At 72.3% G+C, this 42,487-nt stretch carries 44 protein-coding genes and 2 pseudogenes; 15 read left to right on the plus strand and 31 right to left on the minus strand.

Annotated elements, in window-relative coordinates; genetic code table 11:
* From BUB75_RS43210 to BUB75_RS43215, 3 genes and pseudogenes are all read left to right on the plus strand, one after another.
* A pseudogene (locus tag BUB75_RS43210) lies at positions 1–311 on the plus strand (DUF222 domain-containing protein); the annotation flags it as partial.
* A gap of 21 nt (positions 312–332) precedes the next feature.
* Positions 333–464 carry a hypothetical protein gene (locus tag BUB75_RS48365; protein WP_281248464.1) on the plus strand — a complete coding sequence of 44 codons (132 nt, stop codon included), beginning with the start codon at positions 333–335 and terminating at the stop codon, positions 462–464.
* 248 nt (positions 465–712) lie between these two features.
* A complete protein-coding gene (locus BUB75_RS43215) occupies positions 713–994 on the plus strand; it encodes a hypothetical protein (protein WP_073266587.1) in 282 nt (93 codons plus the stop codon).
* 445 nt (positions 995–1,439) lie between these two features.
* Here BUB75_RS43215 and BUB75_RS43220 read toward each other — a convergent pair whose 3' ends face one another.
* From BUB75_RS43220 to BUB75_RS43275, 11 genes are all read right to left on the minus strand, one after another.
* Positions 1,440–2,084, minus strand: coding sequence for a response regulator (locus BUB75_RS43220; protein WP_073266589.1), 645 nt, complete (start codon positions 2,082–2,084; stop codon positions 1,440–1,442).
* Positions 2,075–3,211, minus strand: a complete 1,137-nt coding sequence (locus tag BUB75_RS43225) for a sensor histidine kinase (RefSeq protein WP_073266591.1) — start codon at positions 3,209–3,211, stop codon at positions 2,075–2,077. The genes BUB75_RS43220 and BUB75_RS43225 overlap by 10 nt, the downstream gene beginning before the upstream one ends.
* Complete coding sequence (locus BUB75_RS43230) at positions 3,208–3,834, minus strand: DedA family protein (protein ID WP_073266593.1); 627 nt, start codon at positions 3,832–3,834, stop codon at positions 3,208–3,210. Before BUB75_RS43230 ends, BUB75_RS43225 begins: the two co-directional genes overlap by 4 nt.
* Before the next feature lie 71 nt (positions 3,835–3,905).
* Positions 3,906–5,096 (minus strand): DUF2889 domain-containing protein, encoded by a 1,191-nt coding sequence (locus tag BUB75_RS43235; RefSeq protein WP_073266595.1) that lies wholly within the window; start codon positions 5,094–5,096, stop codon positions 3,906–3,908.
* A gap of 245 nt (positions 5,097–5,341) precedes the next feature.
* Entirely contained in the window at positions 5,342–5,995 is a 654-nt protein-coding gene (ribA, locus tag BUB75_RS43240) for a GTP cyclohydrolase II (RefSeq protein ID WP_073266597.1), read from the minus strand.
* A gap of 259 nt (positions 5,996–6,254) precedes the next feature.
* Entirely contained in the window at positions 6,255–7,160 is a 906-nt protein-coding gene (locus tag BUB75_RS43245) for a TIGR03619 family F420-dependent LLM class oxidoreductase (protein WP_073266599.1), read from the minus strand.
* Between the two features lie 47 nt (positions 7,161–7,207).
* Complete coding sequence (locus BUB75_RS43250) at positions 7,208–7,678, minus strand: nucleoside deaminase (RefSeq protein WP_084742536.1); 471 nt, start codon at positions 7,676–7,678, stop codon at positions 7,208–7,210.
* A gap of 10 nt (positions 7,679–7,688) precedes the next feature.
* Positions 7,689–8,660 (minus strand): hypothetical protein, encoded by a 972-nt coding sequence (locus BUB75_RS43255; protein WP_178380135.1) that lies wholly within the window; start codon positions 8,658–8,660, stop codon positions 7,689–7,691.
* Between the two features lie 47 nt (positions 8,661–8,707).
* Entirely contained in the window at positions 8,708–9,052 is a 345-nt protein-coding gene (locus BUB75_RS43265) for an MmcQ/YjbR family DNA-binding protein (protein ID WP_073266607.1), read from the minus strand.
* Positions 9,053–9,055: 3 nt separating this feature from the next.
* On the minus strand, positions 9,056–9,760 hold the full coding sequence (locus BUB75_RS43270; RefSeq protein ID WP_073266609.1) for an anti-sigma factor family protein: 705 nt from the start codon (positions 9,758–9,760) through the stop codon (positions 9,056–9,058).
* Entirely contained in the window at positions 9,757–10,308 is a 552-nt protein-coding gene (locus BUB75_RS43275) for a sigma-70 family RNA polymerase sigma factor (RefSeq protein ID WP_073266611.1), read from the minus strand. Before BUB75_RS43275 ends, BUB75_RS43270 begins: the two co-directional genes overlap by 4 nt.
* Positions 10,309–10,612: 304 nt before the next feature.
* Here BUB75_RS43275 and BUB75_RS43280 point away from each other — a divergent pair, with 304 nt between their 5' ends.
* From BUB75_RS43280 to BUB75_RS43310, 7 genes are all read left to right on the plus strand, one after another.
* The gene (locus tag BUB75_RS43280; protein WP_073266663.1) at positions 10,613–11,080 is read left to right on the plus strand and encodes a GNAT family N-acetyltransferase; all 468 of its coding nucleotides are present in this window, start codon (positions 10,613–10,615) and stop codon (positions 11,078–11,080) included.
* A 92-nt stretch (positions 11,081–11,172) separates the two neighbouring features.
* Positions 11,173–11,802 carry a LysE family translocator gene (locus BUB75_RS43285; RefSeq protein WP_073266613.1) on the plus strand — a complete coding sequence of 210 codons (630 nt, stop codon included), beginning with the start codon at positions 11,173–11,175 and terminating at the stop codon, positions 11,800–11,802.
* Positions 11,803–11,985: 183 nt separating this feature from the next.
* Complete coding sequence (locus BUB75_RS43290) at positions 11,986–14,739, plus strand: ABC transporter substrate-binding protein (RefSeq protein ID WP_073266615.1); 2,754 nt, start codon at positions 11,986–11,988, stop codon at positions 14,737–14,739.
* 138 nt (positions 14,740–14,877) lie between these two features.
* Positions 14,878–15,993, plus strand: a complete 1,116-nt coding sequence (locus tag BUB75_RS43295; protein WP_073266617.1) for a hypothetical protein — start codon at positions 14,878–14,880, stop codon at positions 15,991–15,993.
* 11 nt (positions 15,994–16,004) lie between these two features.
* Entirely contained in the window at positions 16,005–17,174 is a 1,170-nt protein-coding gene (locus BUB75_RS43300; protein ID WP_218618128.1) for a toxic anion resistance protein, read from the plus strand.
* Between the two features lie 2 nt (positions 17,175–17,176).
* Complete coding sequence (locus tag BUB75_RS43305; RefSeq protein ID WP_073266619.1) at positions 17,177–18,796, plus strand: VWA domain-containing protein; 1,620 nt, start codon at positions 17,177–17,179, stop codon at positions 18,794–18,796.
* Positions 18,783–19,391 carry a hypothetical protein gene (locus BUB75_RS43310; protein ID WP_143175805.1) on the plus strand — a complete coding sequence of 203 codons (609 nt, stop codon included), beginning with the start codon at positions 18,783–18,785 and terminating at the stop codon, positions 19,389–19,391. Before BUB75_RS43305 ends, BUB75_RS43310 begins: the two co-directional genes overlap by 14 nt.
* On the opposite strand, the gene BUB75_RS43315 is transcribed toward BUB75_RS43310, so the two are convergent.
* Together BUB75_RS43315 and BUB75_RS43320 are read right to left on the minus strand one after the other, a co-directional pair.
* Positions 19,388–19,993, minus strand: a complete 606-nt coding sequence (locus BUB75_RS43315) for a TetR family transcriptional regulator C-terminal domain-containing protein (RefSeq protein WP_073266623.1) — start codon at positions 19,991–19,993, stop codon at positions 19,388–19,390. The two genes, BUB75_RS43310 and BUB75_RS43315, sit on opposite strands and share 4 nt — an antisense overlap.
* 181 nt (positions 19,994–20,174) lie before the next feature.
* Positions 20,175–20,681 carry an Hsp20/alpha crystallin family protein gene (locus BUB75_RS43320; RefSeq protein WP_073266625.1) on the minus strand — a complete coding sequence of 169 codons (507 nt, stop codon included), beginning with the start codon at positions 20,679–20,681 and terminating at the stop codon, positions 20,175–20,177.
* Positions 20,682–20,851: 170 nt separating this feature from the next.
* Between BUB75_RS43320 and BUB75_RS43325 the strand changes: the two genes are divergently transcribed.
* Genes BUB75_RS43325 through BUB75_RS43335 form a run of 3 tightly spaced genes read left to right on the plus strand, consistent with a single transcriptional unit; the run spans position 20,852 to position 25,364 of the window.
* Positions 20,852–21,571 (plus strand): TetR/AcrR family transcriptional regulator, encoded by a 720-nt coding sequence (locus tag BUB75_RS43325; RefSeq protein WP_218618129.1) that lies wholly within the window; start codon positions 20,852–20,854, stop codon positions 21,569–21,571.
* Positions 21,565–23,304, plus strand: a complete 1,740-nt coding sequence (locus BUB75_RS43330; RefSeq protein ID WP_073266627.1) for an ABC transporter ATP-binding protein — start codon at positions 21,565–21,567, stop codon at positions 23,302–23,304. Before BUB75_RS43325 ends, BUB75_RS43330 begins: the two co-directional genes overlap by 7 nt.
* On the plus strand, positions 23,301–25,364 hold the full coding sequence (locus BUB75_RS43335; RefSeq protein ID WP_281248465.1) for an ABC transporter ATP-binding protein: 2,064 nt from the start codon (positions 23,301–23,303) through the stop codon (positions 25,362–25,364). The genes BUB75_RS43330 and BUB75_RS43335 overlap by 4 nt, the downstream gene beginning before the upstream one ends.
* A 6-nt stretch (positions 25,365–25,370) precedes the next feature.
* On the opposite strand, the gene BUB75_RS43340 is transcribed toward BUB75_RS43335, so the two are convergent.
* The 15 genes from BUB75_RS43340 to mftA all read right to left on the minus strand — a co-directional run bounded on the left by BUB75_RS43340 (position 25,371) and on the right by mftA (position 38,053).
* Entirely contained in the window at positions 25,371–26,018 is a 648-nt protein-coding gene (locus tag BUB75_RS43340; RefSeq protein ID WP_073266629.1) for a hypothetical protein, read from the minus strand.
* Entirely contained in the window at positions 25,993–26,142 is a 150-nt protein-coding gene (locus BUB75_RS46885) for a hypothetical protein (RefSeq protein ID WP_178380136.1), read from the minus strand. The genes BUB75_RS43340 and BUB75_RS46885 overlap by 26 nt, the downstream gene beginning before the upstream one ends.
* A gap of 163 nt (positions 26,143–26,305) precedes the next feature.
* On the minus strand, positions 26,306–27,205 hold the full coding sequence (locus tag BUB75_RS43345; RefSeq protein WP_073266631.1) for a LolA-like protein: 900 nt from the start codon (positions 27,203–27,205) through the stop codon (positions 26,306–26,308).
* Positions 27,202–27,726: a SigE family RNA polymerase sigma factor gene (locus BUB75_RS43350; protein ID WP_218618130.1), complete on the minus strand. Its 525-nt coding sequence runs from the start codon at positions 27,724–27,726 to the stop codon at positions 27,202–27,204. Before BUB75_RS43350 ends, BUB75_RS43345 begins: the two co-directional genes overlap by 4 nt.
* Before the next feature lie 70 nt (positions 27,727–27,796).
* Entirely contained in the window at positions 27,797–28,249 is a 453-nt protein-coding gene (locus BUB75_RS43355) for a nitroreductase family deazaflavin-dependent oxidoreductase (RefSeq protein WP_073266633.1), read from the minus strand.
* Positions 28,250–28,305: 56 nt separating this feature from the next.
* Positions 28,306–28,971: a hypothetical protein gene (locus tag BUB75_RS43360; RefSeq protein ID WP_073266635.1), complete on the minus strand. Its 666-nt coding sequence runs from the start codon at positions 28,969–28,971 to the stop codon at positions 28,306–28,308.
* 158 nt (positions 28,972–29,129) lie between these two features.
* Complete coding sequence (mftE, locus tag BUB75_RS43365) at positions 29,130–29,807, minus strand: mycofactocin biosynthesis peptidyl-dipeptidase MftE (protein WP_073266637.1); 678 nt, start codon at positions 29,805–29,807, stop codon at positions 29,130–29,132.
* Entirely contained in the window at positions 29,804–30,400 is a 597-nt protein-coding gene (locus tag BUB75_RS43370; protein ID WP_073266639.1) for an FAD-binding protein, read from the minus strand. Before BUB75_RS43370 ends, mftE begins: the two co-directional genes overlap by 4 nt.
* Positions 30,397–32,307 (minus strand): mycofactocin system FadH/OYE family oxidoreductase 2, encoded by a 1,911-nt coding sequence (locus BUB75_RS43375; protein ID WP_073266641.1) that lies wholly within the window; start codon positions 32,305–32,307, stop codon positions 30,397–30,399. Before BUB75_RS43375 ends, BUB75_RS43370 begins: the two co-directional genes overlap by 4 nt.
* Positions 32,304–33,230 carry a vWA domain-containing protein gene (locus BUB75_RS43380; protein ID WP_073266643.1) on the minus strand — a complete coding sequence of 309 codons (927 nt, stop codon included), beginning with the start codon at positions 33,228–33,230 and terminating at the stop codon, positions 32,304–32,306. Before BUB75_RS43380 ends, BUB75_RS43375 begins: the two co-directional genes overlap by 4 nt.
* 84 nt (positions 33,231–33,314) lie before the next feature.
* Positions 33,315–34,262 (minus strand): AAA family ATPase, encoded by a 948-nt coding sequence (locus BUB75_RS43385; protein WP_073266645.1) that lies wholly within the window; start codon positions 34,260–34,262, stop codon positions 33,315–33,317.
* Entirely contained in the window at positions 34,259–36,340 is a 2,082-nt protein-coding gene (locus tag BUB75_RS43390) for a mycofactocin system FadH/OYE family oxidoreductase 1 (protein ID WP_084742538.1), read from the minus strand. Before BUB75_RS43390 ends, BUB75_RS43385 begins: the two co-directional genes overlap by 4 nt.
* An 8-nt stretch (positions 36,341–36,348) precedes the next feature.
* Positions 36,349–37,605: a mycofactocin radical SAM maturase gene (gene mftC, locus BUB75_RS43395; protein ID WP_073266649.1), complete on the minus strand. Its 1,257-nt coding sequence runs from the start codon at positions 37,603–37,605 to the stop codon at positions 36,349–36,351.
* Complete coding sequence (gene mftB / locus BUB75_RS43400) at positions 37,602–37,925, minus strand: mycofactocin biosynthesis chaperone MftB (protein ID WP_143175806.1); 324 nt, start codon at positions 37,923–37,925, stop codon at positions 37,602–37,604. Before mftB ends, mftC begins: the two co-directional genes overlap by 4 nt.
* Positions 37,926–37,936: 11 nt before the next feature.
* Positions 37,937–38,053: a mycofactocin precursor MftA gene (gene mftA, locus BUB75_RS43405; protein ID WP_143175807.1), complete on the minus strand. Its 117-nt coding sequence runs from the start codon at positions 38,051–38,053 to the stop codon at positions 37,937–37,939.
* Positions 38,054–38,157: 104 nt separating this feature from the next.
* On the opposite strand from mftA, the gene mftR reads away from it, so the two are divergent.
* Together mftR and mftF are read left to right on the plus strand one after the other, a co-directional pair.
* Entirely contained in the window at positions 38,158–39,009 is an 852-nt protein-coding gene (gene mftR, locus BUB75_RS43410; protein WP_073266655.1) for a mycofactocin system transcriptional regulator, read from the plus strand.
* On the plus strand, positions 39,006–40,442 hold the full coding sequence (gene mftF / locus BUB75_RS43415) for a mycofactocin biosynthesis glycosyltransferase MftF (RefSeq protein WP_073266657.1): 1,437 nt from the start codon (positions 39,006–39,008) through the stop codon (positions 40,440–40,442). The genes mftR and mftF overlap by 4 nt, the downstream gene beginning before the upstream one ends.
* 65 nt (positions 40,443–40,507) lie before the next feature.
* Here the strand turns inward: mftF and BUB75_RS43420 are convergent, their stop codons facing one another.
* The 3 genes and pseudogenes from BUB75_RS43420 to BUB75_RS43430 all read right to left on the minus strand — a co-directional run.
* Positions 40,508–41,626 (minus strand): 5-methyltetrahydropteroyltriglutamate--homocysteine S-methyltransferase, encoded by a 1,119-nt coding sequence (locus BUB75_RS43420; RefSeq protein WP_073266659.1) that lies wholly within the window; start codon positions 41,624–41,626, stop codon positions 40,508–40,510.
* Between the two features lie 87 nt (positions 41,627–41,713).
* A complete protein-coding gene (locus tag BUB75_RS43425) occupies positions 41,714–42,124 on the minus strand; it encodes a VOC family protein (RefSeq protein ID WP_073266661.1) in 411 nt (136 codons plus the stop codon).
* 103 nt (positions 42,125–42,227) lie between these two features.
* Positions 42,228–42,487, minus strand: a pseudogene (locus BUB75_RS43430) (methyl-accepting chemotaxis protein); the annotation flags it as partial.

The following is a 42,487-nucleotide window of genomic DNA, read 5'->3' on the forward strand; positions in this document are numbered from 1 at the left end:
CCGGCAGCGGCTCCGGCCGTGGTCCCCGGGTCTGGGTTCCCGGTAGCCGCTGGGTCCCCGGACCCGGCGACGGCGGACGCACCGACCTCGGCGACCCTCTCCCCCTCGAAGCCATCGACCGGATCGCCTGCGACGCCGCGATCAACCGCATCGTCCTCGGACCCGACGACGTCCCCATCGCGGTCGGACGCCGCAGCCGCCTGGTGCCGCCCACGATGCGCCGCGGCCTGGTCGTGCGGGACCAGGGCTGCCGGTTCCACTACTGCACCCGGCCACCCCACTGGACCCAAGCCCACCACATCATCCCCTAGTCCCACGGCGGACCAACCGACATGAACAACCTCATCCTCCTGTGCGGTTTCCATCACCACCGCGTCCACGACGAAGGCTGGACCCTCCAACTCGACGGACAAGAACTCACCATCCGCCGACCCGACGGCACCATCCTCGACCCACCCGACTAGCAACCCCAACAGCCAAAACAGCCGGGCGGCACCCCACCGCCCGGCACTCAGGCATGCCCACCGATCGGTTCGTGTCCTCCGGCTCACCAAGGAGACACCCACACCGCGGTCCTCATCGACGACCTCGACCGGCTGATCGCCACCCGCACGACTGGCGCCACCCGCGCCGATCCGCTCGCGCTGCTGCGCTGGGCCGCCAACACAGCGCCGTCCAGGGACGGCGATGGGCGGTCGAGGATTGCCGGAACATGATCCGCCGCCTGGACCAAGACCTGCTCTCCGCGGCCGAAGCCGTCCCCGGGTGGCGGCCGACGAAACTCTTGGCCAAAGCGCGGGACTCCACCCGGATCCACGGCAAGTCCGACCCGATCGACGCCCTCGCCGTCGCCCGCGCGGTTCTACGCGAGCCCGACCTGCCCGTCCCGGTACTCGACGGCCCTCAACGCGAGGTCCGGCTCCTGGTCAACCACCGCGAACACCTCCTGGACGACCGCAACTTACGACTGCGTGCAGACCTGACGGGTCGATGACAAGGCAACAGAATGACGTTCGCGCCGACCGGCCCCTCGGATGACCTGCGGAGTGCTGTCATCAGGCCAGCCGACGTCAACGGGACCGCGCGGTCGACCGCTTCCTTCGCAGGTCTCGTCGTCACGTGGCTGCCACCTCTCGATGCCAGTGTCTGGCGCCACGGACGCGTGCCCGCCCCGATTGGCGCGCGTCCGTCGCGGCCACCCGCGCTCAGGGCCACGACGTGACCTCCACCCGGTCTGGCGATGCGCCGGATCGCTGATCTGCACCCGGCCGGGCCCAGACGGACGCACGTCATCGCCAGCTCGTCGGCATCGCTCCGGTCGCCCGACGACCCGGCTCCAGCATCCGCGGCGACCACCCGCCCGAGGGCGGCAACACGAACCTCTAGCCCTCATGGTCCGACCGGACGCCGCGTTGCCTACCGGAACGCCCGGCCACCGATCACGCACCCAGGTAACGCAGCACGGCGAGCACCCGGCGGCTGTAACCGCCCTCCGCCGACAGTCCGAGCTTGTCGAAGATCGCATTCACATGCTTCTCGACCGCGCTCTGCGAGATCGACAGCTCGCTTCCGATCCGCCCGTTGGTCTGCCCCTCCGCCATCCGGCCGAGCACCTCGCGCTCGCGGCCGGTCAGCGCCGCCAGCGGGTCGGCGTGGGCCGGGCGGGCCAGAAGTTGCCGTACCACCTCGGGGTCGAACGCCGCACCGCCCGCGCCGACGCGGTTCAGGGCGTCGAGGAATTCTTCCACCCGGACGACCCGATCTTTCAGCAGGTAGCCGATCCCGGATGCGGTGCTGCCCAGCAACTCCGCCGCGTACCGCTTCTCGACGTACTGGGACAGCACGAGCACCCCCACGGCCGGCCACCGCTCCCGGATCCGCAACGCCGCCCGCAGCCCTTCGTCGGTGTGCGTCGGGGGCATCCGCACGTCGACCACGACGACGTCCGGCGGCCCGGCGGCCACCGCGGCGAGCAGCGCGTCGGCGTCTCCGACCGAGGCGACGACGTCGTGCCCCTCGTCGGCCACCAATCGTTCCAGCCCCACCCGCAGCAGCGCGGAGTCTTCGGCCAGCATCAAACGCACGGCAGAACCGCCTCGATCGTCGTCGGACCGCCTGCCGGGCTGTCCACGCGGAACCGCCCGTCGAGCGCCGACACCCGCCGGGACAGCCCGGTCAGCCCGGTACCCGAGGGCTCCGCGCCGCCGGTGCCGTCGTCGTGGACGACGACCCGCAGTTCCTCGCCGGTCCGTCGCACGGCGACATCCACCCGGGACGCCGCCGCGTGCTTGATCGCGTTCGTCACCGCCTCGCTGACCACAAAATATGCCACAGTCTCGACCGCGCTCACCGGACGCTCGTCCAGCTCCACGCTCAGCGTCACCGGAACGGGTGAGCGGTCGGCCACGGTCTCCAGCGCGACCGGGAGGCCCCCGGCGTCCAGTGCCGCCGGGAACACCCGCCAGGAGACCTCGCGCAGCTCGACCAGTGCGTCCGCCGCTTCGTCGTGCGCCTGCCGCAGCAGGTCGGACAGCCGGCCGTCGGCCGGCGGCAGGCGCCGGGCTCGCCCGAGCAGCATCCCTACCGCCACCAACCGCTGTTGGACGCCGTCGTGCAGGTCCCGCTCGATCCGACGCCGCTCGGCGTCCACCGCCGCCACCACCTCGAGCCGGGCGGTGGACAGTTCGGCGATCCGCCGCTCGTAGGCCTCGCGCGGGCCCGGTCCGAGCAGCCGCACGGCGACCCAGCGGTCGGCCCTGGCCAGCGCCGCGATCCCGGACAGGTTGAGGAACGCGAGCACTGCCGCGAGCCCGATCAGGTACGCGACGATGAGCGGCGTCGCCTCGATCCCGTCGACCGGCCACCCGAGGATCCAGCCGATCCACAGCACGAGCACGGTCACCCCGCCCCAGAGCAGCAGCCCGTAGAGCAGTCCGCCGAACAGCCCGACCGCTACCCGGGCTGCCAGGTAGGCCAGGGCCCCGGCGGTGGTCACTGCACCGCTGGTGGTCGGCCCGTAGAAGCGGACGACCCGGCGTCGATCGATCTCGGCCAGCCAGCGGGCCACCGCTCCGAGCCGCGGCCGCGCCCGCCCCGCGGTCAGCGCGACCGCCGCACCGGCCGCGAGCAGGTACCCGAGCGCGACCAGCCCGGTGCAGGCACCCAGCGCGACGCCGACGAACGGCCGCAGCCGACCGGACAGGGATTTCACCGGACCAGTGTCCCCCGTCGCAGCCGCCGCACCGCGAACCAGACCACCGCGAGCGCTACGGTCGCGATCACCGCGTACTGGAACCACCCGGCGTACTCCTCGACCCGCCACCACTGCTCCCCCAACTGGTAGCCGGCCAGCACGAACACCGTGTTCCAGATTGCGCTGCCCGCGGTCGTGTAGAGCAGGAACCGGCTGAGCGGCATCCGCTCGACGCCCGCCGGGATCGAGATCAGGCTGCGGAAGATCGGGATCATCCGCCCGAAGAACACCGCCTTGGCGCCGTGGCGGGCGAACCACGCCTCGGCCCGGTCGACGTCCGCGAGCTTGACCAGCGGCAATCGGTCCACGACCGCGCGCAGCCGGTCGCGCCCGAACGCGGCACCGAGCCCGTAGAGCGCCAACGCGCCGACCAGCGAGCCGATCGTCGTCCAGATCAGCGCGCTGGCCAGGCTCAGCTCGCCGCGGCTCGCGGCGAACCCCGCCAGCGGCAGGATCACCTCGCTCGGGATCGGCGGGAACAGGTTCTCCGCCGCGATCGCCACCCCGGCGCCGGGGCCGCCGAGCGTCTCCATCAATTCCACTGCCCAGCCGGACAGGCCACCCTCGTCCACAAAGGTCATGCTGAGGACGCTATGAGCGGCCGATCCGCCGGACCATGGGGCCGACCACCCGGCTGACCAGGTACTCCGCACTACCGCACTGTGGAAAACCCCACCATCCCCGGGACGTCGGCGAGCTGGCGGAGCTGGTCGTTGAGGTGGGTGCAGGTGGAGATCCCGGTGAGTTCCCGCCGTACCAACGGCCGGAGCTCGCGGACGTCCCTACCCACCAGCCGCTCGGCGCTCGCCGCCGACGACGGGCACTCCACCCACGGCAGCACGCGCGGCGTCGCGGTCATCGCCCGGATCCGGTAGTCGGACGGATCCACGGTTCCGCGCACCGCCCACTCGTGGATCACGGATTCTCTTCCGTCCGCGTCGACGTGCGAGTCCCGGTACCAGCTGTCGAGCTCGAGCAGCCCGTCGGCCGACCACAGGTCCAGCCGCCGCGCCCGCCGGACGGCGTGCGGCGGCAGGTCCGGCCGGTCATGCCACGCCACCGGGTCCCACGCCACCGGGTCCCACGCCACCGGGTCCCACGCCTCCGCCGCCGACGCCGGCACGCCCGGCACGCCCGGCACAACCCGACCGCCCGAGCCCGGGTCCGGGTCCGGGCCAGCCGAGTCCGGGCCAGCCGAGTCCGTGCCAGCCGAGCCAGGCCCGGCCGACGCGGGCACGATCGAATCGCGAGAAGGCTCCGCGGGATCTGGGGCGTCCGGGCCGGTCACCGCCGGGATCATCCGATCCCGCGTGATCCCGAGCATGATCGTCCCTCCGGTGCGCCAGCCCGAGCAGAGGTCGGCCCGCGCCACCCGGTCCAGCGTCTCGCCGCTCGCCCGGAACCCACCAGCGGCGGACAACGCCACGCCGCTGACCAGCGTCGCCACCGGGAAGTCGTCGAGCAGCAGGTGCAGCAGGGTCGCGTTGGCGTAGTGCTCGGGCAGCGTCTCCTGCACCCGGCGGCGGAACCCGCTCGCCACCGATACCCCGACCAGTGCGGCGAGCCGGTCGTCCGGTGGGTCGGCGGAGAGCGTACGCAGCGTCCAGCCACCGACGTAGTCGACCTCGGCGTCGATCCGGGTGGTCGCCGCCGAGTGCGAACCATCCGCATCGGTGTGGAGGTCACGGGCCCGCGCGTCGACGACCACGCGGCCGGTCAGCCCGTCCGGGCGGAGCATGTCGACGGTGCTGGTCCGGCGTACCGACCCGGGACGCCGGGCGGGCGTTCCGTGCACCGGCTCGTGGGTGCCGTGTCGGGGATGCAGGGCGCGAGCGGACGTCATCGACTCTCCTCACCGAGGGCCGTACGGTTGCTTCGGCGAACCAACATCCTTCCTACGCGCTTCCGCGCGCCGCAGCCAGCCTTCCGCGCGCCGCAGCAGCCTTCCGCGCGCCGCAGCCAGCCTTCCGCGCGCCGCAGCCAGCCTTCTGCGCGCCGCAGCCAGCCTTCTGCGCGCGCCAGCCTTCTGCGCGTGGCAGCACACGACGGAGCGGGCCACGGTGACCCGTGACCCGCTCCATCGGAGACCTAGTCCGCGCTGCCGGACAGCGGCTGCTCGCCGGGCCGTAGTCCGCGATGCCCCATCCGCTCGGCCTTCGTCGCCAGGTACGCCTCGTTGGCCGGCAACGCCGCGGCAGGCATCGCGTGCACCTCGGCGGCCCGGATCCCAGCGGCGCGTAACGCCGCGACCTTGTCCGGGTTGTTCGTCAGCAGCCGGATCTCCTCGATCCCGATCTGCCGCAGGTACGCGGCGGCCGGACCGTAGCTGCGCCGGTCGACCGGCTCCCCCAGCTCCAGGTTCGCCTCGACCGTGTCCAGCCCGGCCTCCTGCAGCGCGTATGCGCGGATCTTCTGCGCCAGGCCGATCCCGCGCCCCTCCTGACCCCGCAGGTAGAGGACCATGCCCCGGCCTTCCTCCGCGACCAGCCGGAGCGCGGTGTCGAGCTGGTCACCGCAGTCACAGCGCTGCGATCCGAGCGCCTCCCCGGTCAAACACTCGGAGTGCACGCGTACCAGCGGCGGTTCGCCGCCCGGTGGCCCGGCGGGCGGCGTCCGCATGGAGAGGGCGAGGTGTTCGACGTCGTCAGCGCCGGAGAAACAGACGGCGTCGAAGACGCCGTGCCGGGTCGGGAGCTTGGCCCGTGCGAGAACACGAACGGTCGCCGGAGCGGTCGTGGTCACCGGTCACCACCTTCCACTGTCGGGTCCGGAGCAATATGCGAGCTCGGCAGAGGTCACCGCATGGGTGCGACAGAAGTTCACCAGGTGAGCACGTCGCCCGACGAGTTCTGGTTCACCCACTTACCGGCCTGAACACCAGATGCCTACCGAACCATCCCGACATCCGCCAGCAATTCGCGCGCAACAAGCGGCGTCCCGGGAGGTCGGACGCTGCTCCCGGGACGCCGTGACGACCGTACGATCTCAATCTAGGTAGAGGTCAACTGCGCTGGTCACGCCAGTGCCGGGCCACGGTTTCCAGCACGTAGAAGTCCTCGCGCAGCGAGCGCCGGTCGTGCGGATCGCCCGGGTTGGTGTCGAGCACGACATAGCTCGCACCGAGTGCCGCAATTGTGTCGAGGTCCGCGGCGATCTGCTCGAGCGTGCCGGTGCCCGCCGGGCGGTCGGGGAGCTCGACGTGCTCCTGCCGGACGTCGAGCTGGACGCGGGGCGCCACCGGCGGTGCGGGCTTGCCGAGCACGGCGGCGGCGTCGCGGAGCGCCGGGAGACCGATGTCCCGCAGCCAGGTCAGGTCGGGGTTGGCCGGGTGCCAGGCGTCGCCGAACCGGGCCGCGCGGCGGATCGCCACCGGCGCCGCGCCACCGACCCAGATCGGCGGGTGCGGCCTGCGCACCGGCGCCGGGCCGGTCGCGACGTCGGTGAACGTGACGAACTCCGAGTCGTGCGAGATCCGTTCCCTGGTCCAGAAGTCGACGAGAACCCGCAGGTGGTCGTCGGTCATCGCGCCGCGCCGGGCATACGGGACGCCGAGCGCGGCGAACTCCGGCTCCGACCAGCCGGACGCCACGCCGAGCACGAACCGGCCGTCGCTGAACCGGTCGATGTTCGCCACGACCCGGGCGGTCTGCAGCGGATGGCGGTACGGCGCGATCGTCACGCTGGTGCCCAGTTCCAGCGTCGTCGTGAGCGCGGCGAGCCAGGAGATCGTCGTGAACGGGTCGTAGAACGGCGCCGGGTAGGTCTCGTCGACGTCCGGCGTCGACGCGACGTGGTCGGACATCATCGCGAGCGCGAACCCGGCATCCTCGGCGAACCGCGCCCAGGCGCGGAGACCCTTCGGGTCGGCGCTCGGGCCGAAGTTCCGGACGTTGAGCCCCAACTTCACGGCAGCCCCAGTTTCACGGCAGCCCCAGTCTCACGGCAGCCCCAGTCTCACGGCAGCCCCGCCAGGTATCGCCGGAACGGCTCGTCGGCGCCGGGCGTCGGGACGTGCCGCAACTGCTCCGGTGCGAGCGCCCGCAGCGCCGCCTGCATCGGAACCGCCAGCGGGGCGCTGTCCGGCGGCGCCGGGTACCGCAGGTCGGGGATCAGCTCCTTCGGCGCCGCGTACACCAGCGCGGTGACGCCCACGGTGGCCGCGACCGCGTGGCAGATCGCGCACGGCTCGCAGCTGGAGTAGACGACCGCGCCGGTCAGGTGGAGGACGTCGAGCGCACGGCACGCGTTACGGACCGCGGCGACCTCGGCGTGGGCGGTCGGGTCGCGGTCGGTCAGCGCGGTGTTGACGCCGGTCGCCAGCGTCTCGCCGTCGCGGACCACGACGGCGCCGAACGGCAGCTGCCCCGCGTCAGCGTTGGCCGCCGCCAGCCGTACCGCTTCCCGGAGCCATCGCTCGTCGGTCATACCGGACATCTTAGTTCCGGAACCATTCGCGCTGGACGGTCACGACGAGGAACGTTCCGCCGTAGCGGGATGCGGCGTACTGGAGCGGGACGCGGTCGAGGGCGGGGGCGCGGCGGTCCCACTCCGGTGGGTCGCCGGAGCCGATGTCGGTGCCGACGTCGACGTCCTGCAGGGCCTCGACGACCGCGACGGCCTCCTCGACGGTCCGGCCGAAGTGCACCGCGAGCCGTGTTCCGTCCCGCTCGAACTCGGCCACGTACGTGGCGACGGGCGCTCGTGGCTCGACGGCCGGGGTCGTCTCGATGGGCATCTCGATCTCGGTGGGCTCGGCGGTCACCGACAGCTCGGAGGCGATGTTGTCCCCCAGGACGGACCAGCCGGCGAGCATGAGCTGATTCCGGGTTTCCCGGAGCGCCGCCTCGAGGCCGGTCACGGGGGCTTCCACCACCACCGTCTGCCGGCTGGCGCAGAGCCAGTTGAAGTCGTCCCAGGTGCGCCGCAGGCCGCGGGACCCGCGCTGGCAGGCCTCGTGGCGTGCGAGCCCCAGCGGGGTGACGCCGCTCGGGGTGACGGCCGCCAGCGATCCGGCGAGTTGCTGCGCCGCGGTGTCCTTGGCCCGGATGATCGCCGCGCTGTGCACGTCGGGGGGCGGGTCGCGGTGCACGACGCGGCTGAACGTGACCGCGCCGAGCACGCAGAAGACGCTGAGGACGACGAGCGCGGCGGCCAGCAGCACGATCGTGCGCCGGGTGCGCCGGTGCGGCGCCCTCGGCTGCCGCGCGGAGTCGACGATCCACTCCACCGAGTCATCCGGCTCCCCGAGGCCCCCGTCTGGCGCGCCCGGGGCGTCGGGCGCATCCGGGCCCTCGGGCGCATCCGGGCCCTCGGGCGCATCCGGGCCGTCGGGCGCATCCGGGCCGTCGGGCGCGGGTGGCGCGTCCTCGTCGGCGGGCGCGGGGGGCGGTGACACGGACTCCGACACCCACCCGACCCTAGCGCCCCCCGCTAAGCGGCCTCCCCGCCGCACGGTCAGCGCCCGGCGAGGTAAGCGGTGGCCACCTTCTTCGGAACGACCATTCGCCAGGCGTCCAACACCAGTTCTTCGAGCTCGGGGAGTTCGACGGCGGCGAGCCTGAGCTGGAGCCAGTTGAACCGCTCGTCGGAGCGGTCCGGCGGCAGGAACACCTCCGGCCGTGCCGCGAGGAGCGCTCCGCGCTCTTCACGAGGGAACGCGAACCCGAGCACGGTCTCGTCCCGCGAAAACGCCAGATAGACGATCTTCCCGACGCGAAACTTCACCCGATCGCGGACGACGACCTCGTAACTCCGTGGCAGCGGCCGGGCGATCGCGCGGACGTCCTCGATCGAGGCCACCGCTCAGAGGTCGACCGTGACGAGGTGGCGACCGGCGGTGGTCTTGATCTCGACCGAGTCCACGTCCTCGGGGGCGATCGCGGCGTTGCCGGTGATCGGCCAGCCGCCGGGCGCGGACGCCGCCTTCTGCGAGATCACCCAGCTGCTGGCGATCTCCTCGCCGGTGTCCTTGCGGTGCACGATCATCCGGCACTCCTCGCCGGCCTTGATGCCCTTGAGCGTCGCGTTCACCCGGACCCAGCCGTCGGCCGGGATGATCTGCGCGGTCATCTCCGCGCCGGTGTCCGGGTCGGTGGCGCTGACCGTGCGGGTGCCCGCCACGGTCGCGGACGGGAACGGGTCAGCGACGACCTGCTGCGGCTCGCCGGAGCGTCCGAGCAGGACACCGCCGCCCACCGCGAGCGCGATCGCGACCACCGCGGCGGCACCGGCGAGGACCGCCCGCCCCCATGATCGGCGGGACGCGGTCTCCTCGCGTGCCGCTCGCAGCGTGCGCTGGAGCAGCAGGTCGGCCTCGGGGTCCGGGCCGTCGAGGAACAGCTCCGGCGGGACGTCGTCCAGCGCGTTCTCGATCTCGCGCAGGACCGTCACCTCGTGACGGCAGGACGGGCAGGTGGAGAGGTGCTCCTCGACGCGGCGGAACTCGATCGGGTCGAGCAGGCCGAACAGATACCCGGCGATGTCGACGTGTCCGTGGGGCATCGTCATCGGGTCACCATCCCCAGGCCCGCGTCACGCCCGCCGAACGAGTCGCGCAAGGTTCTCAGCGCGTAAAATGTTCTGCTCTTCACCGTTCCGACCGGCACACCGAGCGCGTCGGCCGCCTCCTTGATCGTGCGGCCCCGCAGGTAGATCTGGACGAGGACGTCCCGGTGCTCGGGTGGGAGCTGCTCCAGCGCGTCCATCACGACCATCTGGTTCACCACGTGGTCGGCGTGGTCGCGGGCCACCGGAGGCTTGTACGGCACCTCCGCCACCTCGGGAGGACGCGCGGCCCGGGCTCTGGACTGGTCGATGACGATGTTGCGGGCCACGGTCAGTAGCCAGCCCCGCACCGAACCCTTGCCGTTCACCATGACCTCCGGATTTCGCCACGCCCGGAGGATCGTCTCCTGGACGATGTCCTCGGCGAGCGCCCGGTCCTCGGTCAGCCGGGTGACGTAGGCCAGCAATGCCCGTCCGTGTTCGGCGAACAGCGACCGGATCAGCGCTTCGTTCCCCGCCGGGGCTCGCCGCTGACCAGCGCTTCGGACCATCCACCGCTCCCCTCGTGGCGCCGCATCCCGAGACCGCTCCTGACTGTAGGGCACCTCGCCGCCCGGCCGCTCGACGGCGGTTCCATAGTGGTGTTGGGGTTCCGACACCCGGACGGACGGCACGGCACGCACGTTGACGCGACGGTCGGCGCGCTGGGCGCCGAAGGCGTCGAACTGAAGGCTCAGGACTGTCACGATGGCCCCTCATGCTGGGTGATCCGACGCTCACACGGGGCGGGGCACAAATAGGTTCACGGGTTCTGGGCAGTGACGCCGTAGCGTGCGGAGCGTGCAGATCGTTCCGATGACCGCGGATCACGCGGATGCGGTGCTGGAGGTCTACCGGCTCGGCATCGAGACCCGGCAGGCCACGTTCGAGACCGAGGTGCCGGACTGGACCGCGTTCGACGCGGCCCGTCTGCCTGCCCACCGGTTCGTCGCGGTCGAGAGCTCCGTGCTCGGCTGGGTCGCCTGCAGCCCGGTGTCCCGACGCCCGGTCTACGCCGGGGTCGTCGAACACTCCGTCTACGTGCATCCGGACGCGCGGGGGCGCGGCGTCGGGCGGACCCTGCTCGACGCACTGGTCTCCTCCACCGAAAAAGCCGGTATTTGGACGATACAGTCGGCGATTTTTCCGGAGAACGCCGCGAGCCTGGCGCTGCACGTCGCCTGTGGGTTCCGGGTGGTCGGCACTCGCGAGCGGATCGGGCGTCACTACGGGGTGTGGCGCGACGTCGTCCTGATCGAACGGCGGAGTCCGGTGGTGGATTGAACCGTCCGCGCTCGGCGCGGGGGCTGGGCACTCGCGCTGGGCGCGGGCAAATTCGGGGGCGGGGCGGGTGACCGGGATGTGAGGATCCGGCCATGATTGATCTGCACCTGCTCGCGTTGTTCACGGTGGCCACACTCGTCGCGATGATCACGCCCGGGCCCGACATGCTGTTCGTCCTCGGGTGCGGCATGCGGGGCGGCCCGCGGGCCGGGCTGCTCGCGACGGCGGGCGTGGCGACCAGCGAGGCGATCCACGTGGCGCTGGCCGCCGCCGGGCTGACCGCGCTGTTCGCCGCCGTACCGGTCGCGTTCACCGTCGTCCGGGTCGTCGGCGGGATCTACCTGATCTACCTCGGCGTCCAGATCATCCGGCACCGCAAGGGGAGCACCGACGACCTCCCGGAGGGCGGTGGTTCGATCTCGGGACGGCGTGCCTACCTCAACGGCGTGGCGACGAACCTGCTCAACCCGAAGATGGTGACGTTCACGATCGCGTTCCTGCCCCAGTTCGTCGACCCGTCGCTGGGGCGGATCTGGCTGCAGTTCCTCATCCTCGGCGTCATCCTGATCGCGCTGGAGTTCCTGGTCGACGGCGCGGTCGGCGTACTCGCCGGACGGATCGGCGGGTGGCTCCGGGCCCGGCGAGCGGCCCGGCGCCGGATCGACGTCGCCACCGGCGGCCTGTTCATCGGCCTCGGCGTCCGCCTCGCCGCCGAGCGCTAACGCGGAGCCGCGCGCGGGGCGCGGGGCGCCAGCGCGGTGCGCGGGGCCGCAGCGGGGCCGCACGGCGAGGCGGGGCGCATGTTGCTGTTTCGGCGCCCCGCAAACAGCACTATGTGGCCGGGCCCGCGGCGGCCGCCCGGGCTCGGCGATTCGTGAGCGGCGGCGGACGCTACTCTGCGCCCCATGACCGAGTCCGGAGACTCAACGCCGGGGTGGCAGGCACCCGGGTCGTCCGGGGAGGGGCCGGATCTCGGCGTCGACTTCGGGACCTCGAACACCGTCGCAGTGATCCGCCGCGGCGACGGACCGATCGAAACGCTGCTCTTCGACGGTTCGCCGCTGCTGGTGTCCGCGGTGTTCGCCGACCCCGGCGGCCGGCTGCTGACCGGGCGGGACGCGACCCACACCGCCCGTTCGCGTCCGGAGCGGTTCGAACCGAACCCGAAACGCCGCGTCGACGACGGGGTGGTGCTCCTCGGTGACGCCGAGCTGCCGGTCGCCGACCTGATCGCGGCGGTGCTCGCGCGCGTCGTCGCCGAGGCGTCCCGGGTCGCGGGCCGGCCGCCGCGCTCGGTCACGCTCACCCACCCGGTCAGCTGGGGGCCGCGGCGCCTCGCGCTGCTGGCACGCGCGGCGGAGATCGCCGGGATCCGCGCGCCCCGGCTGACGCCCGAGCCGGTGGCTGCCGCGTTCGCGTTCCTCGCCCTGCCGGACGTGACGATCCGGCCGGGGCGGAGCGTCGTCGTCTACGACCTGGGCGGCGGCACGTTCGACGCGACCGTGATGCGCCGCACCGAGAGCGGCTTCACCGCCACCGCGACCGAGGGACTCGGCGACGTCGGCGGCCTCGACATCGACGCAGCGATCTTCGGCTACCTCGGCGCGGCGCTCGGTGCACGCGCCGCCGGTTACTGGCACCGCCTGGAGTGGCCCGAGTCGGCCACCGACCGGCGGGCGGCCCGGCTGCTCTGGGACGACATCCGCATCGCCAAGGAGTTGCTGTCCCGGGCGTCGTCCGCGACCGTGCACATCCCGCTGCTCGACGACGACGTCCCGCTCGGCCGGGAACAGCTCGAACGTCTGGCGCGGCCGGTGCTCGACCGCACGGTCAACACGACCCGCAACGCGATGCGAGCTGCCGGGGTGACCGCGGACGACGTCGACGGGCTGTTCCTGGTGGGTGGACCCAGCCGGATGCCGCTCGCCTCGACGCTCCTGTTCCAGCGGCTGGGGATCACGCCGACCGTGGTGGAGAACCCGGAGCTGGTGGTCGCCCGCGGCAGCCTCGGTGTCCCCGCGCCCGCTCAGCCCGCCGAGGCCCCGCCCGGCGACGACGCGGCGACCGAACCGGTCCCCGACCACCAGGCCGCCCCGCGGGCCCACGAGGCCCCGCCGCCCTACGGCACTACGCCGATCACAGCCCTGCGGCCTTACCCGGCCGCGCCGAGCAACCCCGCGCCGAGCAACCCGGCGCCCAGCACCTTCGCGCCGAACACCCCCGCGCCGAGCAACCCCGCGCCGAGCAGCCCGGCGCCCAGCACCTTCGCGCCGAACACCCCCGCGCTGGGTAGCCCAGGGCCGCGTGGCCTCGCGCCAGGCGCCCCCACGCCGGGTAGCTCCGGGCCGCGCAACCCCGCGCCCAAGGCCCCCGCGCCAGGGGCCGCCGCGCCAGGGGCCCCCGCGCCAAGGGCCCCCGTGCCAGGGGCCGCCGCGCCAGTGGCCGACGCGCCGGCTACGTCTACGGGCCGGTCGGGGCGCCTGGTGGCCGCGTTAGCCGCCGCCGTCGCGCTCGTGCTGGTCGTCGCCGGCGCCGCGTACGGCGTCACCCAGTTCGGCAACGACGACAACACGTCCGACGGCGTGACCGGCTCCCCCACTGCGAGCCCGACGGTCTCCGAACCGCCACCGGCCTGCGGCCGCCGCCTCGCGGTCATCGGGCCGCTCACCGGCGACTTCGCGACGTTCGGACAGAGCAGCTTCCGCGGCGCCACGCTCGCCGTCGATGCCTACAACCGCGAGCACCCCTCGTGCACGGTGACGCTGTCCACGTACGACACGACCGGCACCCAGGACACCGCGGCGGACGTCGCCCAGCGCGCCGTCGCGGACACCGCGCTGGTCGGAGCCGTCGGCCCCAGTTTCAGCTCGGAGACCAAGGCCGTCGGCCCGATCTTCGAGCAGGCCGGCCTCCCGTTCATCACTCCCTCGGCCACCGCGCCGAGCTTGGCCGACAACAACTGGCAGACGTTCCACCGCATCATCGGCGACGACGACGCCACCGCACCCGCGGCCAAGTCCTACCTGCACGGCGAACTGCGCGCGGAACGGATCGTCGTGGTCGACGACGGCTCCGACTACGGCAAGAACCTGGCCGACAAGGTCGTCGCCGAGCTCGGCCGGACGGTGGGCCGGGAGAGCCTCGCGGTCGGTCAGACCGCTCTGGACGGTGTCGTCGGACGGATCGCGGCGCTGAAGCCGGACGCGGTCTTCCTCGGCGGTTACTTCGATTCCGCCGGGCTGATGCGCAAGCAGCTCACGGCCGCGGGCGTCACCGCGCCGATGGTGACCGGCGACGGCGTGAAGGACACCGGCTTCCTGGAGTACGCGGGTTCGGCAGGCGACGGCACGGTCACGCTCTGCCCGTGCTCGCCACCGGAGAAGGCCGACGCGGCGTTCATCCGATCGCACCGGGCGAAGTTCGGCGCCGACCCGGGCATCTACGCGGCCGAGGCCTACGACGCCGCGTCCGTGTTCCTGGCCGCGATCGGCACCGGCCGGTCCACGCGGGCGGCCGTGCTCGAGGCCGTCGACCGGTACGACCGGAAAGGACTCACGGCGCGCGTGCGGTTCGACCAGCGCGGCGAAGTCCGCGATCCGACAGTGTGGGCCTACCGGTTCACCGCGACCTCGATCGTTCCGCTCCGCCGGGTGGTGTGATCATCCCGGGTTCACCGAACGTTCGCCGGGTGGTGGCCCTCCGTTGGCCGTCCGACCCGCTTCCGCTGGCGCTGTCACGCCACGATCGAGGTAGGCGCTCTGAGCAGCGCGTTCTCGACCGAGAGGCGACAGGATCCGGTGAGACGGTGGTTCGGCATCGGGATGGCGACGGTGCTGGTGGTCGGGGTGGTGTTCGTCGCGGTCGCCGGCCGCGACCAGGGGACCGACGAGAAGGCCGCAGCCGGCGACTGCGGTTCGACGACGATCGTCCGTGGGGTCGTCGGCTCCGAGAAGTCCGCGTTCTTCGCCGATCCGCGGGTACGCGACGCGTTCGCCACGCACTGCCTGGTCATCAAGGTGGATCCGGCGGGCTCACGGGAGATCGCGACGACCGTCGACCTCGACCGCTACCAGTTCGCCTTCCCGTCCAGCTCGCCGGCCGCGGAAAAGCTCCAGCGGGCGCGGTCGGTCCAGCGGGTCTACACACCGTTCTCCTCGCCGATGGCGGTGGCCACGTTCGCGCCGATCGTCCGGACGCTGACCGCGGCGGGCGTCGTCCGCCGGACCGGGACGTACTCCGTGCTGGACATGGCCAAGTACCTGGACCTGGTCGCCCGCGGCGTCCGCTGGGACGCGCTTCCCGGTAACACCGACTACCCGGCTCGCAAGTCGGTGCTGGTCACCACGACCGACCCGCGGTCGTCGAACTCCGCGGCGATGTACGCGGCGATCGCGTCCTACGTGCTCAACGGCGACGCGGTCGTGCAGGACAAGGCAGCGGAGAAGCGGGTGCTGCCGACGCTGTCGAAGTTGTTCCTCGGGCAGGGGTACACCGACAACTCCACCGAGGGACCGTTCGAGGACTATCTGGCCACCGGCATCGGCAAGACCCCGCTGGTGATGATCTACGAGGCCCAGTACGTCGCACGCCTGAACCGGGCGGACGGCGCGATCCGGCCGGACATGACGCTGATCTACCCCTCGCCGACCGTGTTGTCCAAGCACACGCTGGTGCCGCTCGCCCCCGCCGGTGACCAGGTCGGCGAGCTGCTCACCAGCGACCCGACGCTCACCGCGCTGGCCGCGGAGCACGGCTATCGCACGGCGTCCCCCGGCGCTTTCCGGTCCGTGCTGGACCGCGCGGGCCCCGCCGCGGCGCCGATCGCCGGTGATCTGGTGGACGTCGTCGAGCCACCCGCCTACGAGACGTCCGAGCGGTTGCTGAACGCGATCGCCGACGCCTACAACCGCTGAGAGGATCTTCGTTGACGCTGACTCCCCCCGAGGAACCGCTGGTGCTCAGCGCGCCCGAGCCGGTGCCGGCGGTGCCGGCCGAGCGGGCCGCGACGCTGGTGCCGATCGCCGATTCGGTCCGCACCGAACTTGAGGAGCGCGCCGCGTCGTTCGCTGAGTCGGTCGCCGACGCCGACCCGCGCAGCCCGGAGTTCCTGACCCGGGTGAACGACGTCGCGACGCTCGGCGACCGTGACGTCCGGACCGCGGCCCAGGTCACCAACCGGATGCTCGACCGGTCGTTGACGTCGCTGGCGGGCGCCAAGGGCGAAGGCGCCGACGCCCAGCAGCGCGTCGCGCGTAACCTCGTCGAACTGCGCCGTGTCGTCGAGGACCTCGACCCCGGCGACGTCGGCGCGAAGCCCCGCCGGCTGCTCTCCAAACTGCCGTTCGGCAACCGCCTGCGGGACCTGGTCTCCCGGTACCAGTCGGCGAACGCGAACATCACGACGATCGTCGCCGCGCTGCGGTCCGGACAGGACGAACTGCGCCGGGACAACGCCGCGATCCAGGGCGAGCGGACCCGCCTCTGGGACACGATGACCAAGCTCCAGGAGTACGCGGTGCTGGCCCAGGCGCTGGACGCCGCGGTCGAGGCGAAGATCGCCACGGTCAGCGACCCGGCGCGGGCGGACGCGCTCCGGGCCGACGTGCTGTTCCCGGTCCGGCAGAAGTACCAGGATCTGCTCGTGCAGCTGGCGGTGTGCGCGCAGGGTTACCTGGCGATGGACACGATCCGGCGCAGCAACGACGAGTTGATCAAGGGTGTCGAGCGAGCCGCCACGACGACGGTCTCCGCGCTGCGCGTCGCGGTGACGATCGCTCAGGCCCTCGCGCACCAGAAGCAGGTGATCGAGCAGGTCACCGCGTTACGCGGAACCACCGAGGACCTGATCCGGACCAACGCGGAGATGCTCGCCCAGCAGAGCGGCCAGATCCAGCAGCTGGCCGCCGACCCGGCGGTGGGTGTCGCGACGCTGAAGGCCGCGTTCGACCAGATCTACCAGACCCTGGACAGCATCGAGACGTTCAAGGTCCGCGCCGTGGAGAATATGGCGACGACCGTCGAGACGCTCGACACCGAGCTCCGCCGGGCGTCGGACCACCTCGGCCGGTCGCGGCGCAACGAGCTGGAGAGCTGACCGTGCGCCGGCTCGGCGTCGCCGCGTTGATCCTGGTACTGGCGGCGTGCACCGGTCAGCCGCAGGAGCCGGAGCCGACGCGGGCGAGCACGCCCGGCGCACCCGGGACGCTGCGCGTCCTGGCCGGTAGCGAGCTCGAGGACCTCGACGGTGTGCTGGACGAGGTGGAGTCCCGCACCGGCGTGCGCGTGCAACTGGAGTACGTCGGGACGCTGGACGGTGCCCAGGCGGTCGCCGACGGCACCGCCGAGAAGCGCTACGACGCGGTCTGGTTCTCGTCCAACCGCTACCTCGGTCTGGTGCCGGGCGCGCGGAACCGGCTCGGCGCGCAGCAGAAGATCATGACGTCCCCGGTGGTCTTCGGCCTGCGGCAGTCGGTCGCACGGTCGCTGGGGTGGGACGCGCGGCCGGTGGCGTGGTCGGAGATCGCTCAGGCCGCGGCGTCGAAGAAGTTCACGTTCGGGATGACCGACCCGTCGGCGTCCAACTCGGGGTTCTCGGCACTGGTGGGTGTCGCGGCCGCACTGTCGGGGTCCGGTGACGCGCTGACGACCGCCGACGTCGCGAAGGTCGGCCCGCAGCTGACGAAGCTGTTCTCCGGGCAGGCGCTGACCGCCGGTTCGTCCGGCTGGCTGGCCGACGCGTTCGCCCAGCGAGCCACCGGGAAGGCACCGGGCGGGCCGGTCGACGGGCTGATCAACTACGAGTCGGTGCTGCTGTCGCTGAACGCCACCGCGAACCTGCCGGAGCCGCTGACGATCGTCTACCCGAGCGACGGGGTCGTCACCGCCGACTATCCGCTGACGCTGCTGACCTCGGCGAAGCCCGCGGCCCGCGACGCGTTCACCCGGGTGGTGGACGAACTGCGCTCGCCGGACCGGCAGCGGGAGATCCAGGACACGACCCGCCGCCGTCCGATCGACCCGACCGTCCCGCTCCCCGAGCCGCTGCGCGGCCGGACCCTCGTCGAGCTGCCGTTCCCGGCTCGCCGCGATGCCGTGGACGCGCTGCTGACCGCGTATCAGGACGAGATCCGCCGCCCGTCCCGCACGGTGTACGTGCTCGACACGTCCGGTTCGATGAAGGGTGACCGGATCGCCGGGCTGCAGGCCGCGCTGACGGCGTTGACCGGCGCGGATTCGTCGCTGTCCGGACGCTTCGCGCGGTTCCGCTCGCGCGAGGAGGTCACGCTGCTCGCGTTCTCCTCGACGGTGGCCGCGCCGGTCACGGTGACCGTGCCGCCCGGGGACCCGAACGCGGCGCTGGCCCGGATCCGGTCCGCGATCGAGGACCTGCGGATCGGCGGCGACACCGCCGTGTACCGGGCGCTGGACCGCGCGTACGCGTTGCTGCGCACGCGCACGTCCGCGGACGGACCGGTCACGTCGATCGTCCTGATGACCGACGGGGAGAACACCGAGGGCCCGGAGCTCCCGGACTTTCGCCGGACGTTCGCGGGTTACCCGGCGGCCCAGCGGGCGATCCCGGTCTACCCGGTCCTGTTCGGGGAGAGCCGCGAGGCCGAGATGAAGGAGGTCGCCGGAATGACCGGCGGGCGGACGTTCGACGCCAGGACGGACTCGCTGACCACCGTCTTCAAGGAGATCCGTGGGTACCAGTAGAGCGGTGGCCTTCCTCGGCTCCCGGAAGAACATCGTCGGGTGCGCCGGCGGGTTGGCGGGGCTGGGCGCCGCCGTCGCCGGGTTCGGCGGTGCCTGGTGGTGGGTGCTCCCGGTCGGTCTGTACGCGGCCGGGGTGCTGGCCACTCCGCCGGCCCGTGTCCGCCTCGTCGCGTCCGGTCCGGACGCCGCCGACGAGGCGGGCGCGATCCGCCGCGATCTGAGCACGCTGCTCGCCCGGCTGGACCCGCTGGCCGGACGGCTGCCGGACGGGGCGCACGCGGCGGTCCGCGACGTCGCCGCGCTGCTGTTCGAGCTGCTGGACCGGCCGGACGCCCTGGCCGCGGCCCCCGACCAGGCGTACGGGGTGACCCGGGTCGTCCGGTCGGACCTGCCGATCTCGCTGGAGACCTACCTCGCGCTGCCACGGTGGTACGGGTCCGGGCAGCCGGCCGACGACCTGGCCGCGCAGCTGGAGCTGATCCGCGCCGACGTCGAGCGGATCGCGGCAGCCGTGTACGCCGCCGACGCACAGCGTCTCACCGACCACACCCGCTACCTGCGGGATCGCGTCAACCGGCTGGAGCAGCCCGACTAGACCGCCGCCGGGGTGTTCCAGCGCAGCTGGGAAGCGGCGAACGTGTTGCAGATCTCGACGATCCGTCCCTTGTCGACCGGACGGTAGCCGACGACCGCGCGGATCGTGAGCCCGTCGAGCAACGCCGAGAACCCCTCGACGAACGTCTCGACGTCCAGGTCGGGCTCCAGTTCACCGGTCGCGACGCCGTACTCCAGCACCTCGCGCACCAGCCCCTGCCAGCCGTCCTCGAGCTCGGTGATGAGCTTGTGGACCGCCGGGTCGTGAACCGCCTCCGACCAGGCCTCGAGCCACATCATGAGGTTGCTGTCCCGCAGGCCGCTCGGCGCGGCGGCGTCGACCAGCCAGCGCCACCGTTCCTGGGCCGTCGCCAGTTCGGCGAACGCGGCCACCGCTCTTTCCCTCAGGTCGGACTCGACGATCCGTAAGGCCGCCATGAAGAGGTCGGTCTTGCTCTCGAAGTAGTAGAGGAGGTGCGCCCCGGTCATGCCGAGACCCGCACCGATGTCAGCGAGTCGTGCGTTGCGGACCCCGTGTTCGCTGAGCACGGAGATCGCCGACCGGGCGATCTCGCGACTTTTCCCACGTCGCTTCGTCGTCATTGCTGTGTGACCCGTTTCGTCGCCTCGGGATCGCTGAACGCTTCCCGGAACAGTGATATCGCACCGGAGCGCGCTCGTGGGGTCACACAGCGAAGCGGAACGACGCAACTGAAGAATTTGCTGCTCTGAACGGGCGAAGGCCGGGCCTTCCGGCCCGGCCTTCGCGGGTGAACGCCTGTCGTCAGGCGGTCTGCTCCTCGGCGGTGGTGACCGCCGGGGTCTCGGCCGCGCCGGTGCTGATCGCGATCCGACGCGGCTGCGCGCCGGCCGGCGCGGCGTAGGCACCGGCCACTCGGACGCTCAGCACGCCGGCGTCGTAGGAGGCGGTGACGGCGTCCGCGGTCAGGTGCTCCGGCAGCGCGAAGGTCCGGCGGAACGACCCGTAGCGGACCTCGCTGAAGTTGCGGCCGTCGCGCTCCTCGGTGCGCTCGTCGCGGCGCTCGCCGTGGACGACGAGCTGCCCGTCGGCGACCTCCACCGTGACGTCCTTCTCGACGTCGACGCCCGGGACCTCGAGCCGCACGACGGCGTCATCACCGTCGCGGGTCACCTCGGCGGCGGGCCGGAACGACCGCGTCGCCACGGGGCTGGTCGCGGCGGGGCGCGTCGCGACCGGACCGAACGAGCGACGGACCAGCGCGTCGAACTCCGCAAACGGGTCCCGGCGCGTCCAGAGGGTGATGCTCATGATGTCTTCTCCCTGCGTTTCCTCCGGCACGGTCTCGGATCGACCGGCTCACGTGTCATGAAACTTGAGTCTGATGGACTCAATTCCCGCGTCGAAGTGATCCGGGTCACCGACCATATTGCGGGCTCCGAAAAATTGCGTGGCCCGCAATCAACGTCTACGGTGGTTCCATGTCCGGCGACGAGGCCCCCATGTCCGGCGACGAGGCCCCCATCTCCGGCGAAGAAGCGACGTACGTCACGATCGAGCAGCGGCCGTCCGGCCTGGTGACCTGGCGGCAGCGCAAGAAGCAGGCGACCCGGGAGGCGCTGGCCGACGCGGCGTGGCGGCTCGCCACCGAGGTCGGTCCGGAGAACGTCCGGGTCGACGACATCGCGGCGGCGGCAGGCGTCTCCCCGCGCACGTTCAACAACTACTTCTCCAGCCGGGAAGAGGCGATCTGCGCGCAGCGCCTGCAGTGGGCGCACCTCTTCGCGGCGGCGCTCCGCCGGCGCCCCGCCGACGAGGCGCTGGACGCGGCCCTGCTCGCGGCCGTCCTCGAGGTCCGCGGGGTGACCGAGCCGGAGAAGGCGATGATCCGGCTGATCGCGGCGACCCCGGCCATGCAGGCGGAGTACCTCCGGCACTCGGTGACGACCGAGTTCACGCTGGCCGAGGCGATCGTCGAGCGCACCGGCTGCGATCCGCTCACCGGCCGCGTCGTCGGCGGTGCGTACGCCACCGCGATCCGCGCGGCGAGCGAATATTGGCTTCGCGATGACGGCGACCTGCCGTTGACTGAGTTCCTGCGCGCGGCGCTCGACCGAGTGGCCCCTGCTGCTCGGGCATTGCAGGCGAGCGCGCCCGGCCGCTCGCCGGAAACCCCGCTCCGAGAGGGTCAGAAGTGCTGATCACGCTGTTGCGGGCGCACCTGCGCCCCTACCGGCAGCCGCTCACCATCGTCGTCGTGCTGCAACTGCTGCAGACGCTCGGGATGCTCTATCTGCCGACGCTCAACGCCGACATCATCGACCACGGCGTGGTGAAGGGCGACACCGGCTACATCATGCGGATCGGCGGCGTGATGCTGGCGGTCAGCCTCGGGCAGATCATCTGCGCGATCGGCGCGGTGTACGTCGGGGCGCAGGTCTCGATGGCGCTCGGCCGCGACGTCCGGGCCGCCGTCTTCGACCGGGTGCAGGCGTTCTCCGCCCGCGAGGTCGGCACGTTCGGCACCCCGTCGCTGATCACCCGCATCACCAACGACGTCCAGCAGGTACAGATGCTGGTCCTGATGACGCTGACGATGGTGATCGCGGCGCCGGTGATGTGCGTCGGCAGCATCCTGCTCGCGCTGCGCCAGGATGTTCCGCTCGCGTCGGTCCTGCTGGTCGCGCTGCCGGTCCTGGTGGCAATCATCGGCGTGCTCATCGTCCGGATGGGACCGCAGTTCCGGCTCATGCAGGACAAGCTGGACGACATCAACCGGGTGCTGCGCGAGCAGATCGGCGGTGCCCGGGTGATCCGGGCGTTCGTCCGGGAGCCGCACGAGCGGAAACGGTTCGCCGACGCCAACGACGAGCTGTACGACATCTCGGTGCGGGTCGGCCGGCTGATCTCGGTGATGTTCCCGGCCGTGATGGTGGTCGTGAACGTCTCCAGCGTGGCCGTGCTCTGGTTCGGCGGTCACCGGATCGACTCGGGCTCCATGCAGATCGGCGCGCTGACCGCGTTCCTCAGCTACCTGATGCAGACGCTGATGTCGGTCATGATGGCCACGTTCATGTTCATGATGACGCCACGCGCGCAGGTGAGCGCCGAGCGTCTGCAGGACGTGCTGGGCACCGACACCAGCGTGATACCGCCGGAGCGGCCGACCACCCCGCTCCCCGACGTGCACGGCCGGCTCGAACTGCGGAGCGCCTCGTTCCGGTTCCCCGGTGCCGAACAACCGGTCCTGTGCGACGTCGACCTGCTCGCCGAACCCGGCGAGGTCACCGCGATCATCGGCAGCACCGGCAGCGGCAAGACCACGCTGCTCAACCTGATCCCCCGCCTGTCCGACGTCACGGACGGCGCGGTGCTGGTCAACGGCGTGGACGTCCGCGAGCTCGACCCGGTGGACCTGTCCCGGGTGATCGGGCTGGTACCGCAGCGCCCGTACCTGTTCACCGGCACGATCGCGTCGAACCTGCGCTACGGCAACCCGGACGCCACCGACGACGATCTGTGGCACGCGCTGGAGATCGCCCAGGCCGCCCCGTTCGTCCGCACGCTCCCCGACGGCCTCGACGCCCGGATCGCCCAGGGCGGCTCCAACGTGTCCGGCGGCCAGCGGCAGCGCCTCGCGATCGCCCGCGCGCTCGTCCACCGGCCCGAGATCTACCTCTTCGACGACTCGTTCTCGGCCCTCGACTACGCCACCGACGCCGCGCTGCGTGCCGCGCTGACCCGGGAGACCGCCGACGCGACCGTCGTCATCGTCGCCCAGCGGGTCAGCACGATCCGCACCGCCGACCGGATCATCGTCCTCGACCAGGGCCGCGTCGTCGGTGCCGGCACCCACGCGGAACTCATGGACACCAACGACACCTACCGCGAGATCGTCCTGTCCCAGCTCACCGAACAGGAGGCGGCCGCATGACCGGTCCGGCGCGCCCCGGCCCCGTTCCGGCGTCCCCCGACGGCGCCGACGGTCCGGGCACCCCCGGCGGCACCGACGGCGCCTCGCTCGCCACCGCGGTCGGCGAACGCCCGACCGCGGCCCGCGGCCCCGGTGGTCCGCCCGCGCAGGGCCCGGCCCGGTTCATGAGCGGCCCCGGGGAGAAGGCGCTCGACTTCCGCACGTCCGGACGCCGCCTGCTGGCCACGCTGCGGCCGGAGCGGCCGCTGATGGCGCTCGGGCTGTTTCTCGCCGCCGCCAGCGTGGCGCTCTCGGTGACCGGCCCGAAGATCCTCGGCCACGCCACCGACCTCATCTTCGCCGGCGTGATCGGGCGCGACCTGCCCGCGGGCATCTCGAAGCAGCAGGCCGTGGAGAACCTGCGGGCCCGCGGCGAGAACACGACGGCCGACCTGGTCAGCCACATGGACGTCGTCCCCGGCCAGGGCATCGACTTCGGCGCGGTCGGCCGGGTGCTGCTGATCGTGCTCGGGATCTACCTGGCCGCGTCGCTGTTCGCCCTGCTGCAGGGACGCGTCACGACGACGATCGTGCAGCGGATCGTCCACCGGATGCGCGAGGACACCCAGGCCAAGCTCGAGCGGCTGCCGCTCAACTACTTCGACCGGCAGCCCCGGGGCGAGATCCTGTCCCGGGTCACGAACGACATCGACAACCTGTCCCAGACCCTCCAGCAGACGCTCAGCCAGGTGATCATCTCGCTGTTCACGATCGTCGGCGTGCTGACGCTGATGTTCTGGATCTCGCCGCTGCTCGCGCTGATCGCGCTCGTGACGATCCCGCTGTCCACGTTCGTCGCCGGCCAGATCGGACGCCGTGCCCGCCCGCAGTTCGTCGGGCAGTGGACGACCACCGGGCGCCTCAACGGCCACGTCGAGGAGGCGTTCACCGGGCACGCGCTGGTGAAGACGTTCGGCCGCCAGAAGGAGGTCCGGGAGGTCTTCGCGGCGCAGAACGAGGCGCTGTACCAGTCGAGCTACCGCGCGCAGTTCATCTCGGGCCTGATCCAGCCCGCGATGATGTTCATCGGCAACGTCAACTACGTGCTGGTCGCGGTCGTGGGTGCGCTGCGGGTGGCGTCGGGTGCGCTGACGCTCGGCGAGGTCCAGGCGTTCATCCAGTACTCGCGGCAGTTCAGCCAGCCGCTCACCCAGGTGGCGAGCATGGCCAACCTGCTGCAGTCCGGGGTGGCGTCCGCCGAGCGGGTGTTCGCGCTGCTCGACGCGCACGAACAGGACCCCGACCCGGCGACCCCGGCGCGGCCGGACCGAGTCCGCGGGCGGGTGGGCTTCGAGCACGTGTCGTTCCGCTACGCCCCCGACAAGCCGCTGATCGAGGACCTCTCGCTCGTCGTCGAACCCGGCCAGACCGTCGCGATCGTCGGCCCCACCGGCGCGGGCAAGACCACGCTGGTCAACCTGCTCATGCGCTTCTACGAGGTCACCGGCGGACGCATCACGCTCGACGGCGTCGATATCGCCACGATGACCCGCGCCGACCTGCGCGCCACCACCGGCATGGTGCTGCAGGACGCCTGGCTGTTCGGCGGAACGATCGCCGACAACATCGCCTACGGCGCGAGGCGCGAGGTCACCCAGGACGACATCGTCGCCGCCGCCGTGGCCACCCACGTGGACCATTTCGTCCGCACGCTGCCCGACGGCTACGACACGATCCTCGACGAGGAAGGCTCGAGCGTCTCCGCCGGCGAACGTCAGCTCATCACGATCGCCCGCGCGTTCCTCGCCGAACCCGCGATCCTCATCCTCGACGAGGCCACCAGCTCGGTCGACACCCGCACCGAACTGCTCATCCAGCGCGCGATGAACACCCTGCGGCAAGGCCGCACCAGCTTCGTCATCGCCCACCGCCTCTCCACGATCCGCGACGCCGACCTGATCCTCGTGATGGAGAACGGCGCGATCGTCGAACAGGGCACCCACACCGAGTTGCTCGCCGCCGACGGTGCCTACGCCCGCCTCTACGCGGCACAGTTCGCCCAACCCGTCGCGGACGTGTGAGCGGCGTCAGCCGAGGCCCTGCACCTGGGGGCCGCTGCCGCAGCTGACCGTGCGCGCGTGCTGGACGAGGTCGCTGTCGGTCGCCGCGTGCCGGGCCAGCGTCGTCGTCACACCGTTGCGGGCCTGCCTGCCGAAGTCGCTCAACCTGATCGTCGTCCGGGTGACACGGAAGCCGCCGCCGGTCTTCTCCTGGGCGGCCAGCAGCCCGGCCAGCGTGTAACCGGACCCGGTCCGGACGCACTCAACGCCGGTGCCGTAGCCGGTGAACCCGCGGTCGAACGTGTACTGGTTCCCCTGCGCGTTCCGGGCCGGCACCAGCGCGCAGTCGACGACGTCGTAGAGAAGCACCGCGCGGCTCAGGTCGACCAGAACGATCGCCGGCCCGGCCGGGGCGAGCTTCTGGCCGATCGCCCGGGCGGCCACGGGCGACGGGTTCCGGTAGATCCTGGAGAACGTGGCGCCGGTCGCCGTCGTCACGCCGACCCGGCGTCCGCTGCCGTTGTCCAGGAGCCAGATCGTGTCCGGCCTGCCGTCCAGATCGAGGTCCGCGGTCTTGCCGGTGCGTGCGCCCGCCGGGATCTTCACCCCGTTGGCGGGGCAGCCGTTCCCCGCCTGCGGCTGGCCGCCCTCACCACCGGTCGGCGTGCTCGCCACCGGCGGTGCGGGCGGAGCGGCCGCCGCGCTGGTCGCGGGAACGGGAGCGGGAGCCGACGACGCTGCGCTCGACGACCCGGGTGGTTCCGCCGGCCCGGACGATGTGGACGACGCGCTGGAGCATGCGCTCACCCCCAGCAGTGCAACGGTCAGCAGTGCGGCTGCTCCGAGCCGAGCCGTCCGGCGGCCAGATTTGCCCGTTGCACTGATCAACTTTGTGCTCATGGGCTCTGGATGACCTGCGCCGCCGGATCAGCACGGTTCTGTCGGAAAGCCGACTTCTGCGATCAGTTCGTGGGCTTCTCCTTGATCGGTTTCGGCTGCTCCTCGGTGTAGCCGGGCGGCGGGGTCAGCGTGAACTTCGCCAGGTTCTCCGCGGTCCGCGGCAGATACGTGTAGTCCCACTGCGCGATGACCGGCTGTGACTGCGGGTTCGGACGCTTGTGGGCGACGACCCGCACCAACTCGTAGGTCTTGGCGTCCACCCAGAGCTCGTACTTGCCGTGCTCCTTCGGCACCTCCAGCTCACCGGAGAGCTTCAGGTGCAGCGTCTCCCGCCCGTCGATCGTCTCCTTGCCGAGGACCGCGAGCGTGGTCTGCTTCTCCAGCGCGGCCTTGATGTCCGCGGCGGTCCGGGGCACCATGCCCTCGCCGCCCTTGTCCCTGCTCTCACCCTCGTAGCTCGAGGTGGTCCAGGTCCGTGTGCTGTGGTCGACGAACATCGACGTCGCCCGGTCCCCGTCGTGCTTCAACAGGTAGTCCAGCTTCGCGCCGGACTCCGTGACGTCGGTCCGGCGGAGGTCGTCGGTGACGCCGTCCCACCACTCCTCCGCCGTTCCGGTGGACTTGCCCTCGTGCGTGATCCGCAGCGTCGAGTGCTCGATCTGCTGCTCGCTCCGGGTGATCGCGTCGCTGACCTCGGTGGCGACGTAACTGGCCGGCTGCAGCGCCGGGCTCTCCGCCGGAGGTTTGGTCGTCATCGTCACCGGCCCGGTAGTGGTCGCCACGACGATCCCGGTCACCGCCGCCGCCAGCGTGAGGCCGCCGAGTGCGGTGGCGCCACGACGGGCGGTGCGGCGCCGCCGGTTCGACCTGGCGGCGGCCGCGACGACGTCGGTGGTCAGCCGGGTGTCGGCGACGGAGGCGCGCATCGCGGCGACGAGGTGCTCTTCGAGTTCGGTGGTCATGCTCGCGCTCCGTTCGGGGTGCGGTGGTCGACGGCCCAGTCGGCGGTGAGCTCGCGCAGCCGGGCCAACCCGCGCGAGGTGGTGGACTTGACCGTGCCGACCGAGCAGCCGAGCCGGTCGGCGGCCTCGGCTTCGGTGAGGTGCTCCCAGTACCGCAGGACGAGCACCGCACGTTGCTTCGGTGGCAGCAGCGCGAGCGCCCGGACCAGCGCGTCCCGCAGGTCGAGCGTCTCGGTGACGTCCGGCGCCGCCCGACCGTCCACGCTGGTGAGGACCTCGGGTCGTCTGCTCCGCCGCCGCCAGGTGTCGACCGCCAGGTGGTACAGGATGCGGCGGACGTACCCCTCGGGGTCTCCGTCGATCCGGTTCCAGCGTCGCATCAGCCGCTCGATCGCAGCCTGGAGCAGATCCTGGCCGGCGTCCCTTCCGCCGGCCAGAAGGATCGCCGTAGCCAGCAGTGCATCGCCGCGCTCCGCGACGAACGCATCCAGACCGGCGAAGGCTTCCGGTTTCCCGCGCACGGGCAACTCCTTCCGTCGCCCACCAAGGACGACGCCCACCACGGAAAGGTTGCTCGTATCGCTCTGAGATCTAGGAGGCCGGCGGGGTGAGCTCGAAGACGGGGTGCTGGTCGGCTTCGGCGACGAATGCCTCGACCGGAGCGTCCGGCGCCGCCCGGAAGTAGGGGCGCGTCGGCCGCGCGAGCTGGATGTACTGCTTGAGCACCGGGCCGGCGTCCTCGGGTCCCGCCTCGGTGACTACCCACTCGACCGTCTTCCCTCGGCGGGTCAGCGTCACCCGGCCGGCCGCGCGAGCGTTGTGGACCCACGACACCGGACCGTAGGGCGCGACGAGCCAGCGCCGCCCGTCCTCCTCGACGAGCGTCACCGGGGTCGTGTGCAGGCGGCCGCTCTTCCGCCCGCGCGTGGTGAGCAGGTAGGAGTGCGGCACGACACCGGCGCGGATCAGCAACGCCATGAACCCGTCACCGACACGGCGCCCCCGGGTCATCCGGAACACCGGCCGATCCTTCTCGCTGGCCATCGTCCTCACCGCCCCGCAGCTGTGTGCTACGAGGCTCTCATGCCGACGCCAGGTGGTCAGCGTGGTGCGACGTCCGCCTGCGGGAACAGCGGCAGCGGCCGGTTCGGGATCAACCCGCGGCGCGTCCAGCGGAAGACGCGGTCGACCGGAGCGTCCAGCCCGCGGACGAACTGCTGCACGGCGATCGAGCCGAACCGCGCGTCCAGCGAGAGGATCAGCCAGTCGGCGTTGACGTCGAAGTCCGATGAGGTCACGAAGTCTCGCAGGACCGGACGCTGGTGGCCGCGCACCTGGCGGTAGCTGTAGAGGTAGTCCAGGGAGTTACCGGCGAGGCCCCGCTGGCACGTCAGATGGATGACCTGATCCGGGCGCCCGTCGCGGGTGACGTCCGCCGTGTCCCGCACCGACACGGAGTAGGTGAACGGGCCGCGCCGGGCGACGCCGGTGGACTCGGTCGGCGGCGGCAGCGGCTTGAACGTGACCCATCCGCCGGGGCAGCGGCTGCCGTCCGAGAGTTTCGCCGAGCGCCACGGGAGTTTGACCGTCGCGCTCCGCCAGTCGAACGTGATCCGCTGCGCCGTGGGTGCGCCGGAGCTCGCCGGGGCGGACGCCGCAGCGGCGGGTGACATCAGCCCCAGCCCACCGAGACCCAGCCCACCGGCCACTGCCAGGGCGAACGCGACCGCGACCCGGGCGGCCTTGGCGAGAGACGATGTCTTCATCCGATTCCCCCGATCCTCGCGCCGCGGCTCCCGGCTAGGGGCGTCGGCTCACGGTCGATATCTGGAGCATCGCGCTCAGTAGCCGCCGCAGATAGTGGACGAAGGTACCGCCGCGCGCTGGGCGTTCGGCCCAGTAGTTGCCGGGGGGACGAGCCGGCCTAGGTGTCTTCGCCGAGCCAGCGGGCGACCGTGGTGGCCAGGTCGTCGGTGGCCTCGGCCAGCAGGCGGGTGCCCTCCTCGGCGTCCGCACCGGACGGATCCCCCAGCACCCCGTTCGCGGTCACCGGCCGCAGGCCCTGTTCGCGCATCACCGGCAGCAGGTCGGAGAGCGGAGCGGTGTTGCCCGGCTCCGCCCGGTCGAGCCGCACCCGATGGGGGTCCAGCGCGAGCTGCACGGACGTCTCGGTGCGCCCGGCGTGCGCGTCACCGCGCCAGCGCGGCGCCCAGGCCAGCGCGTCGCGTCCCTCGCTGCGCAGCCGCCGGACCGCGCGGTTGACCGGGATCGCGTTGCCGCCGTGCCCGGAGATCAGCAGAATCCGGCCGAACGTCTCCGACGCGGACCGCCCCAGCTCCACCAGGACCAGCTCGATCGCCTGCGGGCCGATCGACAGCGTGCCCGGAAACGCCTGGTGCTCCCCGGACGAGCCGTACGGTAGCGCCGGTGCGACCAGGACGTCGTCGCGCCGGGCGGCCAGGGCTCGGGCCAGCGCCACCGCGACGTCGGTGTCGGTGGAGAACGGCAGGTGCGGACCGTGCTGCTCGGTGGATCCCACCGGGATCGCGAGGACCTGGTCACCGGAGATCTCCGGCCAGGTCCGGTCGGCGAGTGAATTCATTTCGGGGATTCTTCCAAGTAGCCGTGGTGGGTGAGAAAGCCGATCAGCGCCGTGGCGGCGGCCGCGGCGCCGAGCGGCTCGACGGGCCGTGCCGGCCCGGAGGGGACCCCGGTCAGTGCCCGCAACCGTTCGTGCGCCGTCCCGCGCGGTACGACCAGATCGACGCCCGGCGCGCGGCTCGCGCGTGCACGGCCGCCGGGGGCGCGGCCGCCGTGGGCGCGGCCGCGGAGGCGGGCGGCCAGTTCGGGAAGCAGCGCGACGGCGTCGGTGCGCAGTGCCAGGTCGGCGCGGGCCGATAGCGGGGCCGCCGGATCGGTGTTCACGCTCAGGACGTGCACCGGCCGGCCTATCTCGTGGAACGGAACCCCGGCGACGCCGAGCCCCAGGTACAGCGCGGGGCTGATCGTCACCCCGCTGGCGCCGATCAGGCGGTCGTGGCCGAACCAGCCCGCGTCGACCACTGCCCGCGTCGCACCGATCTCCGCGCCCAGTGCGTGCGCCACGTCCGTGAGAACAGTGCACACCGCCCGGGGGTCGGCGCCCAGCATCCCACCGCCGGCGCACACCACCACCGCGGCATCGGACAGGCTCACAGCTCTCTCGCCACCCGTTCCCCCTCGAGCACCGCGGCGTGCGCCCGGCGCGGCGCCAGGCAGTCGCCCACCCGGTGCACCGGAAACGGCGCACCGTGCAACGCGTGCCAGAGCGCGCCGTCCGGCGCCGGGTGGACGACCGACACGACCCAGTCCACGATCCGCTCCCGGCGCGTCCCGGTCGGATGGTGCCCCAGGACCACGTGCACGCGGTCCCCCACCGAACCAGCGGCTTCGACGGTCACGTCCGGCGTCTGCCGAATCCCCCGCGCCTCCGCCGCGATCGTCCACAGCTCCAGGTCGAGCGTCACCCCGAGGTCCTGCCCGACGATCATCCCCGGCGTCGCGATCTCCACCGCGCACCCCCGGCCGGCGAGCAGCTCCGCCACCGACGTCGCCTGGTGGAACCCGAGTTCGTCGTAGATCAGCACGGCGCCGAACGGTTCGACGCGCCCGGACAGCACGTCCGTGACGTCCACGACCCGGGACGAGGCGGCCCACGAGGGCCGCGCCGGCCGCGCGCCGGTCGCGAGCACGACCGCGTCCGGCGCATCCGCCAGCAACGCCGCAGCGTCGACGTCGACCCCGGTCCGGACGTCCACCCCGGCCCGGTCGACAGCGAGAGCCAGCGACCGGGTCAGCTCCGCGAACTCCGCGCGGTTCGGCGCCCGCGCGGCCAGCGGCACCTGTCCTCCGAGTTCCGCGGACCGCTCGTACAGCGTCACCGCGTGCCCCCGCTCAGCCGCGGTCACCGCCGCGGACAGGCCTGCCGGCCCTCCCCCGACCACCGCAATCCGGAGTGACCGCCGCACGGGGGCAGGCAGCACCCCCGCCCCCCACACACACCCCAGCCACCGGTTGAACCCGACCCGCCCCACGCACTCCTGGTTGCAGGACAGACAGGTGCGGATCTCGTCCGCCCGGCCGCTGAGCGCCTTCGCCGCGAACGACGGGTCGGCGATCTGGCCACGCACCACCCCGATCAGGTCGGCGTACCCGGCATCCAGTGCCTTCTCCGCCTGCGCCGGGTGCTTGAAGCGGCCGACGCCGATCACCGGCACGGGCACCGCGGCCTTGATCGCGGCCGGGATGTGCAGCGCGTACCGCGGTGGAACGCGCATACCGGCCTGGATCAGGAACAGCGTCTCGGTGGCCAGGCCGATCGAGGTGTTGACGTAGTCGGCTCCCCCTGCGGTGGTGACGCGACGGGCGGTGGCCACCGCCTCGTCCAGCGTGACGCCGTCCTCGATCATCTCGTCACCGCCGAGCCGCACGCCCAGCACGGACGACGGCCCGATCTCGGCCCGGACCGCCGCGAGCACCTCCCGCAGGAACCGAGAGCGGTCCGTTCCGTACGCGTCGGTCCGCCGGTTCGTCGCCCGGGACAGGAACTGCCGGATCAGCGACGAGTGGGAACACTGCAGTTCCACCCCGTCAAAACCGCCCTCGACGCAGTGTCGGGCGGTCCGGGCGTAACCCTCGACGATCTCCGCGATCCGATCCCCCGAGAGCGCCACCGGCACCTCCCGGAACATCGGATCCGGCACCGCGCTCGGCGCCAGCACCGGCTCCCGCGTATACATCCCGGACGCCTGCCCACCGTTGTGGTTGAGCTGTGCCAGGACGAGCGCGCCGGCGTCGTGCACCGCGGACGTCAGCACCCGGTAGTGCGGCACGACCGCCGGGTCGTATCCGCGGATCAGCTTCTCGTACGCCCGGTCGGACGGGTGGACCGTGTGTTCCTCGGTGATGATCAGCCCGGCCCCACCCGCCGCCCGGGCACGGTAGTACTCGACGTGCCGCGCGCTCGGCAGCCCGTCCTCGGCGTAGTTCGTCAGGTGGGCGGAGAACACCACCCGGTTGCGGAGGGTCACCGGACCCACCCGCACCGGGCTGAACAGCGTCAACTCGTGAAGATCGACGTCAGCGCCGGTGCGACGTCGCGGTGTGAGCGGATCGGGCGGAGCCGCCCCCGGCCTGCCTCGGCGAGGTCCCGCCCCAGGTCGAGGTCGTGTTCGCCGGGCGGCGTCCCGATGTCGAGCAGCACGTCGAGCCGCGGCAGCCTCGCGGCGAGCGGACGCGGGTCCGGCCCCGCGTTGTGCACACAGTCCGAGAGCAGGAGCACCCGGGCGTCGCGCGCCGGTACCCGGGACAGCTCGCGCGCCGCCAGCTGCAGCGGGAACCCGACGTTCGTCAGCCCCCGCGCGGGCACCGACAGCAGCAGGTCGAGCAGGCGGGTCGGGCGGGCGGGCGCGCCGAGCGGATGCAGCACCGCGGCGTCCGACCAGAACGCGATCACCGCGAGGTCGTCGTCGGCCAGCTCACCCGCGACCGCGCCGACCGTGGCGGCCGCGGTCCGGATCCGCTCTCCCTTCATCGAGCCGGACACGTCCACGACCAGGACCACCGACCGCCGGGTGCGCACTCGTTCGCGCACGATGATCCGCCGGTCGACGCCGGACTCGTCGTCCACCTCGTCGGGGTTGCCGAGCAGCGCCTCGATCGTGCGGTCCAGGTCGAGGTCGGCCGACCCGTCCCGGTACGGCAGCGACGCGAGGTCACCCACGCCCCGGTGCTGACGCCGATCACGACGCGGCCGCCGCAGCGAGAGCCGAGCCGCGATCTCCCGTGCCCGCGCGCGGACAGCCGGGTCCGGCCCGTCCTCCGAGGGCTCCAGCGTGACCAGATCCGCGCCCTCGTCGGTGGTCCCCGGCGCCACGCTGCCCGGTAGTTGCGGCCCGCGCTTGTCGCGCCGCCCGCGCCCGGTCAGCACGGTGCCGGAGCCGTTCGAGGCCCGGCTCGGCCGGAACTCGGTCGGGTCCTCGGACAACTGCTTGGGCTTCCGCTTGAGCGGTCGGCCCCGGCCGTTCGTCCGGCGGTCCCGCGAGACCGGCGAATCCGCCTCGACCGCTCTTCAACCAGGCTGCGCCGCCGACGGCTGGAGGATGAACCGGTCCTCCCAGATCTCGGTGAGCACCCGCTCCGGTGTGGTGTCCGCGGCCTCGTCCAGGTGGATCCGCCCGGACAGCGCGACGACCATCGCGTCCTTGACCAGCACCGCGTAGAGCGACGTCGACTCCCGGGTGACCGCGTCGTCCACCGACAGGCCACGCAGCGCGCCCAACTGCACGGCAACCAGCGCGAGGTCGATCGCACCACGGACGCTGGAGCCCTGCCGCACGTCCGGATGCTCCCGCGTCGCCCGGGTGACCGCCACCGCGTCGCGCACCAGCCAGGAACCCAGCGCCTCCCCGGACGACGGCAGCCCGGTTCGCAGGACGACGATGCCGCGCTCGGCGTCGTCGTCCTGATAATCGACGGCCAGCCGGCAGAGACGGTCGTGGACACTCGAGCTGAGCCGCGTCGTACCCACGTTGTCGTAAGGGTTCATCGACGCGATGATCCGGAACGTCGGCAGGGCCTCGACCGTGCCGACCCGCGGGATCGACAGCCGCCGGTCGGCCATCGCGGTGAGCAGCGTGTTGAGCGTGTCGTCGGGGGCCCGGTTGAACTCCTCGATGTAGAGGAAACCGCCGGACCGCATCGCCTCGGTGAGCGGACCCGCGACGAAGTTGTCCTCGCTGTAATCCTCCTTGAGGACCCGGGCGGGGTTGTGGTGCCCGACGAGCTTGGCCGGGGTCAGGTCGGCGTTGCCCTCGACGAACAGCAGCGGGATGCCCCACTCGCCCGTGATCGCGGTCAGCATCGTGGTCTTGCTGGTGCCGGGCGGTCCCTCCAGGACGATGTCCCGTCCGGCCGCGACTGCCGCGAGCACCAGATCGAGTTCCCGTTCCCGCCCGACCAGGCGGGCGCCGACTCTCGCCCGGGCGGCGACCACGTCGGGGGCGGTGGTTGTGGTCATGTGGCGCGCTTCCTCGCTCGAAGTCGACGTACGTGCATGGCGACCGGCGGAGCCGGTGTGTGATCAAAGCGCAGCGCCGCGCGGCGGCCCTCGAGGATCGCCTCCAGCGCGGTGCGGGGCGCCACGCAGTCACCGGCGCGCTCGGCCCGGACCTGCGCGAACGTCTCGTCGGGCAGCCGGTGGCCACAGTCGACGACCGCCGCGCAGGCGACCGTGCGGCGGTCGCCGGTCCAGACGTGCTCCAGCACCGCCGCACCGGGCGTCACGCCGACGATCCGGGTGCGCAGCTCGCGGCGTACACCGAGCGCCTCCAGGCGGAAGTTCACCTCGGCCAGCTCGGGGGTGCGGGCGCCGAGAACCGGGTCGGGCGTGACGACGTGCACGTCGCGCCCGGCGTCCGCGAGCCGTTCCGCGAGACCGACCGCGACCGGCCCACCGATCGGGTCGTCCACCACCACCGGCCCCGCCGGCAGCTCCGCAAGCGCCTCCACCACATCAATCACCCGCGGCCCCGGATCGACCGCCGGGCCAGCCCACGGGCCGGCCGCCAGGTCGGCCGCGACGGCCGCGCCCTCGGCCGCGAGGACCGTCGAGGGCATGGCGGGCGTCGAGGGCATGGCGGTGCGCCAGGCAGCGGCGCGGTCGGGTGTGCGCGACCGGCTCCCGGTCGCGAGCACGACGTGCTCGGTGGCCGCGACCTCGTCCGCGGTCAGCTCAGTACCCAGTTCAATGCGGACGCCGAGCCGCCGGCACTCGGCGGCGAGCCAGTCGGCCAGCAGCCCCAGCCGCTCCCGCCCCGGCCCGGTCGCCGCGGTCCGCAGCAGCCCGCCGAGCCGGTCCGAGCGCTCGGCCAGCCGCACCCGGTGCCCGCGCAGCGCCAGCACCCGCGCGGCTTCCAGGCCCGCGGGGCCACCACCGACGACCAGCACGTCCCGCGCGACCGCGTCCAGCCCGACCGGGTCCAGGCCCACAGGATCCGACTCAGTCGTCTCGTGCCCGGCGCGTGGCTCCGCCACGCAGCTGACTGCCGGGTTGCGGACGTCCCGCACCTGACACGCCTGATTACACAACACACACGGTCGGACGAGTGCCGCGGCGCCACCGCGGACGAGCGTCACGAGCCGGGGCTCAGCGATCTGCGCCCTGGTCATCTCGACCAGGTCCGCGACACCGTCGTCGAGCGCGTCCTGCGCGGCATGCGGAACCACGACGCTGCCCTGCAGCACGACCGGCACCCGGCCCGCCGCGGCGGTGCGCATCGCGGCACACAGGTCCCGGTTGAACCCCGGGGCGGTCCGAGCGGTCGGCCGGTACCGCGCCGACGAGTAGTGCCCGGCACGGACGACCGTCAGCAGGTCGACGTGGCCCGCGACGGCGTCGACCACCTGCGCGGCGTCCGCCGGGGTGAGACCCGCCCACGGCGCGTCCTCGTCGCAGGACAGGCGGAGAGCGAGCACCCGGTCCGGGCCGACAGCGGCCCGGACCGAGGCGATCACGTCCCGCAGAAAGCGGGATCTGTCGGTGCCGTAGGCGTCCGACCGCTGGTTGGTCAGACCGGAGAGGAACTGGCGGAGCAGCGAGTCGGCTCCGGCGTTCAGCTCGACGCCGCCCAGCCCGGCATCGACCGCGGCCGCCGCAGCCGCCCCGAACGCGGCGATCACCGCGTCGATCTGGGTCTGTTCCATCGCGGCGGGCTGTTCCCTGGTCACCACGTCGGCCACCGGCGACGGAGCCCACAGCACCCGCTGCGAGTACGCGCTCGACCCCTGCAGCCCGGCGTGGCCCAGGCCTCCTAAGACGACGGTGCCGTACGGGCGGCAGGCGTCCGCGATCGCGGCCCAGCCCGGACCGCACTCGGACGCCAGCGGAGCCCGCTCGTACGGCCAGTCGTCGGCGATCACCGACGCGATCTCGGTGACCAGCACTCCGGTGCCCCCGGCCGCCCGCTCGGCGTAGTACGCCACCGAGCGGTCGGCGAGCGCCCGGCCCCGGGCCAGGTTGGTCACGTGCGGGCCGAACAGGACCCGGGACGGGGCCGCCGCACCAGCGAGCACGACCGGCTCCGTCAGGGTCGGCATGGCCGGTATCAGCAGCCGCAAGCGCCGGAGGCGCACCCGGAGCCGGTTGGCTGGCTGATCAGCTCGAACCCGGCGAGCGGGCTCTCGTTGCAGGCACTGTCGGGCTTGCGGCGGGTCAGCGTCAGCGTGACCGGGCCGGAGGCCTTCCGGGGCTTGCGCTCGGTGCGGTGCGAATGGTCCAGCGACGGCTTCGGAGCACTGCCCGCGACGACGCCCGCGAGCGCGGTCTCGCCGTAACCCTGGACGCACTCCGGGTCGGGCCCGTCCAGCGGCAGCCCGGTGAAGAACTTCGCCGCCATGCACCCGCCCTGGCACGAGTCGTAGTGCTGGCAGGACTTGCACGCGCCGCCGGTCTGCGGCTGCCGCAGTTCCTGGAACAGCTCGGACGTCCGCCAGACGCCGGTGAAACCGCCCTCGTCCCGCACCGATCCGGCGAGGAAGTTCTCGTGGATCGCGAACGGGCAGGCGTAGACGTCACCCACCGGGTCGATCAAGCAGACGACCCGGCCCGCGCCGCACAGGTTCAACCCGGGCAGCGCGTCGCCGAACGCCGCGAGGTGGAAGAACGAGTCGCCGGTCAACACCGACTCGCCGTGCGCGACCAGCCAGTCGTACAGCTCGCGCTGCTGGTGCGGCAGCAGGTGCAGCTCGTCCCAGACATCCGCGCCGCGCCCGGACGGACGCAGCCGGGTCAGCCGCAGCTGGGCACCGTACGTGTCGGCGATCGCCTTGAACTCGTCGAGCTGCCCGACGTTCTGCCGGGTGCAGACGACGCTCAACTTGAAGCCGCTGAAGCCGGCGGCCTTCAGGTTCTCCATCGCGCGCATCGCCGTGGCGTACGAGCCCGGGCCGCGCACGTGGTCGTTGACCTCGGCGGTCGCACCGTCCAGCGAGATCTGGACGTCCACGTAGTCGCTGGCGGCCAGCCGCTGCGCGACCTCCGGCGTGATCTTCACGCCGTTGGTGGAGAACTTGACGCCGACCTTGTGGGCGGTCGCGTAGTCGACCAGCTCCCAGAAGTCCGACCGGACGGTGGGCTCGCCACCGCCGATGTTCACGTAGAAGACCTGCATCCGCTCGAGCTCGTCGATGACGGCCTTGGCTTCCGCGGTGGTCAGCTCGCGCGGGTCACGGCGTCCCGAGCTCGACAGGCAGTGGACGCACGACAGGTTGCACGCGTACGTCAGTTCCCAGGTCAGGCAGATCGGGGCGTCGAGGCCGAGCTTGAAGTGGTCGATCAGCCGGGTAGCTGTCGGGGCTGTCATGGGGACGCCTCCGTCCGTGCGGTGATCATGTCGGTGGCCGCCAGCGTCGCCAGCGACCGGGCGAGGCGGCGCTGCTGCGCGACGTCGGCGCCGGACGCCTCGAGCGCGGCGCGTGCGGACGGATGCTCCGGCAGGGACTGGACCACCGCGAGCAGCGTCGGATCCTTGAGGAACGAGAGCCGGCGGGTGCCGAAGTGGTAGAGCAGTGCCCCGAACGGCTCCGGCCGGACCGCGACCTGGGGATGTATGTCCCAGGCCTGGTCCAGGTCGAAGCTCGTCAGGACCGCGGGGGTGTCCGGGAGCCCGGTGTGCACGGCCATGACGTCAACGACTAGTAGACGCCGCACATCCCGTCGATGGACACGTCCTCGACCAGCAGGTCCTCCTCAACCAGCTCGACCTCGACCTCGTCGACCTGGGTCTCCGCGACAAGTGCCTCGACAGCCATGAAAAGCTCCTTTGCGCTGATGGGGAGCCTGCCGCCCGATGCGACGGGCATCACTCTGGAACAACGGTCACACTAATGACACCCGATGCAGAAAGGAAGAGCGGATGTCGAACGAGCCCACGCCGTCGGCGCGGATGGGCCGACCACCAGCGACTTCGCACGACGAGCTGGAACGGATCGGGCTGGAGCTCTTCGCCACGCGCGGGTTCGAGGAGACGACGATCGACGAGATCGCTGCCGCTGCGGGCATCAGCCGACGCACGTTCTTCCGGTACTACACGACCAAGAACGATCTGGTCTGGGGCGATTTCGACACCGAGCTGGCGCGGCTGCGCGGACGGCTCACCGCCACGCCGGCCGACGTCCCGATGATGGCCGCGCTGCGCGAGGCGGTCGTCGCGTTCAACCGGGTGGACGCCGACCACGTGGCGCTGCACCGGCGGCGGATGGCGCTCATCCTCGGCGTCCCGGCGCTGATCGCGCACTCCACGCTGCGCTTCGCGGGCTGGCGGGACGTGATCGCGGAGTTCGTCGCGGCCCGGGTAGCCCGGCCGCGTTCGGCGCTGCTGCCGCAACTGGTCGCCCACGCGGCGCTGGGCTGCGCGGTCGCCGCGTACAGCGACTGGCTCCGGCACGCGGACGCGGAGCTGGAACCGCTGCTCGACGAGGCGATCGCCGAACTGGCCGTCGGCTTCGCGGGGCACGAGCCGGGCCTGCCGACCGGCACCGGCCTACCCACCGGCACCGGCTCCTCCGCCGACCCGGCCCCGCCACCAGCCGCAGACCGCCCGGCAGACGCCGAATCGACGGCCGGGCCGCGGCCGCAGCCCGAGGCGGGCGCGTCCCCCAAGGCCGGACAGCCGGCCGACGCGGGGCCGGCCGCGGACGTAGGGCGGCCGAGCGAGGGCGGGCTGACGCCGGACGCGGCGGGTGGCAGCGGGGACGGGGCTCGGTGACAGCGGTTGGCGCGGCGGAGCGTGGGCTCGCGCCGGCCGGGCTGCGGCTGCGGCTGGACGCGGCGCTGCGGATCAGCCCGGACGGGCGCACGCTGCTCGGCGGCTCCCCCGGTCGGTTGCTGCGGGTCGCCGCGGCCGGCGCCGACCTGATCCGGGCGTGGGACGCCGGCACACCGATCGGGACCGGCACCGCGCAGCGCAAGCTCGCCCGCCGGCTGCTCGACGCCGGGATGGCGCACCCGCTCCGGGACCCGGTGGACCGCGTCGCCGACGTCACGATCGTCGTCCCCACGTTCGAGCGGACCGCCGAACTGACCCGCTGCCTGACCGCGCTCCGGCGCACCGCGCCGGATGCACCCATCGTGGTGGTCGACGACGGGTCGCCCGCCACCGCGGGCATTCCGGACGTCGCGGCCCGGTTCACCGCCCGGCTGGTCCGGCACCCGGAGCGGCGTGGACCGTCGGCGGCGCGGAACACCGGCCTCGCCGCGGTCACGACCCCGTTCGCGGCCCTGGTCGACTCCGACGTCGTGGTGCCGGACGGCTGGCTGCACGCGCTGCGCCCGTATTTCGACGACGCCGCGGTCGCCGCCGTAGCGCCCCGGGTGCTGGGGCACGGGGAGGGCCACGGCTGGCTCGGCGAGTACGAGGCCGCGCACTCGCCGCTCGACATGGGACCGTCGCCGGGCCTGGTGCGTCCCGGCGCACTCGTGCCCTATGTGCCCACCGCGACGCTGCTGGTCCGGATGGAAGCCGTCCGGGAGATCGGCGGCCGCTTCGACGTCGACCTCCCGATCGGCGAGGACGTCGACTTCGAGTGGCGGCTGGTCGACGCGGGCTGGAACGTCCACTATGTTCCCGCGGTGACGATCGGCCACGACCACCGCACCCGCCTGCGCCCGTTCGTCGCCCGCCGCCGGTTGTACGCGCGATCGATCGGCCTACTGGAACGTCGCCATCCCGGGGCGCTGCCCGCCGCCCGGGTGAGCCCGGCGCTGGCCGCGGCCTGCGTCCTGCTCGCCGCGCGCCGCCCGGTCGCGGTGGCAGCGGCGGGCGTGGCCGCGGCGGTCGGCGTCGGGCTCGTGGCGCGGCAGCTGAAGCCGGTGGTTCCCGAGCCGGTCGCCGAGGCCGCGCGGCTGGTGCGCAACGGTCTCCCGGTGACCGCGATGGGGCTCGCCAGAGCGGTCGGGCGGGTCTGGTGGCCGGTCCTGGTCCCGGTCGCCGTCGCCGCGCCGCGGTGGCGGGCTCCGCTCGCGGTCGCGGTGGCCGCTCCGGTGCTGGCCGACTGGTGGAGCGGGGGCCGCCGCCCCCGTCTCGACCGCTACCTCGCGGCGCGCGTTCTCGACGACGTCGTGAGCACGGCGGGCACCTGGGAAGGCTCACTCCGCGCGGGCACGCTCGGCCCGCTCCTCCCGGCCGGCACCCGCCGCTGAGCCCCGGACCTACTCGGCTACCGAGGTCCCGCGGGGATGACGCATCGCTCAGAGCCATGCCTTGTCTAGCCCCAGACCTCCTCGGCCACCTCGACGATGAGCCGGAGCTTGGCCCATTGTTCGTCGTGGGTGAGCGCGTTGCCCTCCACCGTGGACGAGAAGCCGCACTGTGGAGAGAGGCAGATCTGCTCCAGCGGCACGAACTTGGCCGCCTCGTCGATCCGTCGCTTCAGGTCGTCCTTGCGTTCCAGCGCGCCGCGCTTGGTCGTCACGAGCCCGAGCACCACCTGCTTGCCGGGTGGGACGAACCGCAGCGGGGAGAAGTCACCGGAGCGCTCGTCGTCGTACTCCAGGAAGAACCCGTCGACGTCGAGCTGGGTGAACAGCGCCTCGGCGACGAAGTCGTAGCCGCCCTCGGCGGCCCACGACGACCGGAAGTTGCCCCGGCACATGTGGGTGGTGATCGCCAGGCCCTCCGGACGCCCGGCCAGCGCCGCGTTGATCTGCGCGATATACCGCTCGTGCTGGTGCTCGGGGTCGCCGCCCTGCGACGCCACGATCGCCCGCTGCTCCGGGTCGTTGAGGTACGCCAGGCTCGTGTCGTCGAGCTGCAGGTACGTGCAGCCGAGCGCGGCGATCCGCCGTACCTGCTCGGCGTACGCGGACGACAGGTCGGCCCAGAACTCGTCCAGCTCCGGGTAGACCGACGGATCGATCGCCGCCCGGCCACCGCGGTAGTGGACCATGCTCGGCGACGGGATCGTCAGCTTCGCGGTGGCGCCGGAAACCTGGTCCCGGACGAACGCGAAGTCGTCGGCGAAGATCGGCTCGGGCAGCGTGATCCGCCCGTCGACGCGCAGCGCGGCGGAGGTGAACTCCAGGCCGCCCGCGGCGTTGCGGAACTTGACGGTCAGCTGCTCGTCGGCGCGGTGGATCCCGCCGAGCCGGTAGATGAAGTCCATGTGCCACGACGTCCGGCGGAACTCGCCGTCGGTGGCGGTGCGCAGGCCCACCTCCTCCTGCTTCCGCACGACGGTCCGGATCGCCGCGTCTTCCGCCTCGCGTAACCGGTCAGCGGGGATCCGGCCGGCGGCGAAGTCGGCGCGGGCTTCGAGGAGTTCGGCTGGGCGGAGCAGGCTGCCGACGTGGTCGGCGCGGAACGGCGGACGCTGCCGTGCGGACATCGTTGCGGGCCCCTTCGCGTGCGGACGGTCGCGGGCAGCCCGAGTACAGCACGATCCGTCCCCGTCCGTGGCGAAACGAGCCCTGGATCAGACGGGGTCGCTGATGTTGACCAGCCAGGCGACTCCGAATTTGTCGGTCAGGGCGCCGAACTCGTCGCCCCACACCTGCTTCTGCAGCGGCGTGTATACCGAGCCGCCCTCGGACAGCCTCTCGAAATAGCCGCGCAGCTCGTCGCCGTCGTCGCCGCTGAGGCTGATCGTGAAGTTGTCGCCCGGGTTGTGCGACATGTCGGGCGGGGTATCCGACGCCATCAGCGTGTAACCGCTCGGCGTCTCCAGCTGACCGTGCATGACCTGCTCGGCGAGCGTGGGGTCCTCGCTGCCGAACTGGGCGAACGTCATCAGCTGCAGGTCGCCGCCGAGGACGTCGCGGTAGAACTCCATCGCTTCCCGGGCGTTGCCGCGGAAGTGCAGATACGGGTTCAGACGTGAGGCCATGTCCAGGCTCCTTGGTCGCGGTGCGCTGTTTCTGCCTGCGAATCCGGGCGGCCAGTCTTCAGCGATGCGGCGGCGCCGTAAAGGCCCACCGGACAAAATACGCTTAGTAGCGGAAGCGCCCCACCAGGGTGCGAAGGTCTGTCGACATCGCGTTCAGCCGGTCGGCGGCCTGCCGGGCGTCGGCCGCGTTGCCGGACGTCCGCTGGGTGGCCTCGGCGACCCCGGAGATGTTCGCGGCGATCTGCGACGAGCTCATCGCGGCTTCGCTGATGCTGCGGTTCATCTCGTTCGTCGTGGCGGTCTGCTCCTCCACCGCCGACGCGATCGTCATCTGATAATCGTTGATCTGCGCGATGATCCCCG

This window comes from Cryptosporangium aurantiacum (genome assembly GCF_900143005.1).
GTDB lineage: Bacteria > Actinomycetota > Actinomycetes > Mycobacteriales > Cryptosporangiaceae > Cryptosporangium > Cryptosporangium aurantiacum.

Coding starts and splice junctions, on each gene's coding strand:
- BUB75_RS48365 (WP_281248464.1), top strand. CDS start 333: ATGAACAACCTCATCCTCCTGTGCGGTTTCCATCACCACCGCGTCCAC.
- BUB75_RS43215 (WP_073266587.1), top strand. CDS start 713: ATGATCCGCCGCCTGGACCAAGACCTGCTCTCCGCGGCCGAAGCCGTC.
- BUB75_RS43230 (WP_073266593.1), bottom strand. CDS start 3,834: ATGACCTTTGTGGACGAGGGTGGCCTGTCCGGCTGGGCAGTGGAATTG.
- BUB75_RS43235 (WP_073266595.1), bottom strand. CDS start 5,096: ATGACGTCCGCTCGCGCCCTGCATCCCCGACACGGCACCCACGAGCCG.
- BUB75_RS43250 (WP_084742536.1), bottom strand. CDS start 7,678: ATGACCGACGAGCGATGGCTCCGGGAAGCGGTACGGCTGGCGGCGGCC.
- BUB75_RS43270 (WP_073266609.1), bottom strand. CDS start 9,760: ATGACGATGCCCCACGGACACGTCGACATCGCCGGGTATCTGTTCGGC.
- BUB75_RS43275 (WP_073266611.1), bottom strand. CDS start 10,308: ATGGTCCGAAGCGCTGGTCAGCGGCGAGCCCCGGCGGGGAACGAAGCG.
- BUB75_RS43280 (WP_073266663.1), top strand. CDS start 10,613: ATGACCGCGGATCACGCGGATGCGGTGCTGGAGGTCTACCGGCTCGGC.
- BUB75_RS43285 (WP_073266613.1), top strand. CDS start 11,173: ATGATTGATCTGCACCTGCTCGCGTTGTTCACGGTGGCCACACTCGTC.
- BUB75_RS43290 (WP_073266615.1), top strand. CDS start 11,986: ATGACCGAGTCCGGAGACTCAACGCCGGGGTGGCAGGCACCCGGGTCG.
- BUB75_RS43315 (WP_073266623.1), bottom strand. CDS start 19,993: ATGACGACGAAGCGACGTGGGAAAAGTCGCGAGATCGCCCGGTCGGCG.
- BUB75_RS43320 (WP_073266625.1), bottom strand. CDS start 20,681: ATGAGCATCACCCTCTGGACGCGCCGGGACCCGTTTGCGGAGTTCGAC.
- BUB75_RS43325 (WP_218618129.1), top strand. CDS start 20,852: ATGTCCGGCGACGAGGCCCCCATGTCCGGCGACGAGGCCCCCATCTCC.
- BUB75_RS43335 (WP_281248465.1), top strand. CDS start 23,301: ATGACCGGTCCGGCGCGCCCCGGCCCCGTTCCGGCGTCCCCCGACGGC.
- BUB75_RS46885 (WP_178380136.1), bottom strand. CDS start 26,142: ATGCTCCAGCGCGTCGTCCACATCGTCCGGGCCGGCGGAACCACCCGG.
- BUB75_RS43345 (WP_073266631.1), bottom strand. CDS start 27,205: ATGACCACCGAACTCGAAGAGCACCTCGTCGCCGCGATGCGCGCCTCC.
- BUB75_RS43355 (WP_073266633.1), bottom strand. CDS start 28,249: ATGGCCAGCGAGAAGGATCGGCCGGTGTTCCGGATGACCCGGGGGCGC.
- BUB75_RS43360 (WP_073266635.1), bottom strand. CDS start 28,971: ATGAAGACATCGTCTCTCGCCAAGGCCGCCCGGGTCGCGGTCGCGTTC.
- mftE (WP_073266637.1), bottom strand. CDS start 29,807: ATGAATTCACTCGCCGACCGGACCTGGCCGGAGATCTCCGGTGACCAG.
- BUB75_RS43385 (WP_073266645.1), bottom strand. CDS start 34,262: ATGACCACAACCACCGCCCCCGACGTGGTCGCCGCCCGGGCGAGAGTC.
- BUB75_RS43390 (WP_084742538.1), bottom strand. CDS start 36,340: ATGCCGACCCTGACGGAGCCGGTCGTGCTCGCTGGTGCGGCGGCCCCG.
- mftC (WP_073266649.1), bottom strand. CDS start 37,605: ATGACAGCCCCGACAGCTACCCGGCTGATCGACCACTTCAAGCTCGGC.
- mftB (WP_143175806.1), bottom strand. CDS start 37,925: ATGGCCGTGCACACCGGGCTCCCGGACACCCCCGCGGTCCTGACGAGC.
- mftA (WP_143175807.1), bottom strand. CDS start 38,053: ATGGCTGTCGAGGCACTTGTCGCGGAGACCCAGGTCGACGAGGTCGAG.
- mftR (WP_073266655.1), top strand. CDS start 38,158: ATGTCGAACGAGCCCACGCCGTCGGCGCGGATGGGCCGACCACCAGCG.
- BUB75_RS43420 (WP_073266659.1), bottom strand. CDS start 41,626: ATGTCCGCACGGCAGCGTCCGCCGTTCCGCGCCGACCACGTCGGCAGC.
- BUB75_RS43425 (WP_073266661.1), bottom strand. CDS start 42,124: ATGGCCTCACGTCTGAACCCGTATCTGCACTTCCGCGGCAACGCCCGG.